36 protein-coding genes are annotated in these 43,085 nt (G+C 70.0%); 14 read left to right on the forward strand and 22 right to left on the reverse strand.

Going from position 1 to position 43,085, the window contains the following annotated elements; all coding sequences use genetic code 11:
• Positions 1-20: 20 nt before the first annotated feature.
• Positions 21-572, reverse strand: coding sequence for a hypothetical protein (locus tag AOM45_RS08150; RefSeq protein ID WP_030473935.1), 552 nt, complete (start codon positions 570-572; stop codon positions 21-23).
• Between the two features lie 123 nt (positions 573-695).
• On the opposite strand from AOM45_RS08150, the gene AOM45_RS08155 reads away from it, so the two are divergent.
• Positions 696-1,250 carry a TetR/AcrR family transcriptional regulator gene (locus tag AOM45_RS08155; RefSeq protein WP_030473936.1) on the forward strand — a complete coding sequence of 185 codons (555 nt, stop codon included), beginning with the start codon at positions 696-698 and terminating at the stop codon, positions 1,248-1,250.
• Positions 1,251-1,546: 296 nt separating this feature from the next.
• Here AOM45_RS08155 and AOM45_RS08160 read toward each other — a convergent pair whose 3' ends face one another.
• Genes AOM45_RS08160 through AOM45_RS08170 form a run of 3 tightly spaced genes read right to left on the reverse strand, consistent with a single transcriptional unit; the run spans position 1,547 to position 3,840 of the window.
• On the reverse strand, positions 1,547-2,563 hold the full coding sequence (locus AOM45_RS08160; RefSeq protein WP_030473937.1) for a Ppx/GppA family phosphatase: 1,017 nt from the start codon (positions 2,561-2,563) through the stop codon (positions 1,547-1,549).
• Between the two features lie 36 nt (positions 2,564-2,599).
• On the reverse strand, positions 2,600-3,016 hold the full coding sequence (locus AOM45_RS08165; protein WP_030473938.1) for a nucleoside deaminase: 417 nt from the start codon (positions 3,014-3,016) through the stop codon (positions 2,600-2,602).
• Complete coding sequence (locus tag AOM45_RS08170; protein WP_030473939.1) at positions 3,013-3,840, reverse strand: LLM class flavin-dependent oxidoreductase; 828 nt, start codon at positions 3,838-3,840, stop codon at positions 3,013-3,015. Before AOM45_RS08170 ends, AOM45_RS08165 begins: the two co-directional genes overlap by 4 nt.
• Before the next feature lie 93 nt (positions 3,841-3,933).
• On the opposite strand from AOM45_RS08170, the gene AOM45_RS08175 reads away from it, so the two are divergent.
• The gene (locus tag AOM45_RS08175; RefSeq protein ID WP_030473940.1) at positions 3,934-4,392 is read left to right on the forward strand and encodes an Lrp/AsnC family transcriptional regulator; all 459 of its coding nucleotides are present in this window, start codon (positions 3,934-3,936) and stop codon (positions 4,390-4,392) included.
• 47 nt (positions 4,393-4,439) lie between these two features.
• A complete protein-coding gene (locus tag AOM45_RS08180) occupies positions 4,440-4,856 on the forward strand; it encodes a DUF3592 domain-containing protein (RefSeq protein WP_156094469.1) in 417 nt (138 codons plus the stop codon).
• 2 nt (positions 4,857-4,858) lie between these two features.
• On the opposite strand, the gene AOM45_RS08185 is transcribed toward AOM45_RS08180, so the two are convergent.
• A complete protein-coding gene (locus AOM45_RS08185; protein ID WP_030473942.1) occupies positions 4,859-5,119 on the reverse strand; it encodes a hypothetical protein in 261 nt (86 codons plus the stop codon).
• A gap of 117 nt (positions 5,120-5,236) precedes the next feature.
• Here AOM45_RS08185 and AOM45_RS08190 point away from each other — a divergent pair, with 117 nt between their 5' ends.
• Positions 5,237-8,428, forward strand: coding sequence for a S8 family serine peptidase (locus AOM45_RS08190; protein WP_030473943.1), 3,192 nt, complete (start codon positions 5,237-5,239; stop codon positions 8,426-8,428).
• Here the strand turns inward: AOM45_RS08190 and AOM45_RS08195 are convergent.
• Positions 8,421-8,690 carry a hypothetical protein gene (locus tag AOM45_RS08195; protein ID WP_030473944.1) on the reverse strand — a complete coding sequence of 90 codons (270 nt, stop codon included), beginning with the start codon at positions 8,688-8,690 and terminating at the stop codon, positions 8,421-8,423. The genes AOM45_RS08190 and AOM45_RS08195 overlap by 8 nt on opposite strands.
• Positions 8,677-9,069, reverse strand: a complete 393-nt coding sequence (locus AOM45_RS08200) for a PRC-barrel domain-containing protein (protein ID WP_059362291.1) — start codon at positions 9,067-9,069, stop codon at positions 8,677-8,679. Before AOM45_RS08200 ends, AOM45_RS08195 begins: the two co-directional genes overlap by 14 nt.
• Positions 9,070-9,222: 153 nt before the next feature.
• Here AOM45_RS08200 and AOM45_RS08205 point away from each other — a divergent pair, with 153 nt between their 5' ends.
• On the forward strand, positions 9,223-10,416 hold the full coding sequence (locus AOM45_RS08205; RefSeq protein ID WP_156249718.1) for an RNA-guided endonuclease InsQ/TnpB family protein: 1,194 nt from the start codon (positions 9,223-9,225) through the stop codon (positions 10,414-10,416).
• A gap of 29 nt (positions 10,417-10,445) precedes the next feature.
• Here AOM45_RS08205 and AOM45_RS08210 read toward each other — a convergent pair whose 3' ends face one another.
• Complete coding sequence (locus tag AOM45_RS08210; RefSeq protein ID WP_059362297.1) at positions 10,446-11,675, reverse strand: NRAMP family divalent metal transporter; 1,230 nt, start codon at positions 11,673-11,675, stop codon at positions 10,446-10,448.
• The gene (locus tag AOM45_RS08215; protein WP_156094470.1) at positions 11,672-12,124 is read right to left on the reverse strand and encodes a hypothetical protein; all 453 of its coding nucleotides are present in this window, start codon (positions 12,122-12,124) and stop codon (positions 11,672-11,674) included. Before AOM45_RS08215 ends, AOM45_RS08210 begins: the two co-directional genes overlap by 4 nt.
• A gap of 124 nt (positions 12,125-12,248) precedes the next feature.
• Between AOM45_RS08215 and AOM45_RS08220 the strand changes: the two genes are divergently transcribed.
• Both AOM45_RS08220 and AOM45_RS08225 read left to right on the forward strand, forming a co-directional pair.
• A complete protein-coding gene (locus AOM45_RS08220) occupies positions 12,249-13,334 on the forward strand; it encodes a VanZ family protein (protein WP_051784813.1) in 1,086 nt (361 codons plus the stop codon).
• Positions 13,309-13,716, forward strand: coding sequence for an SRPBCC family protein (locus tag AOM45_RS08225; RefSeq protein ID WP_030473948.1), 408 nt, complete (start codon positions 13,309-13,311; stop codon positions 13,714-13,716). The genes AOM45_RS08220 and AOM45_RS08225 overlap by 26 nt, the downstream gene beginning before the upstream one ends.
• A gap of 9 nt (positions 13,717-13,725) precedes the next feature.
• On the opposite strand, the gene AOM45_RS08230 is transcribed toward AOM45_RS08225, so the two are convergent.
• The 10 genes from AOM45_RS08230 to AOM45_RS08275 all read right to left on the reverse strand — a co-directional run bounded on the left by AOM45_RS08230 (position 13,726) and on the right by AOM45_RS08275 (position 33,316).
• Positions 13,726-14,349 carry a VOC family protein gene (locus tag AOM45_RS08230; RefSeq protein ID WP_030473949.1) on the reverse strand — a complete coding sequence of 208 codons (624 nt, stop codon included), beginning with the start codon at positions 14,347-14,349 and terminating at the stop codon, positions 13,726-13,728.
• A 67-nt stretch (positions 14,350-14,416) separates the two neighbouring features.
• Positions 14,417-15,652, reverse strand: a complete 1,236-nt coding sequence (locus tag AOM45_RS08235; RefSeq protein ID WP_030473950.1) for a neprosin family prolyl endopeptidase — start codon at positions 15,650-15,652, stop codon at positions 14,417-14,419.
• 11 nt (positions 15,653-15,663) lie between these two features.
• Positions 15,664-17,658 carry a WD40 repeat domain-containing protein gene (locus tag AOM45_RS08240; RefSeq protein ID WP_030473951.1) on the reverse strand — a complete coding sequence of 665 codons (1,995 nt, stop codon included), beginning with the start codon at positions 17,656-17,658 and terminating at the stop codon, positions 15,664-15,666.
• Positions 17,655-19,697, reverse strand: a complete 2,043-nt coding sequence (locus tag AOM45_RS08245) for a WD40 repeat domain-containing protein (protein WP_030473952.1) — start codon at positions 19,695-19,697, stop codon at positions 17,655-17,657. Before AOM45_RS08245 ends, AOM45_RS08240 begins: the two co-directional genes overlap by 4 nt.
• Complete coding sequence (locus AOM45_RS08250; RefSeq protein ID WP_030473953.1) at positions 19,694-23,104, reverse strand: hypothetical protein; 3,411 nt, start codon at positions 23,102-23,104, stop codon at positions 19,694-19,696. The genes AOM45_RS08245 and AOM45_RS08250 overlap by 4 nt, the downstream gene beginning before the upstream one ends.
• Entirely contained in the window at positions 23,101-27,762 is a 4,662-nt protein-coding gene (locus AOM45_RS08255; RefSeq protein ID WP_030473954.1) for a WD40 repeat domain-containing protein, read from the reverse strand. Before AOM45_RS08255 ends, AOM45_RS08250 begins: the two co-directional genes overlap by 4 nt.
• A gap of 202 nt (positions 27,763-27,964) precedes the next feature.
• Positions 27,965-30,331, reverse strand: a complete 2,367-nt coding sequence (locus AOM45_RS08260) for a bifunctional salicylyl-CoA 5-hydroxylase/oxidoreductase (RefSeq protein ID WP_030473955.1) — start codon at positions 30,329-30,331, stop codon at positions 27,965-27,967.
• Positions 30,328-31,911 carry an AMP-binding protein gene (locus tag AOM45_RS08265; protein ID WP_030473956.1) on the reverse strand — a complete coding sequence of 528 codons (1,584 nt, stop codon included), beginning with the start codon at positions 31,909-31,911 and terminating at the stop codon, positions 30,328-30,330. The genes AOM45_RS08260 and AOM45_RS08265 overlap by 4 nt, the downstream gene beginning before the upstream one ends.
• 38 nt (positions 31,912-31,949) lie before the next feature.
• Complete coding sequence (locus tag AOM45_RS08270; protein WP_030473957.1) at positions 31,950-32,837, reverse strand: acyl-CoA thioesterase; 888 nt, start codon at positions 32,835-32,837, stop codon at positions 31,950-31,952.
• On the reverse strand, positions 32,834-33,316 hold the full coding sequence (locus AOM45_RS08275; protein ID WP_030473958.1) for a cupin domain-containing protein: 483 nt from the start codon (positions 33,314-33,316) through the stop codon (positions 32,834-32,836). The genes AOM45_RS08270 and AOM45_RS08275 overlap by 4 nt, the downstream gene beginning before the upstream one ends.
• 40 nt (positions 33,317-33,356) lie before the next feature.
• Between AOM45_RS08275 and AOM45_RS08280 the strand changes: the two genes are divergently transcribed.
• The 3 genes from AOM45_RS08280 (at position 33,357) to AOM45_RS08290 (ending at position 35,523) form a co-directional block, all read left to right on the forward strand.
• On the forward strand, positions 33,357-33,773 hold the full coding sequence (locus AOM45_RS08280; protein WP_030473959.1) for a RidA family protein: 417 nt from the start codon (positions 33,357-33,359) through the stop codon (positions 33,771-33,773).
• A gap of 41 nt (positions 33,774-33,814) precedes the next feature.
• Positions 33,815-34,666, forward strand: a complete 852-nt coding sequence (locus AOM45_RS08285; RefSeq protein ID WP_030473960.1) for a fumarylacetoacetate hydrolase family protein — start codon at positions 33,815-33,817, stop codon at positions 34,664-34,666.
• An 86-nt stretch (positions 34,667-34,752) separates the two neighbouring features.
• The gene (locus AOM45_RS08290; protein ID WP_269083634.1) at positions 34,753-35,523 is read left to right on the forward strand and encodes a PaaX family transcriptional regulator; all 771 of its coding nucleotides are present in this window, start codon (positions 34,753-34,755) and stop codon (positions 35,521-35,523) included.
• Between the two features lie 23 nt (positions 35,524-35,546).
• On the opposite strand, the gene AOM45_RS08295 is transcribed toward AOM45_RS08290, so the two are convergent.
• A complete protein-coding gene (locus AOM45_RS08295; RefSeq protein WP_156094471.1) occupies positions 35,547-36,689 on the reverse strand; it encodes a hypothetical protein in 1,143 nt (380 codons plus the stop codon).
• Between the two features lie 260 nt (positions 36,690-36,949).
• On the opposite strand from AOM45_RS08295, the gene pgfA (AOM45_RS08300) reads away from it, so the two are divergent.
• Positions 36,950-38,062 (forward strand): cell envelope lipid trafficking protein PgfA, encoded by a 1,113-nt coding sequence (gene pgfA / locus AOM45_RS08300; RefSeq protein ID WP_030473962.1) that lies wholly within the window; start codon positions 36,950-36,952, stop codon positions 38,060-38,062.
• Here pgfA (AOM45_RS08300) and AOM45_RS08305 read toward each other — a convergent pair.
• A complete protein-coding gene (locus AOM45_RS08305) occupies positions 38,047-39,174 on the reverse strand; it encodes an amidase family protein (protein ID WP_156094472.1) in 1,128 nt (375 codons plus the stop codon). The two genes, pgfA (AOM45_RS08300) and AOM45_RS08305, sit on opposite strands and share 16 nt — an antisense overlap.
• A 238-nt stretch (positions 39,175-39,412) precedes the next feature.
• Here AOM45_RS08305 and pgfA (AOM45_RS08310) point away from each other — a divergent pair, with 238 nt between their 5' ends.
• Entirely contained in the window at positions 39,413-40,369 is a 957-nt protein-coding gene (pgfA, locus tag AOM45_RS08310; RefSeq protein WP_035914028.1) for a cell envelope lipid trafficking protein PgfA, read from the forward strand.
• Here pgfA (AOM45_RS08310) and AOM45_RS08315 read toward each other — a convergent pair.
• Entirely contained in the window at positions 40,366-40,968 is a 603-nt protein-coding gene (locus tag AOM45_RS08315) for a class I SAM-dependent methyltransferase (protein ID WP_236703217.1), read from the reverse strand. The two genes, pgfA (AOM45_RS08310) and AOM45_RS08315, sit on opposite strands and share 4 nt — an antisense overlap.
• Before the next feature lie 222 nt (positions 40,969-41,190).
• Here AOM45_RS08315 and AOM45_RS08320 point away from each other — a divergent pair, with 222 nt between their 5' ends.
• A complete protein-coding gene (locus AOM45_RS08320) occupies positions 41,191-42,357 on the forward strand; it encodes a glycosyltransferase family 4 protein (protein ID WP_269083633.1) in 1,167 nt (388 codons plus the stop codon).
• Between the two features lie 165 nt (positions 42,358-42,522).
• The coding region (locus tag AOM45_RS08325) for a helix-turn-helix domain-containing protein (RefSeq protein WP_156249719.1) at positions 42,523-43,085 on the forward strand (563 nt) is incomplete at its 3' end.

Below are 43,085 nucleotides of genomic sequence, written 5' to 3' on the forward strand. Positions count from 1 at the left end.
GATCGCGCCCCACCGCCCCCTCAACGCCCGCTGGCCGCCCCAGGCCGCAACCGCACCGCCGACACCAGGAAGAAGATCCCACCGATCAACGCGTACCCTGCCAGGTTCGCCAGCGTCGCGCCGTCCGCCCCGGCCTGGAGGATGAACGACGTTCCCGCCAGAACCGAGATCCCGCCGCTGAGGATCATCGGCCACTGACCACCCATGCCCCGCCGCACGACACCGACGCCGAGCTGCACCAGTCCCGCCACGATCGCCCACGCACCCCACACCCGCAGCACACCGGGGATCCCCGACGACGCGGCGACGGCGAGACCCGCGGCGGCCAGCAGGCTGATCGCGACGTTCCCGTAGAGCCCGGCGCCTGCCCTCGTCTCCTTCGACGCGCGGAGGTCGACGATTGCGGCGGCCACGTCGAACACCGGGTACAGCACCAGCAGCGCGACGCTGACCAGCCCGAGGCTGGACGCCGTCGCGAACAGCAGGCCTGCCCAGACCAGAGCGAAGGCGAAGCGGACGAAGTACAGGCGCCGCAGTGCGGTCCCGCTGTCCTGAAGGGCGACGGTGCTCATGACTCTCTCCCGAGTAGATAGAACGTTCGGTCTCCCTGTCGACCATTGCAGCTACCACTCGTCCGCGTCAAGACCGAACGTTCTATCTGCTAACGTGGCCACCACGACGAAGGGGAACGACACGTGTCCGAAGCGCGATCGCGACTGCTCACCACAGCGAGCCGCCTGTTCTACTCGGAGGGCCTCCACTCGGTAGGCGTCGACCGGATCATTTCCGAGGCGTCCGTGACCCGCGCGACCTTCTACCGCCACTTCCCCGGCAAGGAAGACCTGCTCGTCGCCTACCTGGACTTCGCCGACCAGGCGATCCGCACCCAGGTGGAAACCGCCCGCAACGCCATGCGAGACGCAACGGAAGTCCTGCGGGCCGTAGCGAGGTCGATCGCCGACGGCATCCGCTCGAACGGCTTCCGAGGATGCGCCTTCCTCAACGCCGCAGCGGAATACCCCGACCCCGAACATCCGGTGCACCAGGCCGTCCTCGCACACCGGCAGTGGTTCCTCGACACCGTCACAGACCTGCTGGCACAGACCGGAGAAGGGTCACCCGGCCCCGCCGCACGACACTTCGTCATGCTGCGCGACGGCGCGATGGCGGCGGGGTGCCTCACCGATCCGGCACCGATCTGCGAGACGTTCCTGCAAGGGGTCGAAGGGATCCTGCGGTACCGGAGCTGAGAGAGCGGAACGACAGCACCAGACCCACGGCACCTGGCCCATGGGCGCACCACCCGGCGGCACCACGCGCATGGCACCACGCGTGCGGCGGCGGCCCCATGGCACGACCAGGCGGCAACAGGTCTGCAACACCACGCCCCCGCACAACGCCCCGGCGATACCAAACCTGAGCTACCGGACCACATCAACTCACTCCGAGCTACCGGTCCTCAACACCCCACCCTCAAATCACCGCACCCAAGCCACCGCACCCGAGCCGCCCACCCACGACCGCCCCGAGCCGCCAAACCCGAGCCCTACACCGAATCCCCGTGCAGCGGCGTAACCGTGGCACCAGCAGCCTCAGGCAGCCGAACGAGCGGCTGCAACGGCAACGCCACCTCCGCATCCGCCATCGTCGCGAGGTGCTGCAGCATGATCCCCTCCCGCAACGCCCACGGGCAGATCCGCACCTGCTCGACCCCCAACGCCGACATGGCCGAGTGGGCCACCACGGCACCGGCCAGGGTCTGCCGCGCACGAGGCTGGGACACCCCACGCAGCCGCCCCCGTTGCTTGGCCGACAGCTTGGCCAACCGAGGAATCCACTCCCGGACATCACCAACGTGCAGAGTGCGCCGGACGAACGGGCCTTCCCGCTGCGGCGGCGCTCCTGCCAGGCGGGCCAGCTGCTTGAACGTCTTGGACGTCGCGACCACGCGCTGCGGCACGCTTTCCCACCGCAGCCGGTCGACCACCTCGGCGAGGGTGTCGTGGACGTGTCGCCGCAACGCTTTGAGCTGGCCGGGGCGTGGTGGGTCGTGGTGCAGGAAGGCTCGTGTCAGGCGGCCCGCGCCCACGGGCAGCGACAGGGCCAGTTCGGGCTCGGCGTCACGGCCCAGGGCGATCTCCATCGAGCCGCCGCCGATGTCCAGCAGCAGCAAGCGCCCAGCGGACCAGCCGTACCAGCGGTGTGCGGCGACGTAGGTCAGGCGGGCCTCCTGCTGGCCTGACAGGTACTGCGGGCGGATGCCGACCACGCGCTGGATCTCGTCGATGATCTCCTCGCGGTTGGTCGCGTCCCTGATGGCGGAGGTGACGAACGTGTAGAGCTGGTCGACGCCGTGGTGGTAGGCGGCCGCGACCGCGTCCTTCACCGCCCGCACCGCTCGTTCGACGCCGGCCTCGTCGATCGAGCCGTCGGCGTCGATCGCCTCGCCGAGCAGCGTCGGTTCCTTCACGCAGTGCGCCGGCAGAGGTGGTGCGCCCGCACGGACGTCGACCACCTGCAGCTGTGCCGAGTTCGATCCGATGTCCAGTACGCCCAGACGCATGGACTTTCCCTACCCAGCCACGGATGCGGCAAACCGTCAGGGGTAGTAGCCCTCGACCGGCATCTTCGCCTCGTCGTACAGATGAGGGCCGTCGGTGGGCACGGCAGGGAAGCCGCCCGACGTCTTCAAGCCGTTCAGCTGGTCGCCCGACAACGCGAACACCACGCGCCCGATGCCCGACCGCGCCAGCGCGCCCGCGCACATGCCGCACGGCTCACAGCTCGTGTACATCGTGGTGCCGGCGGCGGTGGCGGCGTCCAGTGAGCGGGCCGCCCAGCGGGCCAGCTTCAGCTCGGGGTGGGCGGAGATGTCCTCGTCGGTGATGGTGGAGTTGCGTTCCTCCGCCAGCACGGAGCCGTCCGGGCTGACCAGCAGCGAGCCGAACGGCGGGTTGCCGCCTTCGCGTGCCTCGGCCGCCAGTGCGATCGCCCGGCGCAAGTGTTGCTCGTTCACCTGAAGTCCTTTCGTACCGCGGCCAGTGCGTCCCAGGCGACGTCCGGACGCCGCGTCTCCTCCGGATCGCCCACGAACGGGTCGAGCACCACGGCGTGCGCTCCGTCCGCTCGCAGTTGGCGCAGGTCCCCCACGACCTGCTCGAGCGTGCCTTCGCCCAGCCTGCGGTCGGCGAGGGGCTGGTCGGTCAGTCTCAAGAGGATGCGTGGCGCAAGTGCCGGCCGTGGGCGGTTCTCCTCGACAGAAAGCCTTTCCAGCCGTGCCAACGTTTCCCGCCACACCTGGGGTGTCTGCCGCAACGGGTGCCAGGCGTCGCCGAGCCGGATCGCCCGGCGCAGGCCGCTGTCGCTGTGGCCGCCGACCCAGATCGGGATGTCGCCCGCGCGGTAGTCCTCGTCCCGCCACGCCTCGCGCACGGTCGTGATCAGCTCGTCGGTGAGCTTGCCGCGACGCTCGAACGGCACACCCAGCGCGGCGAACTCCTCGCGCGCCCAGCCGATTCCGAGCCCGAGCACGAACCGCCCGCCGCTCAGGTCGGCCAGGTTCGCCGCCATCCGCGCGACCAGCAGCGGATGCCGGTACGGCGCGATCAGCACGGTCGTGCCGAGGGTGATCCGCTCGGTCACGCCCGCGAGCCACGACAGCGCCGTGAACGGCTCGTAGAACGGTGCCGGGTACTGCTCGGCCACGTCGGGCGTCACCACCACGTGGTCGGACATCATCAGCAGGTCGAAGCCCAGGCCCTCCACGGTCCGCGCCCACTCGCGCAGCACGGCCGGGCTGGTGCCGGGACCGAAGTTCGGGACGTTCACGCCGATCAACACGTGATCAAGACTAGGACCCCCGAAGCGGCCGGTGAAGAGATTGTTCACGGCATAACCAGCCTCAAGCCGTGGATTTCACGGTAACTTGCCCGTATGACCGAGACCTTGGACCTGACGGACTGGGCGATCCTGACCGAGCTGCAGCAGGACGGCAGGGTCCCGATCACCGAGCTCGGCCGCCGGGTCAACCTCAGCGCCTCGGCCACCACCGAACGCGTGAAGCGCCTCGAGAACATCGGCGTCATCACCGGCTACCACGCGAGAGTCGACCTCGGGAAGGCCGGCTACGGCGTCCTGGCCGTGGTGCGCCTGAAGTACCCGGGCAACCAGCACCAGCCGCTGCACAAGCTGCTCGCCGAACGCACCGAGATCCTGGAGTGCCTGCGCACGACCGGCGAGGACTGCTACACGCTCAAGGTCGCCGCCACGTCGATGCCGCACCTGGAGAAGGTCGTCGACGAGCTGATGGCGTTCGGCAGCACCACGACCAGCATCGTCTACAGCCAGAGCATGGCGTACCGGGGCGTGGGCGCGCCGCCTCCGGAGAACTGACCTGTCACGTTGAAGGCCCGCGAAACGATGTTGTGGACGAGGGGGGCGTGGTGGCGAAGCTGAAGTCGAGGGCCGGCCGGGTCATGGCCGGGATCCTGCTGGTGGGCGCGGTCTGGGGCCTTGTGGGCGTGATCCAGTCGTCCACCGAGCAGAAGTCGTGGGCCAGCACCGAGGGCACCGTCCAGGAGCGCCTCAAGTCGGGCAAGAGCGTCTCGGTCAAGGTCGAGTTCGGGCTCCCGGACGGCTCGAAGCAGGTCGCGACCCTGTCGGAGAACGGGCCCGCACGCGAACCCGGCGAGCGCGTGACGGTCCGCTACGACCTGCGGGACGGCAAGGTGACCGAGGCCGCGCTGGCCGACAACGACCAGGCGCACTGGGTGTGGGGCATCATCCTGGGCTTCGTGATCCTCGGCGCCCTCTTCGCGAACTTCGTCGCCTGGACGTCTCCGCCGAGGTACGACTGAGCTCACCTCCTCCAGCCGGCCAGCACGGCACGCGCCGCGACGAGGTCGTCGACGGCCACCACGTCGTGCCCGCCGGCCAGCACGAGGTCGTTCTCGGACGCGACCACGAGCATGGCGCGTTTCTCGGCCAGCGACCTCGCCTGCCGGACAACACCTTTCGCGTCGATGCGGACGAGCGTGACCGACGGGTCCGTCCAGTGGTACCCGTCCACGGCGCTCAACCTCTGGACACCGTCCAGGCTGAACCGAGTGAATCTCGGCATGTCACCCACCTCCAGCGGTGCTCACCGAATTGGTCCACACCAATAGGCCGCACGAAGGGAAGGGGCCAGTCGGTTCCGGCCCCTCCCGAGCGGCGCCGGGTGACGTAGACCGGCGACATGCGACGACTTCGAACGCTGGCGGCCGGGTTCGGGTTGATCATGTCCCTCGCCGCCGCGGCACCGCCCGGCCAGGCCCCACCGTCCGAACAGGACAGATCCGTCACGCTGGTCACCGGCGACCAGGTGCTGGAACGCGAGATTCCCGGCGGCTCCGCGGTCTACGTGCCGCAGCCGGGGAACGGGCGGGATGGCATCCGGTTCGTGCAGTACGGGATTTCGGGGCACCACTACGTCATTCCGTCCGACGCGGCCCCGCTCGTGGCGACGGGCAAGCTCGACGAGCAGCTCTTCGACGTGCCGCAACTGCTCGCCCAGGGTGAAGAGCTGCGGCTCGTGGTGCAGCACGGCGACAAGACCGTGCTGGGGAACTCGCGACGGCTCGCGAGCCTGTCCGCATCCGCTGTGCAGGTGCCGAAAGCCCGGACGGCGGACCTCTGGCCGAAGCTGACCGGCGCCGACGTCACCAAGGTCTGGCTCGACCGCAAGGTCCAGGTCGCGCTGCACGAGAGCATGCCGCAGATCGGCATGCCGGCGGCGTGGTCGGCCGGGTACACCGGTCAAGGAGTGCAGGTCGCGGTACTCGACACCGGCGTGGACGTGAACCACCCCGATCTCGCCGGCGCGGTCGTGGCGGAACGCGACTTCACCGGCAGCACCAGCGGGACGGCCGACCGGTACGGCCACGGCACCCACGTCTCCTCGATCATCCGCGGCACCGGAACCGCGTCGGACGGCCGGTTCCGCGGCGGTGCGCCCGCCACGTCGCTGCTGGCCGGCAAGGTGCTGGACGACTGGGGATCGGGCTTCGTCTCCTGGGTCGTGGCGGGGATGGAGTGGGCGGCGGAGAACGGCGCGCGGGTCGTGAACCTCAGCCTGGGCACGAGCGTGCCGAGCGCGGGTGACGACCTCATGTCGGTCGCCGTCGACCGCCTCACGAAGCAGACCGGCGCGTTGTTCGTCGTCGCCGCCGGGAACAACCCGGCCGTGCTGGGCTCCCCCGCCGCCGCACGGGAGGCGCTGACCGTCGGCGCGGTGACCAAGCAGGACGTCGTCGCCGGATTCTCCGCCCGCGGTCCGCGCTCGTTCGACAGTCTGCTCAAGCCCGAGATCACCGCCCCCGGCGTCGACATCACCGCGGCACGGGCGAAGGACACCGAGATGGGCACGCCGGTGGACGACCGCTACACCACGGCTTCGGGCACGTCGATGGCGGCGCCGCACGTCGCCGCGGCCGCCGCGGTGCTGGCCGGGAGCCACCCCGGCTGGCGGGCACCGGAGCTGAAGGCCGCGCTCATGAGCACCGCGAAGCCGCTGCCGGGCGAGACCGTGTACGCGCAGGGTGCTGGGCGGGTCGACGTCGCACGGCTGGTCCGCCAGCACACCTACGCGAGGCCGGGTGCGGTGAGCTTCGGCCCGGTGCACGAGCGGGACCAGCAGCAGGTCGTGACCGTGCACAACACCGGAACGGCACCGGTCACCCTGAAGCTCGCCCTCGACGTGCGCGACCCGAGCGGAAACCCTGCCCCGGCAGGCATGTTCGGCACGGACACCGACCAGGTGACGGTCCCTGCCACAGGTACCGCCCAGGTCACCGTGCGGGCCCGCACGCAGGCGTCCGCACCGCCCGGCAACTACGGCGGCTGGCTCGTGGGGTCCTCTGTGGACGACGTCGTCCGGATCCCGGTCGCACTCACCAAGGAGGCCGTGCCGCACCACGTCATCGACCTCGTGACGCTCGACAGCGCGGGCAAGCGCGTGACGGGCTACCCGATCTGCGTCAGCCTCGACACCGGCGAGCGCTGCCAGTTCGTCCAGCGCGAGGACGGACGACTCTCGGCACGGGTTCCGGCGGGACGGCACCTGCTGGCCACCAACGTCTTCGAGCCGGGAGCGAAGCCGGACACTTGGCAGGTGTCCGCGGTCGTGCGGTTCGTTTCAGTCGGCAGGAACAGCACGTTCGCCCTCGACGCGAGAACCGCCCGTCCGTCCCAGGTCACCGTGGACCGGACCGGGAGCACCGACCTGGGCGGCACCATCACGCTGGCCTGCGACACGCCCGCGGGCAAGGTGATGTTCAGCGCCTCGGCACCGCGGCTCGCCGACCTGCGCGTCGCACCGGCGAAGGACGAGATCGGCGCGAAGTGCCGCAGCACGTTCGGCACGGTGCTCGTGTCCGAAAAGGACACCTACCACCTCGTGTTCCCGTCCGTCGGCGACGTTCCCGCGCCGGAGTGGTCCGTCCACGACGACCAGCTCGCCGCTGTCGAGACCAGGAACGCCGTGCAAGGCACCGGAAAGCAGCACGCCCTCAAGACGGTCTCCCCCATCTCCGACGGCTGGTTCGTCGTGCCGTGGACCTCACTGACCGTGCCGCTGCCCAGCACGCGGACCGAATATCGCTCGCCTGGGCCGTGGACCTGGTACACGTACTTCAACACCTACACCAGCGACGGCGAGATGTTCCTGTCGCAGCAGATCGCCAACACCACCTACCCGACGGCTGGTCCGCGCACCGAACGGTGGAACGCCTCCGTGTTCGGCCCGAGCCTCGCGCCCGTGGACAGCACGGCCTACCGCTACGGCGACACGGTGCTCTTCCAGATCCCGTTCTACGGCGACCAGTCGCCCGACCACTCGGGTTACCTGCCCGGTATGACCGGCACGGTGTCGTTGTTCCGCGACCACGAGCTCATCGGGCCGGGCTCGATCCCGTTCGGCAACGTGAGCGCCTGGGCCCAGGTCCCGGCCGAACCCGGCCGTTACCGGCTCGTCGTGGACGCCGAGCAGTCGTCGCTACCGCTGTCGTCGCGGATCAACGCCGAGTGGACGTTCCACTCGGGCCATGTCGACGACTCGACGCAGATCTCCTTGCCGTTGCAGGTGGTCCGGTTCGCGCCACCCGTCGACGACCGCAACACGGCACCGGCGGGCCAGGAGTTCCGCGTTCCGGTGTCCGTGCAACGGGTCGCGGGCGCACCGCCGTCCATCGTCATGGGCATCTCCGTGTTCGCCTCGTACGACGAAGGAACCACGTGGTACCCGGTGCAGCTCGTGCCGTCCGCGACGGGGTGGGACGCGGTTCTGCACCATCCTCCTGGCGCACGCACGGTGTCGTTGCGCGCCACGGTGACCGACGCGGAGGACAACTCGGTGCAGCAGACGGTCCTGCGCGCCTACGAGCTCAGGTAGCCGAGGACCAGTCGACGTCGTCCCACTCCACCTCGTGAGTCCCGCGGTGCAGCACGCGCTCGAGCCGTTCGAGCAGCCACGGCGGTTGGATGCCGGGCCGCTCGAACCCGAGCAGGCGTCCTCGCCACCGCGGGGACACGAGCACCCGGACCACCCGCTGCCTGCCGTCCTCGTCGAGTTCGGTCAGCAGGTCGGCCACCCGGCCGAGCGGGCGGCCCGCGCGGTCGCGGACCACGAGTCCCAGCAGGTCACTGGCCAGCATCAGAGGCTCCCGGAATGCGTCCGATCACGTTGTCGCGCAACCACAACTCCAGCGCGGGGGTGTCTAGCAGCTCGCGCGGGACGTCGAGGCGGACCGCGCTGCCGATCTCCGCGACCCGCTCGAACGGGATGCGCAACGGCCGCGGGTCGCCGGTGGTGTGCAGCCGCCGTGCCACGGCGGCCATCCACCGGCCGATCACGCCGCCGATGCGCCTGCCCAGCGCGTAGTTGCCGACGAGGATCGCCGCCACGAACGGCCTGCCGTCGTCGGTGACGGCGAACTCGACGTCGTCGACCTTGCCGACGAGGTAGCCGTCCAGATCGACGATCTGGCGGTCCAGCAGGCCGAAGTCGACCCGCAGCGGCTGCGGTGTGCTCATCTGAAGACCTCCAGGAGACCCGTCCTTCAGGGCGGGGAGGAATCGGCCCCCTGCGGAGCAGGGTAGGCAGGAGTAGTTGTTTCGTTGCCAGAGCGAAGTCGCGACCGCCGCCCAGCCGTATTGGGTTCCACAGTGGACTGGTAGTTTGTGGCTGTGGGCGGACAGGTGAGGCGGGCGTTCAAGTTCCGCTTCTATCCGAGTGAAGCGCAGACTGTGGAGTTGTCGCGCACGTTCGGGTGTGTCCGCAAGGTGTACAACCTGGCGCTGCAGGCCCGCAGCGAGGCGTGGACCCAGCGTCGGGAACGGGTCGGCTACGAGGCCACGTCGGCGTTGCTGAGCGTCTGGAAGCGCACCGAGGAGCTGGCGTTCCTGGCGGAGGTGTCGGCGGTGCCGTTGCAGCAGGCGTTGCGGCATCTGCAGACGGCGTTCGGCAGTTTCTGGGCGAGGCGTGCTCGGTTTCCGAGGTTCAAGTCGCGGAAGAGGTCGCGTGCCAGTGCGGAGTACACGCGGTCGGCGTTCCGCTGGCGTGACGGTGCGCTGACGCTGGCGAAGATGGCCGAGCCGTTGGACATCCGCTGGTCCCAGCCGCTTCCAGAGGGCGTGGTGCCCTCGACGGTGACGGTGTCGCGGGACGCGGCTGGTCGCTGGTTCGTGTCCCTGCTGTGTGAGGATCCGAGCGTACGGCCGTTGCCCGCGACGGATGCGGTGGTGGGGATCGATGTCGGTCTTGATCACCTTCTGGTGCTCTCGACCGGGGAGAAGATCAGCAATCCCCGGCACGAGCGGCGCGACCGGACGGCGCTGGCGAAGGCGCAGCGTTCCTTGTGCCGCAAGCAGAAGGGCAGCAACAACCGGGCCAAAGCCCGCATCAAGGTCGCCCGTGTGCACGCCCGGATCGCCGACCGGCGTACCGACTTTCTGCACAAGGTCACTACTCGGCTCGTGCGTGAAACCCAAACGCTCGTGATCGAGGATCTCGCGGTGTCCAACATGGTCGGCAACCACCGCCTCGCCCGTGCCATCAATGATGCGGGCTGGCGGCAGTTCCGGCAGCAGTTGCAGTACAAAGCCGACTGGTACGGGCGGGAAGTGATCGTGGTGGATCGCTGGTTTCCGTCGTCCAAGCTGTGCTCGGTCTGCGGCGCGCTCGCGGCGGCGATGCCGTTGCACGTGCGTACGTGGACCTGTGGCTGCGGTGCGACCCATGATCGGGACGTGAACGCGGCACGTAACATTCTGGCCGCCGGGCTGGCGGTGACAGTCTGTGGAGCCGGTGTAAGACCTCAACGGAACCCTCCGGGCGGGCAGTCGGCGACGAAGCAGAAAACCCCGCGGCGCGAGCCGTAGGAATCCCCCGCGTTCACGAGGGGAAGTAGTCAAGAGCCCGTTCCCGTCAGGATCATCAGGGGTATCGCCGCGATCGCCGCCACCAGAATGATCACCAGGTACGTCACGCCCAGCACGTTGGTGAGGCGGCTGTTGACGTGGTCGCCCAGGTAGTCGCGGTCGTTGGCGACGAGCAGGATCGGCAGGTACGTCAACGGCAGTGCGACCGCGCTGAACACCAGCGAGTACTCGGTGATCGCGATCGGGTCGGCCGTGGTGAGCAGCAGCGCGACGCCGAGCAGCACGCTGATCAGCACGACGGTGTGGAAGCGCGCGGCCTGGCGCGGGCGGACGAGCTTGCCCCACTGCCAGCCGAAGTACTGCGCGACCGTGTACCCGGCGGACAGCCCCGTTTCCAGCGCCGCGCCGAAGGTCGCGGCGAAGAAGCCGAGGATCACCACGACGAGTCCGAGCTTGCCGAGCGTCATGGCGACCGGCAGCGCGGTCTGGCCCAGGGTGTCCACCTGGGCGCCGAGCGGCTCGTAGACCACCGCGGCGCAGCCCATGATCGCCAGCGACAGGATTCCCCCGAGCGGGAAGCCGATGAACACGTTCACGCGCTCGATCGCGAGGTCGCGCCTCGTCCACTTCTCCTCGACGCCACCGGAGGAGAAGAAGAACACCTCGTACGGGGTCATGGCGGCGGCGAACAGCGCGACGGCGAAGAACCCGTAGGTCCCCCAGTCCTCGGTGGCCGGCGGGACGGGACTCGTCACCTGGTCACCGAGCTGGCCCCACGGCGGGTCGAGCGCGATGAACGCCACGACGAACACCACGAGCGAGAGTCCGGCGAGGCCGAACACCCGTTCCATGGGCTCGAACTTCACCTTCCACAGGACCACCCACAGGACGAACGCGACAATCGGCACCCACAGCAGGTAGTGCACGCTCGTCGCCAGCTGGATCGCGAGCGCGACACCGCCGATCTCCGCGCTGAGCGTGAGCAGCGTGACGAGGTAGGAGCCGGCCAGGTTCGCGAGGGCCGCACGGGGTCCGAGGCGTTCGCGGACGAGGTCGAACACCGGACGCCCGCTCACCGCGGCGACCCTGCCGGACATCTCGGCGTAGAGGCAGATGCCGACCACACCGACGACCACGACCCAGGCGAGCCGCATGCCGAACCTGGCACCTGTCTCGGAGTTCGCGACCAGGTCACCGATGTCGACGAAGCCGCCGATCGCGGTGAGGATGCCGAGCGTGACGGCCAGGAACCGTTTCACCGCAGGCCCTCCAGCACCGTCGTGAGCTTCTCCCCTGCCGCGGTGAGCCCGTCCACCGCACCGGTCGCCGCGGCCCGGTCGTCGTCCTCGAGCCCGGCGTCGAGGTCACCGAGCAGGCGGGCGGAATCCTGCAGCAGCGGCAACACCTCGTCCCGCAGGTCCCGTGAGCTCTCATCGGGCACCGACGACTCCGCGATGTCCGAGATCGCGGTCGCCACGCTCTTGCGCGCGTCTTCGAGGACAGTGGACTCATATGGTCCGAACGTGTTGCCTCTCAGGGCCGTCTGCCCGGTGACGCGGGCGGTGCCGACCGAGGACACCGCGTTCTGCACGCTCGTCTCCACAGTGGACCGGAACTGTCCCGGTGTCTTGGGCCGGACCCCGATCAGCACCACGGCGAGCAGCACCGCCCCCAAGCCGATCAACACCGCCCATCGACGCGTTCGCACAGAGCACGCGTACCCGCGTTCGGCCGCTTCAAACCTCGGACCGACGGCGGTATCCGCTGCCGCCGTCCGACGCATCTTCACCGGACGTGGTTTGGCCAGGTGACGGGAACGGGCACAAAGCCGCATGATCGTGTCGTACTGGGAGACCGCTCGAACGGGATTCGCGGCGTTCGTGGGCACAGGGCTGCTGGTGCTCGTTCCCCTCGCGGCGTTGCACTACTACCGGTTCGGGCGAGTCGAACCGCGGCGGGCGTTCGTGCTGTACGGGCTGCTCCTCTACGGGCTCGTGGCGCTGGCGTTGATCTTCTTGCCGTTCCCGGCCTCGCAGGTGTGCCGCGGCGAGCAGATGCTCTCGACGGTGCCGTTCCAGTGGTGGACGGACATGAACAACAACCTCGCGGCGTACGGGCGTTCCGGCATCACGGCGATGGTGACCTCGCAGGCGTTCCTCCAGCAGTTGTTCAACGTCGCGCTGTTCGTCCCGCTGGGGGTGGTGCTGCGCAAGGCGTACGGCAAGGGGGCGTTCGCCGTCGTCGCGATCGGCCTCGGTCTGTCGTTGGCCGTGGAGGTGGTCCAGTACACCGGCAACCTCGGCTACTACCCCTGCCCGTACCGGATCGCCGACGTGGACGACCTGATGTCGAACACCTTCGGCGCGTTGCTGGGGTGGATGGTGGCACCGGCCGCGCTGGTGGTGCCGAGGGTGCCGCACCCGGACGACTCGGCCGCGCCCGCCGGCACCGTGACCGTGCCCCGCAGGCTGCTCGGGCTGGTCGCCGAGCTCGTGCTGGTGATCGTGATCGCGAAGCTGTTCCTGCACTCCGATCCGCGGTGGGCGGTGGGCGTGCTGGTCGTGTTCCGCGTCGTGGTGCCGGCGGTGGCCGGCGGGAACACCGTCGGCGGAGTGCTGCTGGGCTACCGGATCCGCGCCGAGGACGGCTCGCGGGCGAACCCGGTGCAGCTCGCGTTGCGGGAAATCCTCGGCGTCACCGGTCTGGTGGCCTACGCGGTCGTGGTGTCGCCGATCATCGGCATCGGCAGGTTCGACCTCGTCGTCGTGGCCTGGTTCGTCCTCGGCGCGTTCGTCGTCCCGGTGTTCCGGCGTGACCAGCGCGGCTGGCACGAGCAGGTGACGAGGACCCGTGACGTGTTCGCCGCCCAGACGTCCGGGTACCCGGACCGCCATGACGACCTACACGCACACGGCTGAGGCCGACATCCCCGCCGACACGCTGTTCGGGTTCCTCGCCGAACCGAGGAACCTGCCGCGCTACTTCCCGCAGATGACGGCCGCCGAACCCGAGGGCGGTGACCAGGTCCACGTGGAGGCCGAGGTGCACGGCCACCACGTCGAGGGCGAGGCGTGGGTGCGGCCGGACGCGCAACGGCGCACGCTCGAGTGGGGTGCCGAGGGGCCGGACGACTACCACGGCGAGCTCCAGGTCGAGGAGCTGTCGCCGGGACGGTCGCGCATCACCGTGAGCCTGCACAGCGTGCGGGAGGCGCAGGGCGACGAGGTGCAGCGCGGGCTGGAGCAGACAGTCGCGGTGCTCACCCAGACCGCTGCCGCCGACGACCGGTCGTCCGGCTGAGGCCCCGGATCAGGCGCCGAGGTGGCCGACCGGCTGCCCGGTCCAGGCGAACCCGTCCGGGTCGGTGAACGAGGTCGCACCACTCACGACGATCCGGTGCGATCCGGAGCCCTCCGGAGACACGCCGGCGTCCTTGGCGAGCGCCTTCCGCCGGTACAGGCCCAGCTTCACCGGACCCGAGGACGCGAACTGGACGTACATGCGGCCGAAGCTCTTCTCCACCGTGAAGCCCTGGTCGAGGTAGCACTGCTTGGTCGCCGCCACGTCGGTGACGCCCAGCAGCAGCACGACGTCGTCGATCTGCCCGGTGGCGGGGCCGGTGTCCTTCTTCGCCGAGGTCGCGATCTTCCAGATGGTGCCGTCGGGAGCCTGCACGACACCGCCCCAGCCCCACATGGACTTCGCGACGGGCTTGAGCACCGCGGCACCGGCGTCCACCGCGGCGCCGACCAGGGCCTTGACGTCGGCGGGCTGCGACACGACGAGGGACAGGGTGAAGCCGCGGAAGCCGGTCGTCGGTTCCTGCGACTCGCGCAGGCGCAGCTGGGGACCGAGGCCGAAAGCCTTGGCGTAGAAGCGTTCGGCGGCCGCGAGGTCGGCCACTTCGAGGATGATCGCGTCGATTGAGGTCATGCCGGAAACGGTAGGTGCGGCCCGGCAGCCGGTGCTTCTCGATTCCTGACCGACTGCCGGGCCGGGCCTACGGACAGCTCAGCCCGCCGGGCCCGCCGAAGAAGATGTGGCTGCCCCACGCACTGTCCGCGCTCGACGCGATCGAGACGTTGTAGCAGGCCGGTGAGACCTGCCCCGGCACGAGCTGCGCCGCGACGGGGATGCCCGCCGTGTTGTTCACGCCGATCAACCGCTGGTAGGCAGCCTTGCCGAAGCCCTCGTTCGGGAACCTCCCCGACCCCATCGTCGGGAACACGCCGAACCCCGCGGTGGTCTCGCCGCCGAACGACGCCGTGTTCGCGCCGGAGCCGAGCGTTCCGTTGGAGAACAGGCTCGCCGGGTAGGAGCCGACCCACACACCGCTGGCGTGGAACCACCACCTGCCCTGCGTGAGCGTGAAACCCATCCGCACGTGCCACTGCTGACCACCGAACGTCGACGTCGTGAGCGCGCCGTGCAGGACGTGAGCGGTGCCGGGGGTGTACGCGAAACCGCCTGCGGGGTTGTAGTCGTTGTAGAAGCTCTGGCCCGCCTTGTAGTCGTCGCGGGTGTAGAACACGAACAGGCGCGGCGCCGAGTCGTGCACCACGTTCGCCGGGGCGTCGATGATCCCGGCCCGCCAGCCGCACTCCACGCTCTGGAAGGTGGCGAACGGCTGGATCCCCGTCGAGTACCACTGCTGCGACGCCGACGACAGCAGCTGCGGCGGGATCAGGTTGGGCGTCCAGGTGTTGACGTCGCTGGCCCCGCCGAGGTTGGGGGTGTCCTGCTTGGCCGCGGCGTGGCGCCTGGGGTTGCCCGCGGCTTTCGGTCCGATCAGGAACTCGTCCAGAGTGGAGTGATCGTTCGCGAGCCGTTCGAGGGTGTGGCGCAGCACCGGAACCGTGCCGGGCGGGCACCACCTCTGGTTGCCGTGCTCGTCGTAGCTCTCGGGGCTCAGCGGCGGCGGGATCGGCCTGCTCTCGCCGGGACCTGGATCGTCGTGGTCGCCACCGGCCAGCTCGGCGGGCGGGTCGGGCGGCTCGGGAACATCACTGCCGTCGCGCAACGCGACCTGCTGCTCGACCGGCACGCAGTCGACGACCTCACCGCCGGGTTCGACGAAGCTGTGCCGCACGTCCACGCCGTCGTAGCGGCTGACCAGGAACTCGCGCATCTCGTCGAACGAGTCGTTGTCCGGTTTCACCTCGCTGCTGCTCTCCTGCAACGAGGCGTACCTGACGGACGACAGCGCCTTGCGGAAGTCCTCGAACGGTTCGATCATCGCGGTTCCTCTCACAACGGGATCGTGGTGAACGTTCGGACGTGCTCGTCGTCGCACGCGGTGGCCAGCACCCCTCCGTCGGCGCTGTGGGCGAGGTGCCGCACGACGGCCGGATGGGCGATGCGACCGGCCGGGGCGCCGTCCGGGTCGACGATCGACACCAGGCCGGACTCGGTCGCGATCGCCAGCGACCGGTCCGGGTGGAAGCTCAACGCCGTGACCGGGCTGGTCTGAGGGAGCGTGTGCAGCAGCACGCCGGTGGCGTTCCACAGCCGGACGGCCTGTTCCGCGCCCGCGGTCGCGAGCGTGCCGTCCGCGCTGATCGCCACCGCCACGACGTCGCTGGGGTGCGTGACCTGGCGCAGTGTCGTGCCGGTGGCCGCGTCGACGACCCGCGCCGTGCCGTCGGTGACGCCGACGGCCAGCAGATCGCCGCTGAACGCGATCCCGGACGCCTTGCCGTTCGGGTGGGAGATCCGGTGCAGTTCGGTGCCGTCGCGGAGGTCGAGGATTCTCGTGACGTGGTCGTTGCACGCCGTGGCCACGTGGTGCGCGCCCAACGCGACGGCCGTGACCGACTGCGGGTGCGTGTGACTCCACAGTGGACTCTGTTGCGCTGGGTCAGCGCCGGCGTCGCGGTCGTAGAGACGGGCGGTGCGGTCGGCGCATGCCACGGCGACCCGCCGGCCGCTGATCGCGACGTCGTTCACCGCGCCACCGAGCGTCGCCGCCCACACCGGCACGCCCTTCTCGGCGGTGAACAGGTGCACCAGCCGCGCGGTGCTGCCCGTGACCACGTGCTGACCGTCGTCGCTCATCGCGATCGACGTCAGCTTGCCCGTGTGCGACCGTTCCATCAGCACCGCTCCGGTCGTGGCGTCGACAGCGGTCGCGGTGGACTCGTCGTCCGCCGTGGCGACCCGTCCGGCACCGGCCGCGACCTGGAAGATCTTGCCGCGCACCCGGCGTCGGGAGAGTTCGAGCTGGCGGGTGTCGTAGAGCCGCAGGAACGTGTTGCCGCCCGCCGCGAGCTGGGAGCCGTCCGGGCTGTGGGCCACGACCCGCACGTCGTCACGGAGGTCCTGCCACAGCACCACGCCCGTACGGGTGTCGAGCACCGCGACGCCGTGGCGCGGTTCCCCCTCCGCGACGCCGAACCTGCGGTCGACGGCGAGACGAGTGCCCTTCGGGCTGAACGAGAGCGAGCCGGTGAAGCGGAAGTCCCCACCACCGAACTCGGTGAAGCACAACCGCTGTCCGTCATCGACCCTGCCGACGACGACACCGCGCGTCATGAGCGCGGCGATCGTGCGTCCGTCCGGACTGATCCGCCGCGGCCGGATCGGGTCGAGGGCCGTGTTGGGCAGGTCGAGCGTCGGGGTCGCCACCACCGCGCCGGTAACACGATCAGCGATCGTGACGTTGTGGCCGCGGCACAGCACGAACCTGTTGTCGTCGTTGCGGAACGACATGTCCGTCGGCAGGAAGGTCAGCGGTGTGGTCGCCCGCAACGCGCCGCTCGCCAGATCCCACAGCAGCAGGCGCGAGCTCTCGGCGACCGCGAGCGTCCTCGAGTCGGGGCTGAACGCGGTCTTGGCGGTCCCGTCACCGACATCGCGCACGAGCTGCCCGGTCGCCACGTCGACCAGCACCGTGCGAGAGGCGCCGTTCGGGTGGACCAGCAGGCCGCCGTCCGGGCTGTAGCGCACGACGCCGGTGCCGGCCAGGTCGAAGATCGTGTCGCCGGTCGAGCCGACCAGGAGCTTCACCCGACCTGTCGACTCGGACACCGCGACGCGTCCATCCGCCCGGACCGCCACGCTGGTCACGCCGCGGTCGCCGGACACGTGCCAGCGCAGCGATCCCGTGGCGACATCGACCCGCGCCACCCCACCGGACGAACCCGGCGCGCCCACGACGAGCCACTGGCCCGACGGGTGCCAGGCGACGGTGCCGACCGGGAACGGCAGTGCCACCTCGGTCCGCACCACCGCCACCGCGGTCACGGCGTGCCCGCGGCGAAGACCCGGACGACGTCGTCCTCGCACGCGGTCGCCAGCAACGCGCCGTCCGCGCTGAAGGCGAAGTCCCGCACCGGTTTCGGGTGCCGCAGCACCACCAGGTCCTGCCCTGTCCGCACGTCGCTCACCACGATCGCCGGACCACCGGACGCCACGCACAGCGCGGTGCCGCCCACCGCGAAACCCAGGCTGGTCACCGGACTCGTCGTGGTCAGCCTGCGCACTTCCGCCGGTTGCCCGGTGATGTCGTGGACCAGCACGAGGTTGTCCGCCCACGCCGTCGCGAGCAGCGTCCCGTCCTGGCTCAAGGCGACCAGGGAGCAGGCGAAGTTGCGGGTGACGCGCGCCCGCACGGCCGGCGCGACGGGGTCGATGATCGTGACCGCGCCGTCCTCGTTCGCGGTGACCAGCACGGCACCGAACGCGAGGTCGAACACCTTGCCGTCGCCCTCGACCGACATCACCTCGGCGCCGGTCTCGGCGTTGAACAACCGCGTCCTGCGGTCGACGCATCCGGTGGCCACCCACCGTCCGTCGGGGCTGATCGCGACACGGGTGACGGTCTGCGGGTGGGTCACCGGGTTCGCCCACCGGGTGCCGCCGTCGAGGCTGCGCAGCAAGCGGGCCGTCCGTCCACTCGCGACAGCGATCCACTCCCCCGCGGTCCCTCCGACCGCGAGCCCGTTGACCACGCCGATCTGCTCGACCTTCCACGACCGGTCACCGACGACGGAGAACAGCCGCGCACCGCTCGTTCCGCCGACCACGACCGACTGGCTGTGGTCGGCGAACCCGAGCGCGGACACACCGCCCGGCACGGGTTTGCGCGCCACGGCCACACCGCTCTCGGCGGCGAGCACGGTCACCGAGGAGTTGTCGTCGGCGACCGCCACGAACGGCGTTCCCGCCGGTGACATCTCGATCACCGTGATGGCGCCGACCTTCTGCCGGGACACTTCGAGACCGGTCTCGTGGACGCGCACGAACCCGGTCAGGTCGGCGTTGGCACCGCACGCGGCGATCAGCCTGCCGTCCGGGCTGAACTCGACGTCGCGCACCCGGTCGGACGCGGTGGCCTGCCACAGCGGGGCGCCGGTGGCCGCGTCCAGCACGACGAAACCGGAGATCGACGGGTTGCCGACGGTCTGGTTCACCGCCATCCGCCGCAGGTCGGGGCTGAAGACGACCTTGCTCGCCTCCGGCACGTCGGCCAGTGCGGGGAACCGCGGCGTGCCGTCGCTCACCCGGTACAGGCCGACGCCCGGCTCGACCACGCCCGCCACCCACCGCGAGTCCGGGGTGAACACCACCCCGCCCACCTGGAGTTCGGGGTGAGGCCGCACCACGGGCCCCGGCACGAGGTCGGGGAAGGAGTAGAGCCGGATCGTCCCGTCCCAGCACCCCGCCGCGAGCCACTTCCCGTCCGGGCTGAAGGCGACGTTCAACGTGCCGCGGTCGATCGACACGACACCCATGCCCTGCGGGTTGTCGAGGTCGACCAACGCGATGCCGGTACCTCCCGGTGCGGCGATCCAGCGCGAGTCGGGGCTGAACACCACCTGGGCGCGGCCGCTCTGCCACTCCCACGGACCGATCTGCTGCCCGGTGGCGACGTCGGCGGCCCAGAGGATCTGCCGCATCCCGTGGAACACGTCGGTGCCCCACCACGCGGCGCGCCGTCCGTTCGGGCTGAAGGCCGTGCTCTCCCCCCAGATGCCCTGGAACCCGAAGCGCAGCGCGCCGGTCTGCGCGCTCACCACACCGGTCATCGCGCCCGCGACCGCGATCGACTGGCCGTCCGGGCTGAAGGCGACGTCGTGCACCGGGCCGCAGTTCGTCACCGACCAGCCGGGCGGGCCGGGTTCCGCGGGCAGCGTGGTGAGGACGCCGACGGTGTTGAAGTCACCGATCCACGCGCCGGGCTGTGCGGCGGCGATCGCCAACCGCGAGGAGTCCGGCGCCCACGACACCCTGGATCCCGGCTGGGTCAGGGCCGTCGCGTTGACCTGTCGTCCGGCGCTCATGACTGCCAATCCGCGGGGATCAGGACCGTGTCCACGAACACGGTGCGCTGGGTCAGGTCCTTCGGGACGTCGGTGTCCGCGACACCGGGGAGGTTCTCGGACTCGCACAGCCGCAACCGCACCCGGCCGGACGCCGGCAACGTGAGCGGCGCGATGGTGCCGTCGGCGGCGCGGACGACGGCGTTCACCCTGCGCCACGCGGGCACGGCCGGGTCGTCGGAGACCAGGTCCAGCTTCTCCGCGTCGATCCCGGCGGGACAGCTCTCCAGCACGACCTCGAGCCGGTTGAGCGGTGCCGGCGAGACACCGCTGACCGTGACGCGCACCTGGTTGCCGCTGCGCTCGACGACGACGCGCCGGTCGGGCATCAGCGGAACGGTGTCAGCGGTGACCACAGTGGACAGTTGCAGGCCTGCGATGCTGTCCGGCTGGTAGCGGGCGACCACGAGGCTGACGAACGGGTGGTAGGACTGAGCAGTGGCGGGCAGGGACAGCTCGACGTCGGCGTGCCAGCGGTCTCCGTTCGGCGAGACGGGATACGGCACCACGGTCACCGGCTGACCGGTCTCCGGCAAGTTCAGCTGCGTGATCACACCCGGGGTGCGGAACCAGTCGACCGGCGTGACCGTCGCGACGGAAGGCGTGCCGAACAACGGATCGCGGCCCGTCCGCGTGCCGCCCGGTCCGACGATCACCGCGAGCTGTTCCCCTTCACCGGTCTCGAACCACGGCCGCCCGACCTCGACGCGCAGCCGTTGCCCCAGACGCGTGTGCTCGATCCGGTTCGGGCTCGGCCTGGTGCGCTGCCACCGGAACGCGGGCGTCACGCCGAGCACGGCGGGCGGGCTGGGCCGTGCGGACGACAGCACGTTCACCCGCCCCTGCGTCACCCTTGCCTCGAACGCGCTCTGGGGCTCGCTTTCCTTGAAGTACTCCCGGAAGCGGCTGAGCGCGTTCAGCGTGTAGGTGATCCAGCGGTGTTTGGTGTCGCCGAACTCGTGCCGCACCGGGATGCGTGTGACCGGGTCGTCGCTGCGGGCGATGGTCTCGCTGTGCAGGTGCTCGACGACGACCTGCCGTTCGCCGGGGCCCGCCTGTGCGCCGACGTCCTCGAACTCGGTCCACGTCGCGGAGATGTCGAGCCGCCCGGTGCTGTCGGTGTCGAGGCCTTCCTTCGGGAAGACCGTGTTGAGGACGGCCGTGGTGTCGTGGTGGGCTCGGGTGACGTCCAGCGGCGTGGTCCAGTGCGGGTCGGCGAGCGGGCGTTTCACCGCGTGCACGACCAGGATCCGGCGGGGCGGGGTCACCACGGGGTTGCGGCCGCGTTTGGTGTCGTCCGGTGAGATCGGCGGGTTCGCGAGGAAGTCCTGGATCGCGAGGTGGTTCTCCAGCTCTCCGTCTATTGTGGACGACAGTTCGACGACGGCCTGCTCCGCCTTGGCGAGCGTGAGTTCGAGCGTGTTGGCGTCCCGCCAGCGCAGCGTCACCGGGACCGCCGGGTCGGTGTGCGCGGCGAGTTTCACGACCTTCGGCTTGCGGTCGGGCCAGCGCGGCACCCAGTCGCTGTCGTCGCCGAGTGGCGCGGGCGGCCCGCCGGGTGCCTTGGGGACGTGGGCCATGACGCCGTTCGCGACCGGGTCGGGCAGTCCGGTTCCTGTTGCATCGGCGTGCATCGCCCGTTGGGCCAGCGCGAACGACTGCTCGTCGGTCAGCGCGTCGAGCATGCGGTGCTGTTCGACGAGGGTGAACGACACGGTCGGCGGGTGCAGCTCCCGCGTCTCGGTGAGCGGGTAGTCCGGGTCGTCGGCGTGGAGCTGCTCCGGGGTGCGGTCGCGGTCGCTGCGGACCACCAGCCGGTCGAGCGCGGCGCCAGCGGCGAACGTGGCTGGACCGCGCAACACCGGCGGCTGCACGGGGTCGTGCCTGCGGTAGGTGACGCTCGCGCTGGCCGCCGCGTTGCCGTCCAGCTCGGTGAGCCCGAGACCGCCGCCCGCCATGTCGGCGACGCGCACGCGCAGCTGGTAGCGGTCTGCGAACCGCAGCGCGGGCAGCCGTCCGGGAGGGATCGCGAAGTTCCAGCCGAAGTCGAACGGCAGCGGGTGCTCGGGATTGCGCGCGGAACCAGGCGTGTCGGCGCGCAGGTTCGGCCGGGGCAGCGTGAGGCTCCAGCCGTCCCAGCGCAGCACGATCTCGTCGGCCCGCAGCACCCCGTCCGCGCCGCGCACGGCCGCGAACGGCTTCATGTGCCCTTCCTCGCGTCCGGCGGCGACGTCGATGTCGTTGACGCGGTAGGTCACGTCGCGTTCGCACACCGACCGCCACGCCGAGCCCTCGCGCCGCACGTCCACGCGGTAGCCGAGCACGAGGTCGTCCGCGGTCAGCTCGGCGTCGGCCATCGAGTCCGCCGCCTGGTGGAGGTCGCCGAGGTGCAGGCGGTTCGCGAAGTCCGCCTGCCGTCCGGGCCGCAGCACCGCGAACCCGGCGGAGCGGATCGACGGCATCGTGGCGTGCTGCGGCGGGTTCTTCGCGTTGTCGTGAGCGGCCTGACGCAGCCCGCCGACCACCCCGTCGACGTCGAACGTCGAGATCGCCCACCGGCCGGGTTCCGGTGGTGCGGTCGGGTCGGTGAGCGAACGGGAGTCCGACAGGTCCAGCACACCGGCGCGGATCCCGGACGTCGTCCCCGGCGTGGCCGCGGGCCGGAAGACCGTGTCGGTCAGCTCGTAGCGCGTCCACGGCGAGGTGACCAGCGCCCTCAGGAACGGCGGGTCGACGCACCGCACGGACAACGCCCGGCCGCCGGTCGGTGCGCCCAGCTTGAGGTCCGCGACGTCGACCAGCAGCTCGAACACCAGCCCCAGCTCCAGCAGCACGGCCGGGTGCTCGCGCAGCGTCGACACCGTGCGGTGGAAGTCCGGTGCCGTGGGGACGGGCGGCTCGACCGCGGCCGGCGGCGCTTGCGGGAGCGGCGCGGCCCAGCCCGCGATCTCCGTGCGGATCAACGCATCCGTGGCGCCGGGGTCGTTCTTCGCGCCCTCGCGCGTGACTTTGCGGAAGGTTGTCGCCGCCTTGCGCGCGTCCTGGAACGTGCCCGACACCGTCGGCGGGGGCACGGTCTTCTGCTCCCACTCGTTGACCAGTCCCGCGTCACCGCCGAAGAACGCGGTCCACACGTTCGACCGCGCGCGGGCGACGTGCTCGATCCGATGCGTGGCAACGGCTTCTCCGGCCGAGGTGCGGGTGCGCAGCTGGAAACCCGCGTCGTTGACGAGGGTGGACGGCCAGTCGTCGAGCCCGAAGTCGCTGATGCTGCCGGCCGCGAGCCTGGGCACGACGAGCACGCGGAGCGAGGCTTTGCCGGTCGGCCTGAGACCGTTGGGGACCGCCACCCACAGCAGCTCGCTCATGGCCGCACCTCGAACATCCGCACCACGTGGTCGTCGCACCCCGTCACGACACCTGACCCGAACGCCAGGCACCGCACCGGTTTCGGGTGGATCAACCGGCCGACCTCGGTGCCGCTCAATGGATCCAGCACCCGTGCCACCGGGTGCTCGGTCGCCACCACGAGCGCGCCGTCCGCGTCGAACCCGAGCGCGGTCACCGGTGCGGCGGGGGTGAACCTGTGCAGCGGGGTGCCGTCGGCCCGCCACACGCGGACGTCCGGTCCCGCCGTGGCGACCAGTGATCCGTCGCCGTTCACCGCCACCAGGCCGACCGGGCCGTCGTGCTCGATCCGGCGCCGGTTCCCTCCGGTGATCACGCTCGCGCTGCCGTCGTCGCTGGCGCTCGCGATGATCCCGTTCGCGCTCACCGTCAGCGCTCGGATCCGGGCGTCGTGGTCGAACTCGTGCCGCACCGCGCCCGTCGCCAGGTCGAGCACACGGATCCGGCGGTCCTGCGCGGCGGTGGCCACGAAGTCGGTTCCGGCCACGACGTGCGTGACCGCCGCGGGGTGCTGCTGCGCCCACCGGGGCTGGTGGTCGTCGACGCTGTCCGCGGGCTCCTGGTCGAACAGCCGCGCGAACCGGTCGCTGCTCGCGGTGGCGACGAACCCGTCCCGGCTGAACGCCACGGCGTTGACCGGCCCGCGGTGCTTCGCCACCCAGCGCTTGTCCGTGCCGACACCGAAGTGGCGGCACCGGCCGTCGGTGTTGCCGGTCACGACTCCCCTGCCGTCCGGGCTCACCGCGACCGAGGTGATCACCCCGGAGTGCACGCGTTCGAGCAGCGGACCGCTCGCGCGGAAGACCGTGAGAACCGCCTCGTCGCGGGTCGACACCGCCGCCACGACGCCCGCCGCGGTGGCCACGACCGTCACCGGACCGCCGCAGTCCTGGCGGGCACGAACGGCGTTGCCGGTCTCGTAGACCCGCACGAAGTCCACCCCGCACGCGACGACCCGTGCCCCGTCGCCGCTGAACGCCAGGTCGGCGATCGGCTGCCGGTCCTGCCACACCACCGCGCCGGTCCGGGTGTCCAGCACCATCACACCGGGGCGCAGGCCGAGGGCGTTGACCGCGAACTCACCGCCGTCGGGCCGGAACGACATGGCCGTTGCGGCGGGAATCAACGGCAACTGCATTCCGGTCAGCGTCTGTCCGCTCGCGACATCGATGAGGCTCAGGGTGTGCCGGAAGAGCGCGACCTGCGAGATGGCCGCGAGCACCCGCCGGTCAGGGCTGAAGCGGATGGTGTCGGCGGCCCGATTGCTCGCCCTCAGCAGCTCGGGAGCGCTGACACGGGACCGTTCGGTGATCACCCCGCCGACGAGCCCCGGCGCGTACTCGATGACCGTGCCGAACCGCCCGCTCGCCACGAGCACGCCGCCGTCCTCGGTGAACGCGCAAGCCGACGCGAACCCGTCGTGCTCGTTCATCTGCCACACCGCCACGCCGCTCCGGCTGTCCACCAACGACGGCGTGCCCGTGCAGAGCCGGGCCGAATCGGCGCTGAAAACCGGTGACGCGAGGCAGCGGCCCTGCCGGTGCAGCAGGACACCGGAGTCGGCGTCGAGCACGAACACCGAGTCGCTGACAACTCCGAGCAGCTTCGAGTCCGGGCTGAACCGCGGGCGCCCCTGACCGGGCACGCTCCACCGCAGTTGTCCCGTCTCGGCGTCGAGCACGCAGATGCGCGCGTCGCCGGTGCTCACCGCGATCCGTTTCGCGTCGGGCGACACGGCGATCTCCAGGCACCACAGGTCGTCGACGCGCCAGCGCTCCTGACCGGTCTGGGCGTCCAGCACGGTGATCCCGAGCGGGTCGTCACCGAGGCGCCCGGCACCGACCACGACCCACCGGTCGTCCGGGCTCCACGCGACCCGGCCCGCCTGGTGTGCCACGGTGGCGTGGAACACGACGCGGAACTCGTGCGGCGGCGTGGTTTCCCCTTGCGCGGCAAGCATGATCTGGTTGTCGTTGCCGGACTCGTCGGCGAACGCGGCCCGGTACTCCCGCCACTGCGCCAGCGCGTCGAGTGCCCCCACGTCGTCCAGCGGGTGCATCTGGGGACCGCTCCCGCCCGCCAGCACCCACTCGCCGCTGTCCAGCTCGACGCTGTCCGACCACAGCGTCAGGTCGATCTCGATCACCAGCGTCGCCCGGCCGACCAGCGCCTTGCGTTGCGCCTGGTAGGTCATCGACAGGCACAGCTCGATCGACACCGAGATCAGCCCGAGCACCTCGACGCACCCGCCGATGCGCAGGTACCCGGTCAACGTCACCGCTCCCCCGCGTTCGAGCGCGAACCGCACTCCGCCCAGCGCGTGGACCTCACCGGACGCGATGACGAAGTCCACCGCGACGAACGCGCCGAACTCCAGCGCGATCTCGAACAGCCGCAGCCCGTCCCGGTCGAGCTCGATCTCGACGTACCCGCCGCCGCCGAACATCATGACGCTGAGCTGGAACGGGTTGGCGCGGCTCGCGAACCCCAGCGCGACAACCACCGGTCCGCCGGTGAACGGGATGTCGATGCGTGCCGAGAAAGCGATGTTGCGCATCACGAACACACCGGCCGCGATCGGTGCCAGCGGCAGCGCGTACCGGACCCTGATCCCGGTCGGCGACACGTCGAGCAGCTTGCCGGCCGCGCCGAAGTCGACAGCGTCCTGGAGCTTCTCCAGCAGTTGCAACGCGCCCAGGAACTCGGCCTTCACCCCGCGCACGTCCACCGAGGGCGCGCTGCCGCCGCGCTGGGTGAACTTCATCTCGGCGAAAGTCAGCCGCAGCACGGCCTTCGGTCCGGGCGGCAGCTCGAACGCGAAGTCCTTGACCGTGCACACCTTCTCGTTCGTGCCGACGTCGAGGTCGAGCCGAGTCGACGGCCGCGCGATGAACGGCCCGACCGACTTGAGCGTCACGTCGGTCCACCGCAACCGGATCTCCGGCGGCGACCCGGGAATCGGGACCGACGTGATCTGCGGCGGCCGTTTCAGCTGGTGCAGCAACGACTTCAGCGACATCCCGAGCAACGTCGCCGCGTCGGACGGGAACAGGCTGGAGGGGTCGATCAGCCCGGTCGCCGGGTTCGGCAGCGCCTGCAGGCTGACGGGCCCGAGCGTGCGGGAGATGGCGTTGGTGGCGTACTTCAACGCGACCAGCCCACCGGAGGAGTCCGCGTTGCGGGAGAAATCGATGTCCCGCCCCTGCGCGGGCAGCATCTCCAGCACGACGTCCTCGGCCGCGCTCTGCAGGTACTTCTGCGCGAACCGCACCTTCGACACCGCGTTGTCGCCGCGCAACACCCGCAACGCAGGCAGCGCCAGTTCCAGCTCGGTCAGCACCGGCCGGTACCCGTCACGCACCTCGCCGAGCCCGCCCACTGTGATCGAATGCACCTCGTGCACATCACCCGCAGCCCGCTGCGGCGCCTTGACCAGATCCAGCACCGCCCCCGGCAACGCCGCCCGGCTCGTCCCGTAGTCGGCCGCGAGCCGCCGCGCGAGCTCGGGACTGGCCAGCGTGTCGACCGCGGGCCGCCGGTCCTCGACGAACAGCAACGGCAACCGGAAGCTCACCCCACCCGCCCGCACCCCGAACTGCACCACCTGCCCGGTGAGCGTGGTGGGCCAGAAGTGCGTCAGCACGTTCCCCGCACCCGGCAACGCTGTGGTGAAGTGGTTGGGTGGCGCCAAATCCGCTATCGATGCCGTCGTGATCTCCACGTCCCCCAACGGAAACCCGCGCCGCAACACACCGTCGCTCGGCGCGCGCCTCACCGGTTCGACCACGGTCAGCACCCGCGTCGCCCGCACGACAGCCGCCCCGCCCGCCGCCGGGTCGAACGTCCTGGTGAACACCTGCACGAACTGAGCCCGGTGCCCCAACGGGTAGAGCACGCCGCGCGCCAACGTGCGCACGTGCATGTCCCTGCCGAGCACGGCGTGGTGCTCCCACTCGAAATTGGGCCACGTCCCGACCACGTCGAGCGTGCCACCCACCGTGCTGAGCTCGAGCCGCTGCACCGCCGCGGGCTTCTGGTTGCTCTCGTCGAACACCCGCAACCGACCGTCGCGCGCCAGCGTCAGCGAGTTGCCAGGGGCGAACGCCGGGTCGGCCGTGTCCGCACGCTGCCGGTCGGTCGCGCGCACCTGGTCGGCGGTGAGCCGGGTCCGCCACATCCCGCTGACCTCGGCGGACGTCACGGGGCTGACCGGGTGGCGGCACGTGACCGGGCCGGCGGGACCGAGGAGCAGCCGCCACGGGAGCTCGACAGCCGCGGCCACCACGGGATTGGCCTTGAGCGCGGCGAGCACGCCCTGTGCGGTCAACGGGACGCGTGTACCTGCGGGAACGTCGACTGTGACCTGACTGCCTGCCGACAGCACACCCCGCCAGGCGGGCACCGTGCCCCCGGCCCCGTTCGACAGCTGCACGGGGGCGGCGGAACCGGGCGGCGAGGCCTCCTCGCCCACGTGCTGGGGCGGGAACAACACCTCCAGCCTGGCTCCGGCGGACGCGGTCAGCACCGGCACGCCGGACTCTGTCTCGCTCGTGAAATTGGACCACCGCACGCCGACGACGAGGTGGTCGTCGGGGCGCACGAGCAGGTGGGACGCCATCGGCCGACACCTCCGTCCACGGGAAGCGGGTCCCGGTGTAAGGGAGTCGGTGGTGGTATCGGGGTGTTACGCGCCGCCCGTTCGGATCTGCGGCACAACACCCGATCGGCCTAGTGGCGCGGGTGGGCGAGCGGGGCGGTGCTGACGGCCGTGCGGTGCGGCGGGCTGATTTTGGTCAGCACTGAAGCCACAGAACCCATCATCACCAACGGACCGCCACCTCCCGCCGCGGCCTCCACCGCAGATGAACGTTCCGATCCGACTCCTCCGCCCGCAACAACGACAACCGCGGCCGCACCGCATCCGTCCGCGACGAAGGCGGCTTCCGGCTCCCCGCCTGGTACTGCACGGGCCAGTCCACGGGATAGGACTGCTCCGCCGCCGCGTGCAACGTCCAGTGCGGGTCGTAAAGGTGCGTCCGTCCGATCGCACAAAGATCCGCACGCCCAGCCAGCAGGATCGAGTTCACGTCGTCGTAAGAGGCGATCGCCCCTACCGCGATCACCGCAGCACCGGTACCCGCGGCGGCCTCGTGACGGATCCGGTCGGCGAACGGCGTCTGGTACGAGCGGCCGTACGCCGGACGTTCAAGAGCAGTCACCTGACCCGAGGACACGTCGATGGCGTCGGCGCCGGCCGCGATGAACGCGCGGGCGATCTCGACCGCGTCGTGCTCGGTGTTGCCGTCGGGGGCCCAGTCGGTGGCCGAGATGCGCACGATCATCGGGCGGTCGGCGGGCCACTCCGCACGGACCGCCTCGAACACCTCCAGCGGGTACCGCAGGCGGTTCTCCACAGAGCCGCCGTACGCGTCGGTTCGCTGGTTCGTGAGAGGCGAGAGGAACGACGACAGCAGGTAGCCGTGAGCGCAGTGCAGTTCGAGCAGGTCGAACCCACAAGCAGCACCGCGGCGCGCGGCAGCGACGAACTCACCGACAATTCGGTCCATCTCGGCGCGGTCGAGCTCGCGCGGGACCGGGGAGCCCGGTCCGTACGGCAGGGGTGACGGGCCCACGACCGGCCAGTTGCCGTCTGGCAGCGGCTCGTCCATGCCCTCCCACATCAGGCGGGTCGAGCCCTTGCGGCCGGAGTGGCCCAGTTGCAGGCCGATGCGGGCGGTGCTCCGCGTGTGGACGAACGACACGATTCGTTCCCACGAGTCGCGCTGCTCGTCGGTCCACAAGCCCGTGCAGCCCGGAGTGATTCGGCCCGATGCAGACACGCACACCATCTCGGTCATCACCAGGCCCGCGCCGCCCATGGCCTTGGAGCCCAGGTGCACCAGGTGGAAGTCGCCCGGCACGCCGTCGACGGCGGAGTACATGTCCATCGGTGAGACGATCACCCGGTTCTTCAGCTCCAGGTTCCCCAACCGGAACGGCTGAAACATCGCCGGCGCGACACTCACACATCCCTCCGACGCCGCGAAGGCCGCGTCCACGCGGTCGGCGAACTCCGAGTCGCGGGTGCGGAGGTTGTCGTAGGTGATGCGGCGGGAGCGCGTCAGCAGGTTGAAGCAGAACCGGGTCGCCTCCTGGCCCGCGTACATGCCGATGTTCTCGAACCACTCCAGCGACGCCTGCGCGGCACGCTGCGTCGACAGCACGACCGGGCGGCGCTCGGCTTCGTAGGCGGTCAACGCCGTGTCCACGTCGGCGTGTTCGTGCAGGCACGCGGCCAGTGCGAGCGAGTCCTCCATCGCCAGCTTCGTGCCGGAGCCGATCGAGAAGTGCGCGGTGTGGGCGGCGTCGCCGACGAGGACCAGGTTGCCGTCGTGCCAGCGCTCGTTGCGCACGGTGGTGAAGCTCAGCCACTTCGAGTTGTTCGCGAACACCTCGTGGCCGGCCAGCTCCTCGGCGAACAGCGAACGGATCCGGTCAACGGCACGCTCGTCGGACTCACCCGGCGCGAACTCCTCGACCGTGTCGAACCCCGCCCGGCACCACACGTCCTCGTGCATCTCGACGATGAACGTCGAACCGGCGTCTGAGTAGGGGTAGCCGTGGACCTGCACGGTCCCCCACTCGGTGTCCTTGACGAAGAACTGGAACGCCTCGAACACCAGGTCCGTGCCCAGCCACATGTACTTGTTGTGCCGACGGTCCAAAGTGGTCTGAAACACGTCCGAAAAGGACTGCCGCACCGACGAGTTGACACCGTCGGCTCCGACCACCAGGTCGTGACCACCGCGCAGGAACGAGACATCCGGCGCGGGCGTCGAGAAATGCACCACCACACCGAGATCACGGCACCGCTGCTGCAACAGGCCGAGCAGCTCCTTGCGGCTCATCGCGGCGAACCCCTGCCCGCCAACGGTGTGCGTCTCGCCGCCGTAGTGGATGTCGATGTCGGTCCACCGCGCGAACCGGCGCGTCATCGCGTCGGCGAACTCCGGGTCGGCGTTCTCGATGCCGCCGAGAGTCTCGTCGGAGAACACCACGCCGAAGCCGAACGTGTCGTCCGGCGCGTTGCGTTCCCAGACGGTGATGTCGTGCGCGGGGTCCAGCTGTTTCATCAACGCGGCGAAGTACAGGCCACCCGGCCCGCCGCCGACGATCGCGATCTTCACGCGGACACCTCGTCCTCAACGATCTTGCGGAGCGCGAACCGCTGCAGCTTGCCGCTCGCGTTGCGCGGCAAGGCTTCCACGAACCGCACGTCGCGCGGGTACTTGTAGGGGGCGATGGTCCGCTTCACGTGGTCCTGGATCTCCTTGGCCTTCGCGGCGCCGCCCTCGACGCCCTCCCGCAGCACCACGAACGCGCACACGACCGAGCCGCGTTCGTCGTCGGGCTTCGCGACGACGGCGGACTCCAGCACGTCGGGGTGGGTGTCGACGGCCTCCTCCACCTCGGGGCCGCCGATGTTGTAGCCGGAAGAGACGATCATGTGGTCGCTGCGGGCGTGGTAGTGGAAGTAGCCGTCGGAGTCGCGGTGGAAGACGTCGCCGGTGACGTTCCAGCCGTTCACCACGTAGTCCTTCTGGCGCTCGTCGTCGAGGTAGCGGCAGCCGACCGGGCCGATCACGCCGAGGCGACCCGGTTCACCCGGGCCGAGCTCGAGGCCGTCGGGGTCGAGCACGGTGGCGCGGTAGCCCGGCACGGGTTTCCCGGTGGAGCCGGGCCGGATGTCGTCACCGGCGGCGGAGATGAAGATGTGCAACAACTCCGTGGCACCGATCCCGTCGATCACGCGCAGGCCGAGCCGGTCGCGCAGCCGTTCCCACGTCTGCACCGGGATGTGCTCCCCCGCCGACACCGCGGTCCGCAGGCCCTTGAGCTTGACGTCGGCGCCGTCGCGCAGGATCGCCTTGTACGCGGTCGGCGCGGTCGCGAGCACGGTGACTCCGTGCTGTGCCACCAGATCCGCGACCTGCGCGGGCGTGGCGGCCTCGGTCAGCAACGCGCAAGCACCGGCACGCAACGGGAACACCACGAGCATGCCCAGCCCGAACGTGAACGCGAACGGTGCCGTGCAGGCGACGAGGTCGTCCGGGTTCAGCCGCAGCACGTGCCGGCCGAACGTGTTGTCGATCGACAGGACGTCGCGGTGGAAGTGCATGGTGATCTTCGGCGACCCGGTGCTCCCGGACGTGGGCGCCAGCAACGCCACGTCGTCGGCGGCGGTGTCCACGGCCGTGAACTCCCCCGGCTTGCCCGAACAGCGCGCCTCGAGGTCGTCGTAACCCACCACCGTCAAGGACAAGGCCTCGACGTCCTCGGTGAACCTGTTGTCCACCAACGCGATCGTCGGACGCGTCCGCTCCACGATCGGCGCGAGCTCACGGGTGCGCAGCGCGGCCATGGTCGTCACCAGGACACCACCGGCCTTCAGCACGCCGAGCCAGGCCGCCACCGTCCACGGGTTGTTGGGCGAGCGCAGCAGAACCCGTTGCCCCGGCACGAGACCGAGGTCGTCGACCAGGACGTGCGCCACCTGGTTCGCGCGGGTCAGCAGGTCGCCGTAGGACCACACCTCCCCCGCCGGCGTGCGCAACGCCGGGCGGTCCGGCCCGAACCGCGCCGCCGGAACGTCGATCAGTTCGGTGGCGGCGTTGAGACGGTCCGGGTACTGCAGCTCCGGCGTCGTGAACTCGATCGCCGGCCACAGCGCCGCCGGTGGGAGATGATCACGAGCGAAGGTGTCCATGGTCAGTCCTTCCGCGGGCGGCGGGTCAGGCAGTGACGTCAAGCGGGGCGGATCATGCCCTCCTGGGCAACGGTGGCGAGATGACGGCCGTCGCGGGTGAAGAAACGGCCGGAACCCAGGCCGCGGCCCGCATCTGCAGCGACCGCCTCCTGCACGTAGAGCAGCCAGTCGCCGACCGGTGCCTCGCGGTGGAACCACATGGCGTGGTCGAGGCTCGCGGTGACCAGGCCCGGCCGCGCCCACGGCAGGTCGAGCACCCGCAGGATCGGCTCCAGGATCGTGTAGTCGCACATGTACGCCAGTGCGGCCAGGTCGCGTTGGGCGTCGGTCAGGCCCTCGACCGGGCGCAACGCGTCGAACGGCTTGAGCCACACCGCCTGGTGCGGCACCCGCTCGCCCTCGACCGAGAGGTAGACGGGACCGGGCACGTGCCGCATGTCGAAGCTGCGCCCGGCGGACCAGTAGGCCTTCGACTCCTCGGTCATCGTGCCGCCGCTGCGCCCGGCGAGGTAGTCCGCCGAACTGGGCAGCGTCTCCGGAGCGGGCAGTCCCTCGGTGAACGCGGCCTGGAAGGTGCCACCCGGTTCACCGGCGGCGAAGTTCGCCAGGCAGACGTAGAGAGGCTTGCCGTTCTGGTAGCCGCGGACCTGCCGGGTGCTGTAGCCCCGGCCGTCGCGCAGCAACTCCACCTCGTACCGCACCTGCGCGCCGATGTCGGCCGGACGCAGGAAGTAGCTGTGCATCGAGTGCAGCGTCTTGCCGTCGGTCACCGAACGCATGGCCGCGGCGGCCGCGGCCGCGACGAGGTCTCCCCCGTAGGCCTTGGGCCACGGGCAGGGCTGGGTGACGGCGGTGAACGCCAGGTCGAAGTGCTCCGGGTCGGCCTTCTCCAGCGTGATCGCGGAGGTGAAGATCGCAGAGGTCATCGGGTCAGCCAATCGCGCAGATCCTCGTCTGGCACGTCATCCAGGTTGACGACGATGTTCTCCGGAGTGCGCGTCGTCATCCACGTGAGCGGTTTCGTGCGCGAGAGGTTGCACTCGATGTGCGGCATGAACGGCGGCACGAACACCCAGTCGCCCTCCTCCATGTCGACGTAGTCCTCGAACTTCTCGCCGAAGTAGATGCGTGCCCGTCCCGACAGGACGTACCCGCCGGTCTCGGCCTCGCCGTGGTGGTGGGTGACCGAGCGGTAGCCGGGCTCGTTGCTGACCTTGCCGAACCACAGCCTGCGGGCCGGGGTGTGCTGGATGCTCACGCCGGAGATCCGCACCGCCCCACCGGAGTCGGCGGTGTCCGGGTTCTCCGCGCCACCCCGCGTCACCACCGGGGCGACGAGGCCGCTGGGCAGCCGGTACATCGAGTTGTCGCCTTCGAGCTGGTACTTGCTCAGGTCGGGCTCCATATCTCGTATTCTTCACGACCGTCAGATAGTGTCAATACACATGAGGCCTGTAGCAGTGAATCCGGCGAGTCTCCCGGCACCGAGCGGCTACTCCCACGGCACGCTCGTGGGCACGACGCTGCACCTGGGCGGGCAGACGGCGACCGACGCCGACATGAAGATCGTTCCCGGCGGCATCGTCGAGCAGTTCCGCCAGGCGTTCGGCAACGTGCTCACCACGTTGCGCGAGGTCGGGGGCGAGCCGGAAGACCTGGTCAGCATCACGATCTACCTCACGGACATCCCGGACTACCAGGCGCACGGCAAGGAGATCGGCAAGGTGTGGCGCGAGCTCGCCGGCCCCGTCTACCCGGCCATGGCGGGCATCGGCTGCACCGGGCTGTGGCAGCCGGACGCCCTCATCGAGATCCTCGGTGTCGCGGTCATCCCGGAAGACCGCCTGGTCAGGCCGAGCTGAATCGATAGCGTTTTCATGATCAGCGAAATGGAGACGCCATAGTGAAGATCGGTTCTCTCACCGTCGACGGCGTCCGCCGCGCCGGTCTCGTGCACGCCGCGGAGCAGTCGATCACGTTGCTGGACACGACCGTCGACGACGTCGTGCGGGGCGGACCGACGGGTGCCCGCGGTGAGGTGCTGCCGCTCTCGCAGGTCCGGCTCGAGTCGCCGGTGCACCGCTTCAACCGCGACGTCCTGTGCACCGGCTGGAACTACCTCGACCACTTCGAGGAGTCGAAGGGCAAGCGCGAGGGGCAGGGCCCCACCGAGATGCCGCTGCACCCGACGTTCTTCACCAAGGGCCCGGACACGGTCATCGGCCCGTTCGACGACATCGCCTACGACCCGGCGCTTTCGCAGAAGTGGGACTACGAGGCCGAGATCGCGATGGTCATCGGCCGCGACGGCCGCTCGATCCCCGAGGAGAAGGCGCTCGACCACGTCTTCGGCTTCCTCGTCGCCAACGACGTCTCGCAGCGCGATCTCCAACGCGCGCACGGCGGGCAGTGGCTCAAGGGCAAGAGCATCGACGCCACCATGCCGCTCGGACCGTGGATCACCACACCCGACGAAGTGGACCTCGCCGGCATGCAGGTGCAGTGCGAGGTCAACGGCGTGCTGCTGCAGAACGCCTCCAGCGCGCAGATGGCGTTCTCGTTCGCCCGGATCATTTCCGAGCTCAGCCGCGGCATGACCCTGCGCGCCGGGGACGTGGTCCTCACCGGCACGCCCAGCGGCATCGGCAGCGCCCGCGAGCCGCAGATCTTCCCCCGCGACGGCGACGTGGTGGTGACTCGCGTGAGCGGGCTGGGCGAGCTGCGCAACACTGTCACCCTCACGGAACTCAGCTGACCGAGGAGAGGGCCCTGAACGTCGCGCTGACCACAGAACCGACGGCCGGCACCGGGCGCGACCGGCTCGGCCCGCTCATCGTCACGATCTTCGGCCTCTACGCCCGCGGCGAGGACAACTGGCTCTCCGTGGCGTCCGTCGTCCAGCTCATGGCGGACCTCGGCGTGGAGGGCCAGGCCGTGCGGTCGTCGATCTCGCGGCTCAAGCGCCGCGGCGTGGTCCGCAGCGACCGCCGCGACGGCGCCGCGGGGTACGCCCTGTCGGAGCAGACCCTGGAGACGCTCGCGGAAGGCGACGCCCGGATCTTCGAACGCCGGCGCGCGACCGCCGACGACGGGTGGCTCGTGGTCGTGTTCTCCGTGCCCGAGTCCGAACGGGAGAAGCGCCACGCGCTGCGCACCAGCCTGACCCAGCTCGGCTTCGGCACGGCGGCGCCGGGGGTGTGGGTCGCGCCGGGCAACCTCGCCGCGGAGACCCGGCGGACCCTGGAACGCCGCGGGCTGGCCGAGTACGTGGACATCTTCACCGGCGAGCACTTCGCGTTCGGGGACCTGCGGTCGAAGGTGCGCACGTGGTGGGACCTCGACGAGCTGGCCGACCTGTACGCGGACTTCCTGCGCCGCCACCGGCCAGAGCTCGACATCAGCGTGACGACCCCGGAGCAGGCGTTCCAGATCTACGTGCCGATGCTGACCCAGTGGCGCCGCCTGCCCTACAGCGACCCCGGACTCCCCCTCGCACTGCTGCCTCCCGGGTGGAACGGCGTCACGGCCGAAACGTTGTTCGAGGAGCTCAACACCACGCTGAGCGCGCCGGCACGCGAGCACGCGCTGGCCGTGATCCACGGCCAGGCCTGACGCGTGCCGGCACGTCCATCAGGTCACCAGATGGAGTAGGACGCGATCACCGCCTGCAGCCGCAGCGGACTCGTGCCGACCACGTCCTGGTAGCCGACCGCGAACATCCGCTCGGTGCCGGGGACCGCCGTGATGGCGCTGTACGCGGCACCTGGCACGGACGGCGCCGGCTTGGTCACCCACGCGCCCGACGTGTAGGTGTTGAAGGCGGCCTGCGGCATCTGGTTGCCGATCACCCACGGAGCTCCCGACCTGCCGACCGCGACGCCCGGCACGCGTGAGGCGTTCAGACCGGGGACCTGCTGCCAGGTCGTGCCGTCACCGCGCACGACAACGCTGCCCGAGCCCATGCCGCCGGAGTCACCGACGGCCCAGAGGTCCTTCGAGGACCGGCCGTCGATGGACTGGAAGCTCATCTGCTGGTTCACGCCGACCTGGACGGCGCGCCAGGCAGTGCCGTTCCAGTGGAACAGCAGCGGCCCGGCGAACCCGTTCCACATGCCGTTGCCCGCCGCCCAGACGTCGTCGGGGGCGAACGCCTTGACGGCGTTGATGGTGCAGAAGTTCACGATGCCGCCGCCGTTCACGCACTCGGCCGGCGGCTGGTGCTCGACCCAGGACTGGCCGGTCCACTCGTGGAACACCGGCGTGTTGTCCCGGTAGCCGACGAGCCACGCCCGTCCGTCCACAACGGACAGATCGCGGATGCTCAGCCAGCTCGGCGTCGCACCGGCCGGGTAGGGAATCTGCGTCCACGCCGAACCGTCGTAGCGGTACACGAAGGTGGTGTTGTCGCCGGGGTCGTGCGCCGTCAGCGAGCCGGTCACCCAGACGTTGTTCACGGACGACGCCGCCACGTGCCGAAGGGACACCTTGCCCTGCACGGCGGGGACCGAGCTGCGCGACCAGCCGATCCCGTTCCACTTCAGGATCAGCGGATCACCGGTCGTGTACTGCTGCTCCGGGTCGTAGCCCTCGACGCCGACCGCCCAGGCGTGCGCGGAGTCGGCCGCGGCCACGTCCCTGAGGACGCTCGTCATCGTTGTCTGCGGGATCGGCGCCAGCCGCCAGGCGGGCGACGGCCTGGCATCGGCCGGACCGGAGAGAACAGCGGAAGCGGCGACCCCCACCGACAAGGCGGCGGCCAACCGTCTGCGAACACCCATGCATACCCCCAAGAAATCGCTATGCCCAGGACACTCGGGTCGGATCATGCATGACCGCGGCCGGGAAACCAGGGGTTCGCCGCACATTGGTACGGATGCGCGGCGATCGTGACGCCGCCGCGACGGCACTTAAACCCGAACGAGATTCGGGTTAGTCTTGTGATCTGGTTCACTCCGGAGTAGAACTGAACGCACGGTTACCGGAAAGCGCGCGCCTCACGGGACTTACCTCCCTGCCAACCGAATAGTTGTGAGGACTCGTGCGAACCGCAGTCTCAGCCGCCCTGCTCGGACTGGGTGCGTTCGCTGTCGCCACCGGACTGGTGCTGCAGCTGCACACCCACCCCTACCTCGCCAAGTTGCAGCACAACATCGACAACGTCTCGGTCTCCTCCGGCGAAGGCGTCACGGCGATCGTCTACCCGCCGAACGGGCTTCCCGAGATACGCCACAACCTCAGCGTCACGGCCACGACGCACGTCGAGGGCGACCTCTCGGCGCCGGAGGTCAAGCAGAACGGTGACGTCACCGTCTGGAAGCGGTCGACGATCGTCAAGGAGAGCAAGGACGACCTCGTCCTCAGCGCCGAGGTGCGCCGGATCTGCATCGACCGCCGCACCGGCGAGGCCGTCGCGCCGTGCCACGGCGAGTTCTACGAGACCGAGCAGGGCAAGCGGATGATCGGCCAGGGCGCCAAGCCGTTGCACCCCGGCCTCAACTTCGTGTTCCCGTTCGGCACCGAGAAGCGTGACTACCGTTGGTACGACACGGTTCTCAAGGAGCCGGTCCCGATCCACTTCGCCGGCGAGCAGCAGTTGCAGGGGCTCGACGTCTACCGGTTCGTGCACACGATCGAACCGAGGGAGCTGGATCATTTCCAGGTGCCCGGTTCCATGATCGGCAGTCGAGAGTCCTCCGTGGACGTCACGCAGTACTACGGCGTCACCCGCACGTTGCTGGTCGAGCCCGAGACCGGGGCGGTGCTGTCGCTGCGCGAGGACATCAAGCAGGAGCTGCGCACGGTGACGCAGCGCGCGGGCGAGGGGACCTACGCGTTCGACGGCGAGCTCGCGCTGACGCCCGCCTCGGTCACCGCGAACGTCGACGAGGTCAAGAAGAACCGGCCGCTGCTGTTCATGATCACCACGCTGCCGACGATCCTCTGGGTCTCCGGTGCCGTGCTGATCGCGGCCGCGCTCGTCCTGCTGCTGCTCCACCGCCGGGGTTTCCTCGTCGCCGGAGTGGCGCTGGTGATCGGTGCCTGCCTCGGTACCGGCACCACTTTCTGGGTCACCAACGCCAGCGACCCGGACAGCTCCCTCGACCTGAAGAACGTCGTGTCCTCCACGAACGTCGACTACGGCCTGCGGTGAACTTCCCCTTCCTCCTCGATGATCCGGGCGACGCCGAGCAGCGCGCCCTCCGCCGCCGGGACCGCGATGACGGTCACCGGCAGCGGGTTGCCGTCGGCGTCCCAGCTCGCCCGCACCGACACGGCCGGATAGCCGCTCACCCTCCACAGCGGTGCGAACGGCGACGTGGCGCCGTTGCGCACCAGCACGCCGCCGGGCAGCGCCATCGTCTCGGCAGGGCCGGTGTAGCCGGGCGTCACGAGCACGTCGACGCCCGCGAACATCTGGTCCAGCATCACGCGTTCCGCGGCCCTCAGCGACCGGCACAGGCCGCGCAACGGCGTCGGCACGACCTTGCCGAGCAGTTCGAGCTCACGCCTGCCGGCGGTCAGGTGGGGCGCCAGCAGGAGCCGGGACTCGCTGGCGAGGTGCGGGTCGTGGTCGACGACCTCGTTGGCGTGCATCGACAACAGGGCGGCGACGTCCTCGACGGCCCGCCGCATGGGCGCGCGTGTGCGCGTCGTCATCGAGACGCCACGCAGAGACACACCGATCCGCAGTGGACGATCAGCGGGCTTGGCCTGCCAGCCGAGTCCCGTGAGGACGTGCGCCACGTCGGTCACGCTCCTGGCCAGCACGCCGGCCCCACCGGACGCCTCGTAGCCGACGACGCCCGCGGCACCGGCCGGAACCCGGCCCGCACCGGGCGCCCGGCGCGCGAGCACGGCGGACACCACACCCGACGAGACGGCGACCGCGGTGCCGGACACCCGAGGGTCGAGCAGCGTGGCGGGCAGTGCCGGCGAGGGGTTGCGGTGTCTTTCGGCGGCGGACGTCCGTCCCACCACGACGGCACCGGCGGCGGTCAGCACACCGGATGCCGAGTGCGGCAAGGAATCTTCGACCGCGAGCGGAAGGCCGAGCAGGGCGCCGCGCTCGCCGCGGGCCAACCGCCGATCGGCCTCCTCGGCACTGCGCCGGGCGGCGGTCAAATCGACATCTGTGAAAACCTCGCGCAGGGAGCCGAGCCGATGTTCCGTCGTCGCAAGGAGTTCTGCTGCGGTGGTCGTACCGCTGGCGAGCAGCCGGGCCTGGTCGGCTGCTCCGGGATAGCACACAGGGGTTTCTGCCACGTGTCTCTTCCTCCGGCATCGTCGCCGATGAGTCAGGAGCTGGTTCTTTCAGCTGCTACCCGTTGGACAGCAGGGGTTGCGCCGAACGGCTCTGCGTTGCGGCGGCCGAGTAGCTGCTTTCGTCACGCGGACCGATCAAGATGACTTCTGTCACCCCACCCGGGGGGTTGCGCAGAGGTTACTGTCCGGTAGTTTGCACGCCACTGTGACGTCCATCTCACGTCTATAAGGAGGACGGGTGCGACGTGTCGCGAGCCTCGTACTAGTAGCACTGGGCATCTTTTCGTTGGCGCTCGGAGCAGTGCTGCGTTTCTACGTGTACCCCGAGCTCGCCGTCGTGCCGCTCGACCAGAAGGTGGAATCCGTTGCGGAAGGTGCCGCGAAGGTGTTCTACCCCAAGGACCTCGTCGTCAAGAACGCTCAGCTCACCGCCACTCGCAAGGTCGAGAGCAACCGGGTGCTGCCGGACGGCAAGTCGGGCGGCACCGTCATGGTGTGGGACTCGGGTCTGGTCGTCACCGACTCGAACAACCAGCTGGTCTCCGCGATGGAGCACCGGGTGTGCCTCGACCGGCACACGAACATGGCGCTCGACAAGTGCAGCCAGCAGTACGTGACGGAGAACGAGAAGGGCCCCACCCCCGATGACAAGGCGGTGCACCAGGAGGGCCTGAACTACAAGTTCCCGTTCGCCACCGAGGCGAAGGACTACGAGTACTTCGACACGACCCTGCGCAGGGCGTCGACGGCGCGGTACGAGGGCACGGACGAGATCGGCGGCCTTCAGGTCTACAAGTTCGTCCAGAAGATCCCGTCGACCAAGTTCCGCGACCAGGAGGTGCCCGGTTCGCTGGTGAACAGCACCGAAGCGTCGGTCAAGGCGGAGCGCCGCTACTCGAACACCCGCACCATGTGGGTGGAGCCGACGAGCGGAATCATCGTCAAGGGTTCGGAACAGCAGCGGCAGGTGCTGGTCGGACCTGACGGCAAAGAAGGAACGGTGCTGCTCGAAGGCACTCTGACCTTCACCGAGAAAACGGTCAAGGAATCAGTTGCCCGCGCCACCGAGGCGCGCGACAAATTGACCCTGATCAGCAGCACCGGGCCGATTGTTCTGGTTTCCGTCGGAGCACTGCTCCTGCTGGCCGGAATTCTGCTCGGCGTGTTCGCGCGGCGGCCGAAGCACGTTGCCTAGGCACGTCGCCTGAGCACGACCACGAAGTTCCACGAGGCGACCTCCCGGACCCCCGGCACGCGGGTGATCCACTTCGCCCACCACGGGTGGTACCGGGGGAACGTCTCGACCACGTCGGCGACGGTCTGGCGGTGAGCCCACCGCTGGACCGCTCCGACGCTCACGGGGAACAGGGAAGTACCGAAGTAGTTCTTCGGCGGTTTGCCGTTGCGGCGCTCGTAGCGTCGTCGCGCGTAGTCACCGCCGAGGAAGTGCCAGGGAGCGGTCTCGTGGCCGCCCCAGGGTGACCACCAGGGCGTGTACGACATGAAGATCGTGCCTCCCGGCCTGGTCACGCGCACCATCTCGGCGAGCATCAGCCACGGGTCGTCGACGTGCTCGAGGACGTTGGACGAGTAGCAGACGTCCACCGAACCGTCACGGAACGGAAGCGCCGTCCCACTGGCGCGGATCATCCCGGGGTCGGGCTCGCCGCGGGCGGAGAGCTCACCGACGTCCGGGTCGAGACCCACGTACCGGGCGCCGGCCGCGCGGAACGCCTCGGCGAAGTAGCCCGGCCCACCGCCGACGTCCAGCACGACGGCACCCCGCAGAGGCACGTAGGAGGACACCTGACCGACCGAGTCGCCGGCCAGGATCGAGTAGAAGTGGTCGGGGTCGGACTGTTCTTTCAGAAATGCGCGAAAAAGCCGAACAGAGCGCTTGAAAGTTGGCTTGTGCGAACTTTCTCGGGCCGAAACTGAACCGATCTCGACCATTGCCATCCCCTGTATTCCGTCTACGATGACTACTTGGCGGTAACCTAGCACCCGGGAGAGTAGATGTCGCGTTGTCCCGATAACCGGCCGAGCATTCTGCTGGTGAATTGGCGCGACACCAGACACCCCGAAGGCGGTGGTTCCGAACGATACGTGGAACGCATCGCCGAAGGGCTGGCGCGGCTCGGCTACCGGGTCGCGATCCAGTGCGCCGACCACGGCCGCGCCCCGCTCGGCGACTGGGTCGCCGGCGTCCGCTTCCGCAGGCGCGGCAACAAGTTCACGGTGTACCTGCACGCCCTGCTCGCGATCCTGCGCTCGGACGCGGACGTGATCGTGGACGTGCAGAACGGCATGCCGTTCTTCAGCCGCCTGGTCGCGCGCTGCCCGGTCCTCGTGCTGGTGCACCACGTGCACCGCGAGCAGTGGCACAGCGCGCTCGGCCCGTTCTTCGGCCGGATCGGCTGGTGGATCGAGTCGTGGCTCGCACCCCGCCTGTACCGCAAGTGCCGCTACATCACCGTGTCCAACGTGACGCGCGACGAGCTCGGCCAGCTCGGCATCGAACTGCGCCGCACGGTCGTCGTCCCGAACGGACTGGACGCGCCACCCGCGGTCACCGCTCGCCGCACCGAGGCACCGGTCCTCGTGGCCGTCTCCAGGCTGGTGCCGCACAAGCGTTTGGAGCACGCGATCGACCTGGTCGCGCAGCTCCGTCCTCAGTGGCCGGACCTGCGACTGGAGCTGGTCGGCGAAGGACCGTGGAAAGAAGTCCTGACGCAGCACGCGATCGACCGCGGCGTCCAGGACAGCGTCGTCATCCACGGCTGGGTCGACGAGCAGACCAAGCACGAGATCCTCGCGGGCGCCTGGGTGCACCTGTGCCCGTCGGTGAAGGAGGGCTGGGGCATCGTGATCATGGAGGCCGCCGCCCACGGTGTGCCCACTGTCGCGTACCGGTCCGCGGGCGGCGTGGCCGAGGCGATCGTGGAGCACGAGACCGGCCTGCTGGCCGAGGACTTCGACGACTTCGTCCGGCACACGGACACCCTGTTGCGGGACAAGCCGTTGCGCAAGGCCATGGGAGCGGCGGGGCGCCAGCGCGCGCAGCAGTTCTCGTGGGAGGAGAGCCTCGACGCGTTCGAGAGCGTGGTGCACAGCGCGTTGCGGCTGCCGCGGCGGCCCGTGACGCGCGAGCACCGCGTCGTGCAGCAGGCCACCCAACCCTAATTGGTTTGGCGCGAAAAGCACGTTCGGGCCGATAGATGGGCGGGTTCTAGCGGTTGTTGCAACGCCTGAGTTGTTCAGGGGTTGCTCGTGTTCGATGTTCGACCGGACCGCAGGCCGCAGGGGCGCAAGAAGTTGGCGGCCGAGCGCCGACGCTACTTTGATCTTGTGAATAGTGGGGTCGGCACCAACGAGGCCTGCCGGATCGTGGGCATCAACTACGCCACCGGCTACAAGTGGCGACGCGCCGCCGGTAGCCGGCCGGGGCCGGTGACACAGGCCGTGTCACCGGCCCCGGCCATGCCCGGCGCCTCAGCTGGTGAATCATCGCGGTACCTGACCCTCGCGGACCGGCTGGTGATCGCGGATCTGGTGCGGCTCAAGCGATCCCAGGCCGAGATCGCGCGAGAACTGGGCCGCCCGCGCAGCACGATCAGCCGGGAGATCCGCCGCAACAGCCACCCGCTGACCGGTGACTACCGGCCCTACGCCGCCCAGGACCGCGCCGACGCCCGCCGCCCACGCCCGAAAACCGGCAAGATCGCCGCCAGCCCCCACCTGCGCGCGGCGGTGCAGACGCTGCTCGACGACAAGTACAGCCCCGAGCAGATCAGCCGGCGCCTGCGCCGCGACCACCCCGATCAGCCGGAGCTGCACGTGACCCACGAAACCATCTACCAGGCCATCTACCTGCAAGCCCGCGGCGAACTCCGCCGCGAGGTCGCGTCCGC

The sequence above is a fragment of the Lentzea aerocolonigenes genome (assembly GCF_000974445.1).
In the GTDB taxonomy this organism is placed as follows: Bacteria; Actinomycetota; Actinomycetes; order Mycobacteriales; family Pseudonocardiaceae; genus Lentzea; species Lentzea aerocolonigenes.

Coding starts and splice junctions, on each gene's coding strand:
- AOM45_RS08150 (WP_030473935.1), bottom strand. CDS start 572: ATGAGCACCGTCGCCCTTCAGGACAGCGGGACCGCACTGCGGCGCCTG.
- AOM45_RS08160 (WP_030473937.1), bottom strand. CDS start 2,563: ATGCGTCTGGGCGTACTGGACATCGGATCGAACTCGGCACAGCTGCAG.
- AOM45_RS08175 (WP_030473940.1), top strand. CDS start 3,934: ATGACCGAGACCTTGGACCTGACGGACTGGGCGATCCTGACCGAGCTG.
- AOM45_RS08185 (WP_030473942.1), bottom strand. CDS start 5,119: ATGCCGAGATTCACTCGGTTCAGCCTGGACGGTGTCCAGAGGTTGAGC.
- AOM45_RS08190 (WP_030473943.1), top strand. CDS start 5,237: ATGCGACGACTTCGAACGCTGGCGGCCGGGTTCGGGTTGATCATGTCC.
- AOM45_RS08195 (WP_030473944.1), bottom strand. CDS start 8,690: ATGCTGGCCAGTGACCTGCTGGGACTCGTGGTCCGCGACCGCGCGGGC.
- AOM45_RS08200 (WP_059362291.1), bottom strand. CDS start 9,069: ATGAGCACACCGCAGCCGCTGCGGGTCGACTTCGGCCTGCTGGACCGC.
- AOM45_RS08220 (WP_051784813.1), top strand. CDS start 12,249: ATGATCGTGTCGTACTGGGAGACCGCTCGAACGGGATTCGCGGCGTTC.
- AOM45_RS08225 (WP_030473948.1), top strand. CDS start 13,309: ATGACGACCTACACGCACACGGCTGAGGCCGACATCCCCGCCGACACG.
- AOM45_RS08230 (WP_030473949.1), bottom strand. CDS start 14,349: ATGACCTCAATCGACGCGATCATCCTCGAAGTGGCCGACCTCGCGGCC.
- AOM45_RS08235 (WP_030473950.1), bottom strand. CDS start 15,652: ATGATCGAACCGTTCGAGGACTTCCGCAAGGCGCTGTCGTCCGTCAGG.
- AOM45_RS08245 (WP_030473952.1), bottom strand. CDS start 19,697: ATGAGCGCCGGACGACAGGTCAACGCGACGGCCCTGACCCAGCCGGGA.
- AOM45_RS08250 (WP_030473953.1), bottom strand. CDS start 23,104: ATGAGCGAGCTGCTGTGGGTGGCGGTCCCCAACGGTCTCAGGCCGACC.
- AOM45_RS08255 (WP_030473954.1), bottom strand. CDS start 27,762: ATGGCGTCCCACCTGCTCGTGCGCCCCGACGACCACCTCGTCGTCGGC.
- AOM45_RS08265 (WP_030473956.1), bottom strand. CDS start 31,911: ATGGACACCTTCGCTCGTGATCATCTCCCACCGGCGGCGCTGTGGCCG.
- AOM45_RS08270 (WP_030473957.1), bottom strand. CDS start 32,837: ATGACCTCTGCGATCTTCACCTCCGCGATCACGCTGGAGAAGGCCGAC.
- AOM45_RS08275 (WP_030473958.1), bottom strand. CDS start 33,316: ATGGAGCCCGACCTGAGCAAGTACCAGCTCGAAGGCGACAACTCGATG.
- AOM45_RS08280 (WP_030473959.1), top strand. CDS start 33,357: ATGAGGCCTGTAGCAGTGAATCCGGCGAGTCTCCCGGCACCGAGCGGC.
- AOM45_RS08295 (WP_156094471.1), bottom strand. CDS start 36,689: ATGGGTGTTCGCAGACGGTTGGCCGCCGCCTTGTCGGTGGGGGTCGCC.
- AOM45_RS08320 (WP_269083633.1), top strand. CDS start 41,191: ATGTCGCGTTGTCCCGATAACCGGCCGAGCATTCTGCTGGTGAATTGG.